Consider the following 57,671-nt stretch of genomic DNA (forward strand, 5'->3'; position numbering starts at 1 on the left):
CAACTGGATCACCGCCAAACTCCTCCCCTCCCTACAACAAACCCCAGCAGAAATTACCAACCTCCTACATGGGCTAGATGGTGGCTACATCCCCAGCGCCGCCTCTGGCGCACCCACACGCGGAAGACCAGAAGTATTACCCACAGGTAAAAACTTTTACGCCGTTGATATCCGCGCCATCCCCACAGAAACCGCCTGGGATATCGGCAGAAAGGCGGCAGAGAACGTAATTGAATGCTACACCCAAGAGCATGGCGAGTATCCCAAAACACTAGGCTTATCTGTATGGGGAACAGCCACAATGCGGACTGGTGGCGATGACATAGCCGAAGCCTTGGCTTTATTAGGTGTGCGCCCAGTCTGGGATGGTGCAGCCCGACGGGTAGTAGATTTAGAAATACTGCCCTTAAGCATCTTAGGCAGACCCCGTGTAGATGTCACCTTACGCATTTCCGGCTTCTTCCGCGACGCTTTCCCCAACTTAATGGATTTATTCGAGCAAGCAGTCAACGCCGTCGCCGCCCTAGATGAACCAGAAGACCAAAACCCCCTAGCCGCCCAAGTCCGCAAAGATACTGAGTCTGGGATACAACAAGGCTTAACTCCAGAAATAGCATTCGAGCGATCGCGCTACCGCCTCTTTGGTTCCAAACCAGGCGCTTACGGCGCAGGACTCCAAGGTTTAATCGAATCACAAAACTGGCAAGACGACCAAGACCTAGCCAACGCCTACATTAACTGGAGCTGCTACGCCTATTCGTCAGGAGACAGGGGACTGGGGACTGGGGATAGGGTACAGGGAAAAGGGGAAGGGGGAAAGGTAGCAGAGGAAATAGTAGCAGATAACAAAAAATCTCCCCCCACTCCCTCATCCCCCTCATCTCCCTCATCTCCCCCCACTCCCTCATCTCCCTCATCTCCCTCATCTCCCCCCACTCCCCAATCCCCAGTCCCCGCCCCCGAAGCCTTCACCCAACGCTTGGCACAAATGCAAATCGTCCTCCACAATCAAGACAACCGGGAACATGACTTGCTTGATTCTGACGATTATTATCAATTTCAAGGTGGTTTAACGGCGGCTGTACGCTCCATCCAAGGGAAAAATCCCACCACTTATTTTGGCGATAATTCCCTACCCTCCCAACCAAAAGTCCGCCAACTACGAGAGGAAATTGCTAAGGTGTATCGTTCGCGTGTAGTTAATCCTAAGTGGATTGAAGGTATGATGCGCCACGGGTATAAGGGCGCATTTGAAATGGCGGCTACCGTAGATTTTCTTTTCGCCTATGATGCCACGGCTAGATGTGTGGAAGACTATATGTATCAAGGTATTATGAACTCCTACTTGCTTGATCCGGTAGTTTCCGCATATATTGAAGAGAAAAATCCCCATGCACTGCGTGATATTGCTGAACGATTATTAGAAGCACACAAACGCGGTTTATGGGAGAATGTAGATACACAGACAATAGAAGATTTACGTAATTTAGTACATCAAGCAGAAGCAACCATCGAAGAAAAATAAGTGGTGTAGTCAACCGATATGGACAACTTAGCGTATTTGCAACTAGCTTTCGCCTACGAAGACGGTGAACCCAGTGACTTGGTATCTTTAAGCTACTTATTGAACAAAGCAGCTACACCAGACTGGAAACGGCTATCAAGTAGAGCTTGGAAGCATATGCTACCCCTAGCGCTCACCTTATCGATTCTCAGCAGCGTCAGTAGTGCTTGGGCATTGGAAAGAGGGGATCAAGGGCCTTCTGTCAGAAATCTTCAACAAAAGCTGCAACAAGCAGGCTTTTATCAAGCGCCTGTAACTCAGGTGTATGATTCTACCACAGAACAAGCCATTCGCCAGTTTCAAGAGGCTGCTGGTTTGCCAGTTGATGGTGTTGCAAGTGCTAGCACCATAGAAAAATTAAATCAATGGCGTTCATCTCCGGTAGCTAATCAAACTCAGCAATTCACTACCGCTAGTACGCCAACTAGAAGCAATACTACAACTGCTGCTAATACCCAAACCAGAAGCAACAATACCACTGCTGCTAACAGCCAAACCAGACGTAACAATACCACTGCTGCTAGTACCCAAACCAGAAGCAACAATACCACTGCTGCTAACAGCCAAACCAGACGTAACAATACCACTGCTGCTAATACCCAAACCAGAAGCAACAATACCACTGCTGCTAATACACAGACTAGAACAAACAATACAACTGCTACCGTGAATGCAGCCACTAATAAGCGCCGTAGTCCTAACTACCTTGTCAAAGGTGATGAGGGTGAAGATGTGAGATCATTGCAACAACGCCTGCGAGTTGCTGGTTTCTATTATGGTAATGCTACGGGTATATTTGGCCCCATCACGGAAGAAGCGGTAAAAAGATTTCAAACCGCTTATAAATTGGATGCAGATGGTATTGTTGGGCCTGCCACACTCAGCAAATTACCACCAGAAGGTATTGGTGGAGAAAATCCTCCTCAGCGAACAACTGCTAAGGATACACTGACTGTAGGCGATCGCGGCGAAGCTGTGCGAGTCCTACAAGAACAATTAATCAAAGCCGGATATTTACAAGGACAGCCAAATGGCTATTTTGGCCCTTACACAGCAGAGGCTGTAAAAAGATTTCAAGCCGCTAATTATCTAGCTGCTAGTGGTATTGCAGGCCCCACTACTAGAGCCAGATTATATAGCTTGGTTAACAAAACTCCCAAGAGTGATTTCAATGTCTTAGAAATTCAAAGACGACTGCAAGCTAGAGGTTTTTATAAAGGACAGCTCAACGGACTCATGGCAGATGATACAAGAAAAGCCATCAAGCAAGCCCAAGAGTTTTACGGTATCAGCCTCACTGATGTGAGAAGCGGAAACTTTTAGCCTCCGCTTCGGTATTTGAGTATAATTCCTTAACAGTTTGCTTACCTCCGATAACAACTAACGAGAAATTTCTCAAAATTTCTTTCATTTCTCAGTGATTGAGTAACTTCTCTCTGTTATCTTCTCAAAATGTGGCAAAATTCAACAATCAACTCATTCCTTAGAAATCTGTATATAGCAGTAGCCACATGGGTTAGGACATTGATAAATCGTAAAATCTTTATCTACAGAAGCTGTTAAAGCTGTCCCCTGTCCTCTGTCCCCTACTACATTATCTAGATTTCTTAATTGTGAATTGTGAATGAGCGAATTTTGAATTGGAACCCTCCCAGGTGCTAAAGTGGCATAAGTGCGCGTTGGCACTTGGGACATACCGCATGGATTGTCATTTGACAGTCAAGCAGATGAAAACCCTCTTTCTGAGCAGTTTTTGCCCCAATTTTTAAAATTGAATCGTTTTTGAACTCAATTGTGGCGTTACATCTGACACAAATCAAGTGATGGTGGTGATGGGGGTAAGGTTGGTTAATTTCGTAGTGCTTATGTCCTTCTCCCAGTTCCAGTTCACGCAAAATCCCCATCCGCGCCATTAACTTCAAAGTCCGGTAGATAGTTGAGAGGCTAATACCTTCACCGTCAGTTTCCAAACGTTGATACAAATCCTCTGCACTGAGATGTTCACCTTGGGGAAGTTCTTGAAAAATGTGTAATATAGTTTCCCTCTGAGGTGTTAAACGCCAGCCTCTCTCGTTTAATTCTGCCTTGAGTGAAGTAGTTGTGTAAACAGTCATACTAATTTTTCTCAACAAAGCTCGTTAGTTGAGAATATAACAAATATCGGGAGTGGTTTGCAACAAACATAGCTTATTGAGAATAATTATTAAAGGTTTAAAAAAACTTAGTCAAATATACATAAAAAAATTAAGTAATAATGCTCCCCAATAACAATTCAAAACCCAAAACTATGCGTTTTGAGTTTTGAACCGATAATTGCCAATTGCTAGCTACATCAGCATTGTGGATGTTGAGCGCAGATCATTTCAATACTGATGCACTCATTCTTTCAAGAAATAGTTTGCAAAAATACATTTTCACTAATTGCAAATATTCCTTATAAGCCACAAGTAACTATTAGTAATAACAATTAATGTAGTTGCAAGCAAATAAATAGTCCAGAGTCAATAATCTATAGCATTAATTTTCTTCACTATTGACCATTGACTATTGACTATACAACTAACTCAAAGACTCTAAATAGTCACGAATGAGGTTGCGGCGTTTTGGTTGACGCAGCTTTTGTAAGGCTTTGGATTCAATTTGGCGTACTCGTTCCCGTGATAAATCTAAAGCGCGACCAATTTCTGCTAATGAGTAGGGATGACCATCAGCTAAACCAAAACGCATTAAAATAACATCACGTTCACGGCTGGTTAAATCAGCTAATAAATGTTGCAAGTCTCTTTGTAAAGATTCTCGCATTAACATTTCTTCAGGTGTGACACCATCAGTTTCTAATAGTTCGCCTAATTCGGTGTCTTTATCTTTACCAACTTTAGTTTCTAAAGAAACAGAACGAGGAACTCTTAAGAGAACTTCCCGTACTTGGGTGGGTGTCATATCTAACTCAATTGCTAAGTCTTCTAAGGTAGGAGTGCGACCTTTTTCTTGTGCAATTTTACGTTGAGCTTTTTTAATTTTGTTTAATTTTTCTGTAATATGAACAGGGAGACGAATTGTGCGGCTAGAAGTAGCGATCGCTCTTGTAATTCCTTGACGAATCCACCAGTAAGCATAGGTACTAAAACGATATCCTTTAGTGGGGTCAAACTTCTCAACAGCTCGCTCCAAGCCGAGAGTACCTTCTTGCACTAAGTCTAATAATTCTAGACCCCGATTTTGATATTTCTTAGCAACAGACACAACTAAGCGCAAATTAGCCTTAATCATGTGTTCCTTTGACTGAAGACCTTGGGATTGCATCTTTTCCAACTCTTCTACAGTCATTTTGGCAATTTCTGCCCAACGCCGTTTACCTTCTGATAAAATTGGCTTAAGATCAGATAAGTTTATACCTGCTGTAGATGCCCATCTTTCCAAAGAAGGGCGATGTCCTAATTCTGATGCTAGGCGCTCTTGCACTTCAATTAAATGGAGATAAGGCGCAGCGACTGCATCCCCTTGCTTGGCAGCGTTAGCCAGAACTGTCCGCAACTTTAAGTAACGCTGGACTTTTTGAGCTTCAGAAACTTCTTCGTCTCGTCCTAACAAACGGACTCGACCGATTTCTTGAAGGTATAGACGTACCAAGTCTGTACTCCGACGGTTAGCACTAGCACCAAAAGTAGCCGGATCAGCAGCAGCTATCTCTAACTCTTGGATATCATCCACCGACAAATCACTGTCATCAATGGCGAAATCCGTGTCTAAAGCCTGACGGGACTTTTGGGAATTGTAGGTGGCATCTGCGAAATAAGATGTTGCTGGCATAAGATCGTCTCTATGGCTCCAGGTAACAATTTGCGGTCAGCTATTATTTTTAACTGTTGCTATTGTTCCCGTGATTGTAGATGAACTAACACGGTTGAGGTTTTCACTAAGATTTTTTTAAAAAAACCTTAATGGTTGTTTTTCAGACATTACAGACGCGCTAAAGTCGGCTATTAAATGTCTGATTGAACCAATAGCTATTCAAATTCACGATTAGACTTTATATTTCAATACAGTTCAGTTAAGGCTAAATTGGATGCCAAAATGATAAAACATCTGAACTTATCGGCGTTTATCCTATTTATCGGCGGTTAATTACTGTTATCTGAACCGTATTGCTTTATATTCCGAATTACTTAGTGAGCATTTTCACCTTTTGGGCTATTAGCTGTTACTTGAGTATTTTGTATAAACATATTTCAGTAAAAATCAAGTTTACTATCGGGATAGTCACATCTACAGGGATACACAAGTAGTTTCCTGACGATTTTATAATTTTTTTCTCAGGATTTTTTGGGACTCAGTAAGTTATCAGTTATCAGTTATCAGTTATCAGTTATCAGTTATCAGTTGTTAGGTGTCGGTTAACCGTTGACTATTGACTGTTGACTATGGACTATGGACTATGGACTAATGACCATTGACTAATAACCATATTCTGGCTTGATGTCTCGCAGCATGAGTTCATCAAGGGCTTGTTTGGGTGTGACTTCGCTTTGTAGTAATCGGTAAACTTGTTCGGTAATGGGCATAACTATATTTTGCTGCCTAGCTAATTGGATTAATACCTGACAAGTGTTGACTCCTTCGGCGGTTCCTGGTAGTTTGGCAAGAATTTGTGTCAAGGTTTCACCACTAGCTAATTGATAGCCAACTTGGTAGTTGCGGCTTAAGGCACTATTGCAGGTGGCTAACAAATCTCCTAGACCGGATAAACCATAAAATGTTTCCGTTTTCGCACCCCAACAATTGCCGATGCGAATGATTTCTGTGAGTCCGCGTGTGACTAAGGCGGCTTTGGCGTTAGTGCCTAATTGCAAACCGTCACATACACCAGCTGCGATCGCAATTACATTCTTCAGTGTACCGCCCAACTCCACACCCACAGGGTCGGGATTTGTATAGACGCGAAAACGAGATGAAGAAAATGCTAACTGCACCCTAGCGGCGGCGCTATCTACACTACTAGCTACTACCGTGGCGGCTGGTAAAGATTGGTCAATTTCTTTTGATAAATTTGGCCCAGATAAAACAACTACTGGATGATTAGGAAAGCATGATTGCCAAATTTGCGAGGGTGTATAGATAGTTTCAGGTTCTAAACCTTTGGTAGCGGTGACAAATATTGTTTCTGGTGGAAGGGTAAGAGATTGGATTTTTAAAGCAACTTCTCTCACCCCTTTCATGGAGATGGCAGAGAGGATGATATCAGCATCTTTGATAACTTCTGCCAGTGTTTCATTCCCTTGCCTTGACCACACACGCACCCTATGGCCGTTTGCTAGTGCTAAATTTGCTAGGGATGCACCCCAAGCACCTGCGCCTAAAATTGATATGGTAGTTTCTTGCACTGATAGGTAGAAATGGGGAATGGGGACTGGGGACTGGGGACTGGGGGAGATGAGGAGCAGAGGAGCAGAGGAGCAGGGGAGCAGAGGAGAGTAACAACTGTCACCTGTCACCTGTCAACTGTCAACTGTCAACTGTCAACTGTCAACTGCTCTCTACTCCCTACTCAACAATCTTGTTGCGGGGGTGACGCTGCATTAGTTCTCTGACTTGCTCGGCGTGGTAGGAACTTCTGGTTAAGGGTGAGGAAACTACTTGTAAAAATCCCAGTTCTTCACCGTAGGCTTGCCAAGCGGCGAATTGTTCTGGAGTAACAAAGTCGTTGACTTGCAAGTGTTTTTGACTGGGTTGGAGATATTGCCCAATTGTCAGGATATCGCAATCTACGGCGCGGAGGTCTTGCATGACTTGGCGAATTTCTGCGTCTGTTTCACCTAAGCCCACCATGATACCAGATTTGGTGTAGAGCCAAGGGGCAATTTGACGCGATCGCTCCAGTAATTCTAGGGTGCGATCGTAGTTACCTTGCGGTCGGACTCGTCGATACAGGCGGGGAATTGTTTCTGTATTATGGTTGAGTACCTCTGGCGATGCTTGGAGAATTATCTTTAAAGCTTCCCAGTTACCGCACAAGTCAGGAATTAACACTTCAATTGTGGTATTGGGCGATACTGCACGCACCTCTTCAATACACTTAACAAATTGTGATGCACCACCATCTGGTAAATCATCTCGGTTAACTGAAGTGATAACCACATGATTAAGTCTCATCCGCCGCACAGCTTCCGCTAGTCTCGTTGGTTCTGTGGGGTCGAGAGCTTTGGGTTTTTTCTCAAAATCAATATCACAGTAAGGACAGGCACGGGTGCAAGCTGGCCCCATAATTAAAAATGTGGCAGTACCAGCTTGGAAGCACTCACCAATATTCGGACATGACGCTTCCTCGCAAACTGTATTTAAGGCTAAATCCCGCAATATTTCTTTAACGTTACCAACACGCTCCCATTGGGGCGCTTTTACCCGCAGCCAGTCTGGTTTTACAGTCACAATCCGCTTTCACCAATGAATGTTATACAAATCTAATCCTAGCAAGCAAATTCCTTTCTATTCATTTCTACATACAGCATATTTTGGCTAGATGAGGTACAAGCGTAGAACCCAACACAATGTAGAGACGTTACATGTAACGTCTCTACATTGAAAGTATTTCACGAATATCGAAACTGCTATATATAGATGTGTTTTTGATTTACTATTTTTTCCTGTGGGCTGTCAACCGCCAACAGTTGACGTAATTTAAAAACGTAATAGCCTATTCGCTATTATTTATGTTAAAATGGGAGAGATTTACGATTTTATTTACGGGATGTAGCGCAGCTTGGTAGCGCACTTCGTTCGGGACGAAGGGGCCGCTGGTTCGAATCCAGTCATCCCGATTTGTTTTTTATGCGATCGCCACCACAGGATTCGGTTTTGTAACCAAACGATATGCGATCGCCACCACAGGATTCGGTTTTGTAACCAAACGATATGCGATCGCCACCACAGGATTCGATTTTGTCAGCAAACTAATTGCGATCGCAACCACACAACTTAGTTTCGTCACAAAACAATTAAAAACCCTTCCCCACTAATTTAATTACCCCACTCCCTATAATACAATCGTGTTATATGATACCTGCACAGCTAATGAACTAAAGTTATTAGTCATTATTATTTGTAGGGTGGGCATTGCCCACCAAAAACATGATACTGAATAAACATTTGTAGGGTGGGCAGTGCAGCACCAAAAGCGTAATACTGAATAAGAACATTAGCTCATCAAAAAAGCAAATCCTCTCTACGTTAAGTTAGGATTATTCTGTACCAGATTTAGGAAAGTTAATCCATGAGCCTCGTTTTGAAATCTGAGACACCGCCTCTGCGAGAAGATGAAACCGGAGCCATTCGAGTTGGCAATTCCAGGGTTTTATTGGAGACTGTGATTCGAGCGTTTCAAGATGGTGCTTCCCCTGAGTCTATTGTTCATCGGTACTCGACTCTATCATTGTCTGATGTCTACAATGCAATTGCTTACTATCTTCGGCATCAGGATGCTGTAGAAGCATACTTGAATCAGAGAGAACAGTTAGCCCAATCAGTGCAGCAACGTTTGTCTACTATTCAACCTGACCTCAGTTTAATACGTAATCGCTTACTATCTCAGCAGAATCAAGAGTAAGGGTTATGTTGAGTTTGTTAAGTGATGAGAATTTCAACGGTGATATTGTACGGGGGCTATTTTTGCGTCAACCAAATCTTGATCTACTTAGGGTTCAAGATGTTGGTTTGCGGGAAGTAGATGATCCAGCTATTTTAGATTGGGCAGCAATTAATGAGCGTATTTTGCTTACTCATGATCGTGCCACAATGCCAGATTTTGCTTACAACCGCTTGGTACAAGGAGAAGCGATGGCAGGTATGTTTGTAGTTAATGATCGAATGCTAATTCGGCAAGCCATTGATGAGCTATTGTTATTGATAAATTTTAGTGAACAAGCAGAATGGCAGGGAGTTGTACTATATTTACCTTTGTGAAAGCCAAAGTCTCGCTCAAGAAATTAATAGTAGCAAAGGCTAAGAGAATTGATACTCAGCAAGAGCCTGGGCGAATGTAATTCGCGGCTACACAAGCGAAGTCCGCCTTCGCGGACTAAAAATCAAGGTCTTAAACCTGCCTTCGCAGGTTTCGTCTGTGTAGAAGCGGTTTCTAACCGCCCTTTTTGCCATAATAGAATCGTGTTATATGATACCTGCACCAGCTAATGAACGAACAGCGCCTACAGGCTTATTATCAGCTAATTAAAAATCTGCTAGATTGCCCTAGCGGTGAAGAAACGGAGATATTAGCAGCTAATAGAGAATTGCTGGATGCTGACTTTGTGCAGGTGTTGATAGCAGAAGCAGAAAATTTTGCCCAGCAGGGAGAGGAAGATATCGCGGAATGGTTGAGAAACTTAGCAACATCTCTCACCTCAAAAACACAGTCTATTTCTGAAGAAGATATACAGACTTATTTACAATTTATATTAGAGGTACTACGAACAACAGAAGAAAGTGAGGGTGACGCTCAAGTAATATACCCATTGTTAGCAGCCAATACCGATAAACTTGATGATATCTTCGCGGAATTATTGCGCCTTTTGGCAACAAATGCACTAGCTGAAGCAGATAGAGCAGAATACATTGCCGCAGTAATTGGTAATTTTAGTAATCTGATTCAGCATTTTCCCTTGGGTAGCAAAGCCAACAACATAGAAATTGCGATCGCTGGTTATGAAATTGCCTTCAGCGTCTATACGCGCAGCATTTTTCCTGAACAATGGGCAACCACGCAAAATAATCTGGGGAATGCTTACTCTGACAGAATATTAGGAGACAGAGCCGGCAATCTCGAACAAGCGATCGCTGCATTTCATGCGGCACTGGAAGTCAGAACTCGCAACACCTTTCCTGTTGATTGGGCAACCACACAAAATAATTTGGGGAATGGTTATTCTGAGAGAATATTAGGAGACAGAGCCGACAATCTCGAACAAGCGATCACTGCATATAAGGCGGCGCTGGAAGTTAAAACCCGCAACGGCTTTCCTGAACAATGGGCAGGTACGCAAAATAATTTGGGGACTGCTTACTCTGACAGAATATTAGGAGACAGAGCCGACAATCTCGAACAAGCGATCGCTGCATATAAGGCGGCGCTGGAAGTCAGAACCCGCAGTACCTTTCCTGAACAATGGGCAATGACGCAAAATAATTTGGGGACTGCTTACTCTGACAGAATATTAGGAGACAGAGCCGACAATCTCGAACAAGCAATTGCTGCATTTCATGCGGCGCTGGAAGTATATACCAGTACAGCTTTTCCTGAACAATGGGCAATGACGCAAAACAATCTGGGGACTGCTTACTCTGACAGAATATTAGGAGACAGAGCCGACAATCTCGAACAAGCAATTGCTGCATTTCATGCGGCGCTGGAAGTATATACCAGTACAACTTTTCCTGAACAATGGGCAACCACGCAAAATAATCTGGGGACTGCTTACCGTAACAGAGTATTAGGAGACAGAGCCGACAATCTCGAACAAGCAATTGCTGCATTTCATGCGGCGCTGGAAGTATATACCAGTACAGCTTTTCCTGAACAATGGGCAGGTACGCAAAATAATCTGGGGAATGCTTACCGTAACAGAATATTAGGAGACAGAGCCGACAATCTCGAACAAGCGATCACTGCATATAAGGCGGCGCTGGAAGTCAGAACCCGCAGTACCTTTCCTGAACAATGGGCAATGACGCAAAATAATTTGGGGACTGCTTACTCTGAGAGAATGTTAGGAGGCAGAACCGACAATCTCGAACAAGCAATTGCTGCATTTCATGCGGCGCTGGAAATTAGAACCCGTACAGCTTTTCCCCAAAATCATGCAGGAACTTTATTCAATCTCGGCAGTTTATACCAAGAAGAACAACAATTTAACTCAGCTTACAATACCTTTGCTCAAGCAATAGCAACTGTCGAAGCTTTACGAGGTGAAATTAATGCAGGTGATAATTTAGGTGAAGAAGCCAAGCGCAAACAAGCAGAAGAATGGAATAAACTTTATAGACGCATGGTGGAAGTTTGCCTAGCATTGGGCAAAGACAATGAAGCGATAGAATATATTGAACGCAGCAAAACCCGCTATTTAGTAGAACTATTAAGCAAAGCAGACTCAATAAATCAAGAAAATCTCCCTGACATAGACAGCAATATCCGTTTTGCACAAATTCAAAATCTTTTAGACGATGAAACCGTTATTATCCAATGGTATATATTTACTGATTGTTTTCGTGCTTTCATCATCACTAAAAACCATCAACCAAGCATTTGGCAATCAACTTCAGAAGATTTAGACAATTTAATAAACTGGACTGATAATTACCTGCAAATTTACTTTGAAAATAAACGAAAGTGGCGATATCAGCTAAACGAGCAACTAACCCAACTAAATCAAATCCTTCATCTCAATCAGATAATTTCTCTCATTCCCTCCCAATACAAAAAACTGATTCTCATTCCCCATCGTTATTTACATTTATTCCCACTCCATGCTGTACCGCTAGTTAATAACGACTCATCAAAACCAGAATATTTATTTGATAGATTCCCTCATGGCGTAAGTTATGCCCCAAGTAATCAACTTTTACGATTTACTCAACGCCAAGCGCAAAAATTAGCAACCCCAGAGTTAAATCAATTCAGCAATTTATTTGCCATTCAAAACCCCACCAACGATTTAGCCTTCACCGATATCGAAGTCGAAACCATAGCCGCAGATTTTCAACCCCAACAAATCCTCAAACATCACCAAGCCACCAAAGCCGGATTAACAGCAACACCAACAAATGAAAACCTCAGCAATTCCCAATGGCTGCATTTTTCTTGTCACGGTTACTTTAACTTCAGTTTCCCCTTAAAATCTGGTTTACAGTTAGCCGATGCAGTAGTTTCTAACATTCCCAGCACCATCAATTCATCAAGCTACCTGATAATTGACGACGAAACAGCAATTGATTTAGATAAATGCCTCACCCTAGAAGATATCTTTCAATTAAACTTAAATAACTGTCGTCTCGTCTGTCTCTCCGCTTGCGAAACTGGTTTTATTGACCCTATAAATGACAGCGATGAATATATAGGCTTGACAAGTGGTTTTATCCGTGCTGGTGCAACTAACATCATTAGTAGTTTATGGGCAGTTAGCGACTTTCACACAGCTTTACTAATGATTAAATTTTATGAAAACTTACCGATTTATCAATATAATGTGTCGTTAGCCTTGAATCATACCCAAGCATGGTTACGCCAAGCAACGCAAGGAGAAATCGTCAAGTGGGTGAAAGGTAAAACTAATATGCAAAATACACAACAGCAAAAAATCATTAAGTTATTACAAGAATATAGACCTAAGCAACAACCATTTAAAAGACCAGAATTTTGGGCGGCTTTTTGTGCTATTTCTCCAGTTTAGTTTTCTGTCTCATTGAACGCAGATGAACGCAGATGAACGCAGATAGATTAATGGATTTTATAACTATGTGCAACTTGATATAAAATTGATATATATTGTCAAATATTATTAACAATTAACCAACTCAAAACCAAACCTATGGAACCAGATAAACTCATTCAAGCATTTACCCAAGTCGTGAGAAATCAAGATTATGTTTTCTCCCCAGTAGCTATTGCAGCCATCCCCGAATTACTGAAAGAACTTGACCAATTAGAAAACCAACCGTCAGATTTATTTGCACAAGCTATTCGCCAATGGTATCTGGAATATGAAGATGTGAGAGACGCGGTATTAATTGAAGAAAGAGAAATTGAGAAAGTCAGGAAAAGTAAGCCGGAAATTCAAGAAAATACTCAAGAAAATCGCTATAGAGTAGTGCAAGATGAACTCAAGAAACTACAAGATAGAAAGACAAGCAACAGCCAAACTAATCAACCATGAAAATTTATGCACCGAACATTCATTTATTCGCTTTTCAATTGTACAAAAGTGCCAGTAATGACATAAAGAATTCATCAACAGATAAAGACTTCCTTTGGCATCATGCTAACGCTATAATCAGCACAACTTTACACCAAAATTTACAACTCCATCAACGCATTGATGTCAATAAAACCCCAGATAACCCCCGTGTCGATTTACTCAAAGACACAGATGTAATCGATGATAACTATGCTGTCGATTTACAGGGTAAAATTCCTCTCAACCAAAGCCAAGACTTACTAATTAAAGGCTTTGCTTATCCCTTAAGAATATATGACAGTTACAGTTTATGGTTAAATCTCCGCCGTCCCGAAAAGGAAAATAACAATCATACCGAAGATGTAGATATTACCTTTTTACGCCAATTAAATCAAAATAATTGTTTCACAGTTCCCGAAAATCCTTTATTTCTCGGTCAAACTCTGCTAATTACTGGCTGGTTAACAGGCGCAAAAGACAGACAAATTATCCAGCAAATAGCCAATGATTGTTTAAAATCCTTCTTTCCCGATAACTATCCACTACCTCCATTTAACCGCCAAGGCGAGTTATTTGGTAGCCCAATTTTTGAATATGGTTTATTTAGTCAATTAAATAATTATCAACAGGTTCTCATATGGTTATTTACTGACGAACAAGCAGACAGTAAATTTAATCAATGCTATCAAGAATTACTAGATTTATTTTTCTTCCGTACCAAAGCAGTTAAAGCATATAAAGATAGTAGAGAAATTTATAAAAAGCTTGATGAGGAATATCGAGAGATAGAAAATACAATTGATAAAGTTGCAAAATTGAACGATGTAAACTCTAATAAAATTAACTTGAATAATTTAAAAAACGATTTGAAAGCCTTACCCCAAATATCATTAACATATACCCGCTTAATACGAAACTTAGAAGAATATCAAAACACCATTGCTATCAATACTTATAATTACAACGAGAGACTACAACAAATTAAAAGCATCTTCGCTAATGAAGATATCAGTTTTCTAGAAACATTTAGCCAAAAAAACTGTGCTTATTTCCAACAACAAATTAATGGCGACTTGGGTTATTTCCGCCACGGCTCAGAATTATTAGGTAAAGCCATAGACACAATTCGCGGTATTGTGGAAATAGAACAAGCAGAACGCGATCGCCATCTAGAAAACACGATTCAAATACTAGGTATCGGTTTCGGTGGCGGTGCGATCGCTTCCGGTGTTATCGTTTCCCATATCGACAAAATCAACCAACCCATAACATTATCTTTTGATAAGCAACCCCATCCCTTTTACGCCTCGTTATTTCTTAGCATCCTCGCCACTTTCTTGTTTATGGTTTTAGGCTGGTTAATAACCAGACGTAGAAAGTAAACATCACTGATGAGGTAGCATAAAATAATTTAGCGGGAAGAGAGTCAGAAAAGGGCTAAAGCCCTTACTACAAACATGGTATTATATCATGTTCGCTTAAATACTTATCATATCGTCAAGGTTGGTCATTGGTAATGGGTAATAGGTAATTGTTTTCTCCGATTACCAATTACCAATTACCAATTACCGACCAAAGCAAATATATTATAAGTAATTAGCCGAACTTGATATTACGCTCTATTTTGACTTTGCTGCACTTGCTGTAATAACATTTCCACAGTATTAGCCGATGGTAAACACTTCAAACCTTGGCAAACTAACCCCACACTATTGTCAGGTAAATTAGCCACTACAGAGAATGCAGTCGTGGGTAAATATTGCCCAATCAAAGTATTAATCTGCTCGGTTGTGCTGCGAATCAAAGTGGAGTTACGATACCAATCTAAAGCGGTGAACAAACTCGGACAAGCTTGTGGGGCGCTAGACATGATACTTTTGAACGCCTTCAACCCAGCCTCGGCTAAATCGAGATAATGTAAATCATCGGTGAGGAGGGAGAGACGCACAAGGTTTGCGATCGCCACACCGTTGGCTGATGGTGTAGCATTATCCGCATAGCTCCGTTCGCGCACAATTAAATCTTGACTGGCATCACTAGCTGTGTTAAAATAACCACCAAGTTCTACGCTCCAAAGGAACTCGTCGAATTGTTGTTGAAGTGCGATCGCCTTTTCCAACCAAAATCGATTCTCAGGTTGAGCCGCTTGTAAATCCAACAACGCTTTAATAAATAAAGCATAGTCTTCCGACTGAGCCAATACCGTCGCTTCCCCTTGATAGTTGAGGCGGTGAAAACGCCCGTCAATAAACTGATGCTCTAAAATAAAGTTCGCTGCTTTAGCTGCAATATCCAAATACAAAGATTCTGAGAACACAGCCGCAGCCCTCGCCAAGCCGGAAATCATCAAACTATTCCAAGCTACAATCATCTTTGTATCCGTCACCGATGGGATACGTCCCGGCCAGTTTGCAGATTTCGCTTCTTGATTATCCCTCGCAGGCGCAAAGATGTCCAGTGCATCAGCCGTACTACCATAACGTGCAACAAACAATTTCCCCAACGCAGATTCTACCGTTGCACTCAATATCCCAGGCTGTCTGCGTTGCAGTACAATCTTACCTTCAAAGTTACCTTTGGGAGTGACTGTAAACTGTTGTTGTAATTCTGTGAGTTCTGCGGTTGTTAACAGTTGTTCCAGTTCGGCGTAACTCCACACATAAAAAGCGCCTTCCTCTGGTTCCTGTTCTTCGGGAGTGGTAAAACTATCAGCATCTTGCGCCGCGTAAAAATAACCTTCCGGTGCAGTCATTTCTCGTTGCAACCATGCAATAGTTCCAGCCACAGCCCTCTTAAACGCTGGTTCCTCTACACCAGCACTCCATAAATTGGCTAAATACTCGACAATTTGCCCATTATCATATAACATCTTCTCAAAGTGGGGAACTGTCCAAGTGGGGTCAACAGTGTAGCGGTGAAAGCCTCCCGCCACATGGTCATAAATTCCCCCCAATGCCAAATCTAAACCACGTTGAGTAGAAACTTTGCCATCATACCGGGATGGAAAATTAAATCTCGTTCCCCGCAATGCTAACTCAGCATAGGGAATCATCGGGAAGCTATTACCATATTGATTAGGCGTAATTACCCCTGTGTTAGTTTCCCAACCTTTTTGCAGCAATTCACCTTCTTGGGCTTCCTGGTTAGCCTCCCCTTGCAACACCGCAGAGGTAAGCAGCGACTCCACAATGACAGCTTTGCGTTCCCGTAAATCATCTTTTTCTGTATCGTAGTAGTTGCGTAATGCTTGCAGAACTTGCAAAAATCCCGGACGGTTGTACTTTGGTTCTAAAGGAAAGTAAGTCCCAGCGAAGAAGGGAACTAAATCTTCTGGGGACAGAAAAGCATTTAAAGGCCAACCCCCTTGTCCTGTCATCATCTGCAACGCCTGCATATAAATGCTATCGATATCTGGTCTTTCTTCCCTATCTACTTTAATAGGGAGAAAATTAGCATTCATATAATCAGCGATCGCTTGATCAGAAAAAGCCTCACCTTCCATCACTGTACACCAGTGACAACTAGAGTAACCAATCGACAGAAAAATCGGTTTATCTTGGGCTTTAGCTGTAGCCAGCGCTTCATCACACCAAGGCCACCAGTCAATCGGGTTTTCGGCGTGTTTACGCAGGTAGAGGCTCTTGGTTTTGGCAAGGCGATTAGTCATAATGGTGGGGATTGGGGACTGGGGATTGGGGATTGGGGATTGGGGATTGGGGAGAGATAAGTTGTGTCGAATAAATCATGTAGAGACGTTGCATGCAACGTCTCTATAGTGGATTCATCAAGAAACAGTATAAGCTGTCTTTAATTTTGAATTTTGCATTTTGAATTTTCAATTGTCTGAGGTTAGAATCACAAGCAAAGTCTAAGGCGGGAGTGAGACTATGAAGACTGCTGAAAAGTTGGCGGCGGGTTGGCTATTAACACTCGGATTCACTTTTTTAACATTATCAGCTTCTGCGGTAGCTCAAATCAATACCATGCTTAAGGATATACCTACGGGTGATAATGAGCAGGTTGTGATTGATGATGTGAATACATCTGCTTTAAATGACCTGCAAAACACGGCTACAAATGGTGTGATATTTGGCGTACCGACGTTGATTTTGGGAACGTGGCTGGGTGTGGGGCTATACTTGCAAGAAAAAAATTCTAAAAAAGCACTCCAGCAGCAGTTAAGCGATCGCCTACAAGCTATCTTTTATGATACAATCCAACGAAATCAAGGACGAGTAACAGTTTTAAGTTTTGCCATGCAGTCACAACTTCCTCCCACCGTCGCCAGACAATATTTAGACGACAAAGCTAAAGAATTAAACGCTAATTTTCAAGTCAGTGAGGAAGGTTCGGTATCATATCATTTTGATGTCTGATTCCCTTGTTGACAATTAAAGTCTAATGACGCAGATTTTTTTAAGCGTAGCTGCCATTTTAGGTGGTTTGTCAGTTGCCTTCGGGGCTTTCGCTTCCCACGCCCTAAGAGAAAAGATTAGTGAGCGATCGCTAGAAATTTTTGAGACTGGCGCTCGTTACCAAATGTACCACGCTCTGGCACTCTTGCTAGTAGCCGTTTTAATTACTCGCCTAGAGTCACCACCAACTACCCTCATAGCTAGTGGCTGGTTATTCATCCTTGGTATTGCCTTTTTTTGTGGCAGTTTGTACGCCCTCAGCTTAACAGGAATTAAAATTTTAGGTGCAGTCGCCCCACTCGGCGGTTTCGCCTTTCTACTTGGTTGGGGTGCGTTAGCTGTCGCCGCCTTCAATTTAAAGTTTTAAAAATCAAAACCTCTTCTCTCTGTGTTCTCTGTGCCTCTGTGGTTAATAAAGTTTAAACCACAGAGACACAGAGAACACACAGTTAAAATTTTGAGTTATTAATAGTCAAGCATCCTACTCAATATTTAGTAAACTAAATAACTAACGAGCCTTCAAAGCTGCCTCACCCGGCGGAGCGTTGAAAGAAGTAGGCAATTTAATATAATAAAAGATATGGCGCTTATAGTTCAGAAATTCGGTGGTACATCTGTCGGTTCAGTCGAACGCATCCAAGCAGTAGCACAGCGTGTCTATAAAACAGTGCAAGCAGGAAATTCTCTGGTTGTAGTGGTTTCCGCAATGGGGAAAACTACCGATGGACTCGTCAAGCTAGCCAATGAAATCTCTCGCAACCCTAACCGCCGGGAAATGGATATGTTGCTGTCCACAGGCGAACAAGTAACCATCGCGCTTTTGAGTATGGCGTTGCAGGAACTCGGACAACCAGCAATTTCCATGACTGGGGCGCAGGTAGGCATTGTTACCGAAGCTGAACACACCCGCGCCCGCATTTTACACATCGAAACTGAACGTCTGCAACGTCATCTGGAGGAAGGTAAGGTAGTTGTTGTAGCTGGATTTCAAGGTATATCTAGCAATGGAGAATTGGAAATAACTACCCTGGGACGTGGTGGTTCCGATACTTCAGCCGTGGCTTTAGCCGCCGCATTACAAGCAAACTTCTGTGAAATTTATACAGACGTACCAGGGATTTTGACTACAGACCCCCGCCTCGTTCCCGAAGCCCAGTTAATGGCGGAAATTACCTGTAATGAAATGCTAGAGTTGGCAAGTTTGGGTGCAAAAGTCCTCCATCCCCGCGCCGTGGAAATTGCCCGTAACTATAGTATGCCTTTGGTAGTTAAGTCTAGCTGGACTGATGACCCTGGTACTTGGGTAACTACACCCAAACCCCAAGGGCGATCGCTTGTCAATTTGGAATTAGCTCGTCCAGTCGATGAGGTAGAATTAGATACAGACCAAGCCAAGGTAGCCTTGTTACGTGTCCCCGATAAACCAGGGGTAGCAGCCAAGCTATTCGGGGAAATTGCCAGACAACAGGTAGACGTAGATTTAATTATTCAATCAATCCACGAAGGTAATAGTAATGACATCGCCTTCACCGTAACCACACCCATATTAAAACGAGCCGAAGCCGTAGCAGCTGCGATCGCTCCCTCCCTCCGCAGCCCCACCAACCCCAAATCAGACGAAGCCGAGGTGATGCTAGAACAAAACATTGCCAAAGTCAGCATCGCCGGCGCAGGTATGATCGGCCGTCCAGGGGTAGCCGCTAAGATGTTCGCCACCCTAGCCGAAGCCGGCGTAAACATCCAAATGATATCCACCAGCGAAGTCAAGGTGAGTTGCGTAGTTGATGCTTTAGACGGCGATCGCGCCATCACAGCCTTACGTAAAGCCTTTGAAATCGCCACCTCTTCCCCAGTCCCCAATCCCCAATCCCCAGTCCCCAATCCCCCCGTTCGCGGTGTCGCCCTAGACTTAAACCAAGCCCGTCTAGCTATTCGTCAAGTACCAGACCGTCCAGGGATGGCGGCGCAATTATTTGGCATCCTGGCAAAGCACAACATCAGTGTGGATATGATTATTCAGTCCCAACGTTGTCGGATAGTTGATGGTGTTCCCCGTCGAGATATCGCTTTTACAGTCCCCCGCATCGATGGCGAAACAGCCCAGCAATTGCTCACCCAAGTCGCAGGACAATTAGGTTGGGGTGATGTGGTTTTGGATAGTGCGATCGCTAAAGTTAGTATTGTGGGTGCAGGTATGGTGGGACAACCCGGTGTAGCAGCCAAAATGTTTGACGCACTAGCTAAACATCAAATCAACATTCAAATGATTGCTACTTCGGAAATCAAAATTAGTTGTGTTGTATCTCAAGAACAGGGTGTCCAGGCTTTGCAAGTCATACACTCTGCTTTTGAGTTAGCCGGAAGCGAAAAATTCGTTGTCCCTGCATAGTTGCGAGTTTGTAGTCAGAACTTTGTCTATAGAAAGGACTAAAGTCCTTACTACAAACTTTAAATTATTTACACACTTATATCAAGTTCGGCTAATTACTTATAATATGGTTGTTTTGGTCGGTAATTGGTAATAGCTAATAGGTAATTGTTGTGAGCCATTACCGATTACCGATTACCTATTACCAGCCCCCAATATATGATAAGTATTTAAGCGAACTTAATATTATACCTATGTCAGAAATTGAAGATTTGGGAGTGACTGTAGAAGAATATTTAGAGGGAATGGCCTCCGGTATAGACGTTTTAGAATTGAAGCGCCTAGAAGCCTACGGAGTTCCCAAACACTTAGCGTTGGAAGTGATGGCGCTGACACCAAAAATAATCGATGGTACAGCTACCCCTGAAGAAATTGTCAGAGGCTTAATGATTCTCACACCATCTCTTCGAGAACAACTGGAATAGCATTATCCATCAGCAAAAGCCCAATATCCTTGTTAACACTCTGCGTCCCTCCGCGCTTCCTCCCTCCTCCTCTGCGTTGAAAAAACTCATGTCCTAATAATTCCCGAAAATACCTTGACAGCGCTACTAACGTAGAATACATTAAGAAATGTGTAATATCTTAAGCTTTTTTAAGGTTTTTACACCATTAGTTAGGATTTCTCATTCACAATTAATATTTTTCAGGAGTTTAATCCCATTTGATTAGTCACAACTTGACTAACTGATATAAATAAGCAAAATTAAATATAACGAGCGTTCGATATAAAAATAATGCCGAAGATAGTTGACCATGACCAATATCGTAAAGAACTACTCAAACAATGCTTTGATTTGTTTGCCGAAAAAGGTTATGGTTCCGTTACCATGAGGCAAATTGCTCAAGGATTAAAGGTTTCTACAGGTACGCTTTATCACTATTTCCCCAGCAAAGAAACCTTGTTTGAACAATTAGTGGAGGAAATCAGTAAACAAGATATAAGTACAGCATTAGCGGAAATGGCTGGTGCAAAAACCATAGAAGAAGCAATGACCGCTTTAGGTAGATATTTAGTCAGAAATGAAGATTACTGCATAAAGTGGACATACATTTGGGTGAATTTTTGTCAGCATCAAGGCGCAAAGGAAGTACAAAATAACATTGTATTCAGGCGAGTCAATCGCCGTTATCAACAAGCTATATGCGACTTTTTGGGCATACAAGATATAGTCTTAGCTTCCTTTGTATTGAGCTTAGTTAATGGCTTAATTTTAGAGAAGCTTTGGTGTAATGAAGTCATTGATATTCAAGAACAATGTGCGTTGTTAGGAAAAATGCTGACGGCTTATTTACAGCAAAACCAAGTAGATAAACTGGTTAACTGTCACAACAACTAACAGCATTAAATAAATTAATTTAATGAGGGGAATATGAGTCAAAAATTGCTATTCAAACCCGCAAATCAAGGATTAATTGCCTTAGTAATTGCTGCTACTGCGGTGACGGCGGGAATCGCTTTTTACGCAGTTTCTCAGTTGGGACAAAGTAAAACTACAGCATCTGACTCAGCACCAACCCAGCAAAGTGTTCCCAAAGTAACAGCCCTGGGTAGACTAGAACCAGAAACAGAAGTGATTAGTTTGTCTGCACCACTAGCTTTAGATGGCGATCGCGTCGCCCAAATCCTAGTTCAAGAAGGTGATAAGGTCAAAGCTGGACAAGTAGTAGCAATTTTAGACTCCCGCGCCCGCTTGCAAAACGCCGTATTCCAAGCCGAAAAACAAGTACAAGTCGCCCAAGCCAAACTCAATCAAGTCAAAGCAGGTGCGAAAGTAGGCGACATTCGCGCCCAACAAGCCAGCGTAGAACGTTTACAAGCCCAATTACAAGGTGACGCAACAGCCCAACAAGAAACAATCGCCAGAATACAAGCGCAATGGGAAGGCGACAGAACAGCCCAAGAAGCCACAATTAAAAGGCTAGAAGCAGAACTCAAAAATGCCGAAGCTGAATATCAACGTTATCAGCAACTTTACGCACAAGGAGCCATTTCCAGTTCAGCAATTGATACCAGAAGGTTAACAGTAGATACCGCCAAACAGCAACTAGACGAAGCCAATGCCGTATTAACTCGGATTAACGCCACCGCAGGTAAACAACTAGCCGAAGCCAAAGTTGCATTAAACCGCATCAACGCCACCAGCAATAAACAAATCAGCGAAGCCAAAGCCACCCTTACCAGTATTGCCGAAGTGCGCCCCGTGGATGTGGAAGCAGCCCAAACAGAAGTAGAAAATGCGATCGCCTCACTTCAACGAGCCAATACCGACTTAGCCGCCGCCTACATCAAAGCACCAATAGCTGGACAAATCCTGAAAATTCACACCCGTGCAGGCGAAAAAATTAGTGAGAACGGCATAGCCGACTTAGCGCAAACCTCGCAAATGTTAGCCGTAGCCGAAGTTTATCAAACCGACATCGGTAAAGTCAAACTAGGGCAACCCGCAGTAATTACCAGTCAAGCCTTCAGTGGCGAACTGCAAGGAAAAGTTTATCACATCGGCTTACAAGTAAACCGTCAAAACGTATTTAGCAATCAACCTGGAGAAAACCTCGACAGCCGAGTTGTAGAAGTGAAAATTCGCCTCAATCCCGAAGATAGCAAACAGGTTGCAGGCTTGACTAACTTGCAAGTACAAGCAGCAATTGAACCATCAAAGTGAGTTGATTATGGTGAAAATTATCTATCTCTTGCTTTGCATTATAGGAACAGTTTTACCTTATTCACAGTTTCTGCCATTTTTATTAGATAATGGTCTGAATATTCCCCTCTTCATTGAACAGCTATTTGCTAATAGAATATCTAGTTTTTTTGGGCTAGATTTAATTATTTCTTCCCTAGTTTTTTGGGTATTCATCTTTTGGGAAGGTACAAGACTAAGAATGTCAAATCTCTGGGTTTATGTAGCCTCTAATTTATTAGTTGGTGTTTCTCTGGCACTCCCTTTATTTCTATTAATGCGACACCAGCATCTAGAACAGCAGACTGAAACAGTCAGCTATTAACCCAGTCCCTAATCCCCAATCCCCAATATGCTAACCAAAATGTTTCGGAAAACGCCGCTTGCATGGCGGCAGTTAATGAAAGAAAAGACTCGTCTATTAGTGGCAGTGGCAGGTATTACCTTTGCCGATATGCTGATATTTATTCAGATGGGATTTGAAGGGGCATTGTTTGATGCAGCCGTTAAACCTCATCGTAGTTTAGAAGCAGATTTGGTGTTAATTAATCCCCAATTTCAAACTTTGTTTTCTGTGAAAAGCTTTTCCAGAGAACGAATGTATCAAGCATTAGGTTATGAAGGTGTGAAGTCGGTAAGCCCCCTCTACATTGGTACAGGACAATGGCGCAATCCCGAAACACGTCAGGAACGGGCTATTTTAGTTTGGGGAATGGAGCCTGCAAGGTCTGCTTTTACAATTCCCGAAATTCAACAAAATCTCAATCAAATTAAACCATTAAATCAAGTCCTATTCGATCAGGCAGGTCGTCCAGAATACGGTGCTGTTGGTGATATCTTCAAAAAAACTAGCAATTTTCAGACGGAACTAAATAGTCTCAACGTTGATGTCAAAGGTGTCTTTAGCAGTGGAGCCTCCTTTGCGGCTGATGGTAATGTTGTTGCTAGCGATTCTACCTTTCTCAGATTATTTCCTCAACGCAAAGCAGACCGCGTTGAAGTGGGATTAATCACACTCAAACCAGGGGTTGATATAGAAAAAGTGCGATCGCAACTAGCCGCCAATCTCCCCAATGATGTGGTAGTCCTCACACTAGAACAGTTTGCCCAAAAAGAAAAAGAATACTGGGCGAACGGCACAGGTATCGGGTTCATTTTTGGCTTGGGTGTAGGTGTCGGTTTTATCGTCGGAATTGTCATTGTTTACCAGATTCTCTACTCAGATGTTTCTGATCACTTGCCAGAATACGCCACCCTCAAAGCAATGGGCTACACCGATGGTTATTTACTAGTAGCCCTATTGCAAGAAGCCTTGTTTCTAGCCATCCTTGGTTTTTTGCCAGCTTATTTTTTATCCTTTGGTTTGTATCAAATAACCTACGCCGCCACTATGCTACCCATCGCTATGACTATAGAGCGAGCAGTCAATGTATTTATTCTTACCGTAGTTATGTGTAGTTTTTCTGGTGCGATCGCTATGCGAAAACTCCGCTCTGCTGATCCGGCAGATGTGTTTTAGTCAAAAGTCCATAGTCAACAGTCCATAGTCAACCGTCCATAGTCAACCGTCCATAGTCAACCGTCCATAGTCAACAGTCCACAGTCCATAGTCATTAGTTTTTCTCCTCTGCTCCCCTGCTCCCCCCAGTCCCCAGTCCCCAATCCCCAATCCCTAATTATGTTACAAGAATTTATCCCACCCGCTAGCCCCCAATCTACTGCTTTAGAGCCTGTAATTTCTGTTAGTAATCTTAATCATTACTTTGGTGCTGGTTCGCTGCGGAAACAAGTATTATTTGATATTAATTTACAAATTAATGCTGGTGAAATTGTGATTATGACGGGGCCTTCTGGCTCAGGAAAAACTACCTTATTAACTCTGATGGGTGGCTTGCGTTCTGCTCAAGAAGGGAGTTTGAAAATTTTGGGGGAAGAAATTTGTGGAGCCAAAAAACAGAAGTTAACTAAATTACGCCGTCAGATTGGTTATATATTTCAGGCGCATAATTTGATGACTTTTCTAACAGCGAAAGAAAATGTGCGGATGTCTCTGGAACTGCATGATGAGTATCTCAATCAAGACATCGACGCTAAAGCGATCGCCATGTTAGAAACTGTTGGTTTAGGAGAGAGAGTCAATTACTATCCCGAAAATCTTTCTGGGGGACAAAAACAACGGGTGGCGATCGCTCGCGCCCTCGTCAGCCATCCTAAAATTGTTCTAGCAGACGAACCTACAGCCGCACTAGACAAAAAATCAGGACGCGATGTGGTGGAATTGATGCAGAAGTTAGCCAAAGAGCAAGGCTGTACAATATTGCTAGTTACCCATGACAATCGGATTTTAGATATTGCCGATCGCATTATATATATGGAAGATGGTCAGCTGAAGAGTGATGATGTAGATATTGCAGCTCGAATGCACTAGCTTCTGAGAATTGGGCAAACGATAACAACCAAACCCTAATTCATGCCAAGAAATAGAGGCAATAGCAACTGTTAGTTCATGTTCTTGCCAGCTACTCTATCTGTACGCACTTCATACATCGAAGGTATTCCACTTAATCCTAATTTTGCAGACAAAACTTATCGCACCAAAAAGCCCATTTTAGGTTATATTTTATTTGGATTTTTGCGAAAAATATGACACTTGCGTAATTACTAACTATAACATTTAATTACGAAGTCTAAAAATTGAAACTAATGTTACGAACTGAATTGACACTATCCGAAAAGAGAAACACAGGCGGATATATCCATAGCTTCAGTGAAACTGAGCAAAACCGCCTCATGACACAAAGCAGATTTCTTGAACCCTATATTTATGATCACATTGATTTTTCAACGTGCAGCCACATCTTGGAAGTAGGGTGCGGAGTCGGAGCGCAAATGGAAGTGCTTTTAAGTCGTTATCCGAATTTGAAAATTACAGGTATTGATATTTCTGAACGCCAGATTAAACGTGCATGTGAATTTCTTAAGCCCCATATTGACTCTGATCGTGTGTCGTTACATATTGGGGAGGGTAGAGAACTTCCCTTTGCCAATGACACTTTTAATGGTGCTGTTATTTTCTTTGTGCTTGAGCATACGCCAGATCCAGTTGCAATTCTTAAAGAAATCAAGCGGGTAATGCAGCTAGGTAGTCACCTTTACTGCACTGAAGTGTTTAATACTAGTTTATACATCTATCCTTTCTGTCCATCGGTTGAATCCTACTGGAGAATTTTCAATCACTACCAAACAGAGTTGAAGGGCGAACCGAACGTGGGAATAAAACTGTGCAACTTAGCCTTAAAAGCAGGCTTTTGTGAACCTAAATTACGTTATGTCCCTGTCCACTTAGATGCTAGAATTCAGGACACTAAAGAACGAGAACTTTTTGTCGATTATTGGACTGGCCTCTTCATGAGTGCCGCCCCAGCATTACTCTCTGAAAAGAGAATTACAACGCATCTACTAGAAGCGGTGAAGCAAGAGTTAAACTCTATTAAGCATAACCCAGATAGTGTTTTTGCATACACGGCGATGCAACTAGAAGTGCTGAAGTAACTGCTTTAAGAGGTGGATCTAGCGAAGCTGTCATTAGCGACAACATCATAGAAGTAAAGCTCATAAAGGCGACCTTGAGCAACGTAAGAAGATAGGGGAGAAATTCTTTAAATCAGTTATCAGTTATCAGTTATCAGTCAGCCAGGGCGTATGGTGGGGGATAAACAAGCGCCACAAATGCCTTCCACCAATTGGTGTGGCGTTTCACTTTCGTATTTAACTGATAACTGTTGACTGTTGACTGTTGACTGTTAAATTGATTCCTCCCCAGCACTTCATCCTTAAACTCCAGCTTTTTCCAAAATCAACTTAGAACGCTTGACTTGCTCAGGAATGGTAACAGGATAATTCCCCGTAAAACAGGCGGAACAGAAACTATTCTTGTCTTCTCCTGTGGCTTCTAACATTCCATCCCAACTCAGGTATGCAAGGCTATCAACTTCTAGCTGCTTGGCAATTTCTTCTACTGATTTGGTTGCAGCAATTAGCTGATCCTGAGAATCAGTATCAATACCGTAGAAACAAGGATGAGTGACAGGTGGGGAAGAAATTCGCATATGTACTTCCGCCGCACCAGCATCACGTAAGGCTTTCACTAGTTTGCGGCTAGTAGTCCCCCGCACAATCGAGTCATCAACTATAACTACCCTCTTACCCGCTAATACATCTTTGAGCGGGTTGAGTTTCATCTTAATACCCGACTCGCGCATGGTTTGGGTTGGCTGAATGAAGGTACGCCCAACGTAGCGATTTTTAATCAACCCTTCACCATAGGCAATTCCCGATGCTTGGGAAAATCCAATAGCCGCAGGAATACCAGAGTCTGGTACACCAAACACAATATCCGCTTCTACAAAAGACTCGGCTGCTAGTTGTCTTCCTAAACGCATCCGATAGCTGTATAAGCTCTCGTTGTGCATTTGGCTATCGGGACGAGCAAAGTAAATCATCTCGAAAATACATAGTTTGCGCTGGGGTTTTTGACTCCAGTGGTAAGAAGCTAGACCTTCTTCAGTGATCCACACGACTTCACCGGGTTCTACATCACGCAGGTATTCAGCACCAATAATATCTAAACCGCAAGTTTCCGAGGACAATACATAACGGACTGGGTTACTAGGTAATGTGCCGATTACCAGAGGACGAATGCCGTTAGGATCGCGCACACCCATCATACCTACAGGTGTACCGATAACTAAACTAAAGGCTCCTTGGCAACGATGGAATGCCTGAATCGCACCGTCTAACCAATCTGCACCCGCATCCACTGCTTCGGCGATCGCAAATGCAATCATTTCTGAATCTGTGGTGGTCACTAGATTGCAATTACTTTCTAGTAACTCTTCTCGCAATTGTACAGTATTGACTAAATTACCATTATGTGCTAATGCAATCTTCCCTAAGCGAGTATCTAGTACAGCAGGCTGGGCATTCACTTTACGGCTAGACCCTGTAGTAGAGTAACGTGTATGACCAATGCCCATATCACCGGGCAACTCTTGCAAAATCGCCTCGTTAAACACTTGCGACACCAAGCCCATGTCTTTGTGCAAGTGTACTGTCGTTCCCGCAAACGTGGCAATGCCAGCTGATTCTTGACCCCGATGTTGCAGGGCGTACAATCCAAAGTAAGTTAACTTAGCAACATCTTCTCCTGGGGCATAAATGCCAAAAACGCCGCAAGCTTCTTCTGGCTTGTCGGGGCGATTTTCTTGACTATGGCTTGGGTTGTTAGTCTGATTGGAGTATTCATCCGAAGTGACGGAATCAATGGGAATCATGCTAGCTTTGCTCCTGGTGGGGGTGTCAAGTCAAAATCATTCGTAATTTTTACACCCCGATTAGTTACGGGGCGGGAAGTCGAGAAACAAGATTTTCGTTTTCCACCAATGAATGGTGGCAAGTTGCTCATGAATTACGAATCAGAAATTATTAGGTCACTGGGATTACGTCTAGGGACAGTTGCGAACTTTCCTTAATATATCTTTAACTATCCATTAACACAGTACCTTAATTGTGCTTAAAGATTCTATTGATTTGGGAAAATTGGGGACGAATCAATTCAAAATTCAAAATTAAATAATTTCCCGTCATCCCCTCATCTCCCCTACCTTTCAGGTGGTAGTGTTCGATATGGCCAAGCGTCGGGCGATCGCATTTTGATAGCGATCGTTCATATCTTCGATCCTAGCGCGGATTAAGGTTTGGTTATCAGTGGTTAAAACCGTCAAACCTGTATCGGTATTTCCAACCATGCCTAATTTTTGCCAATCTTGGCCTAGATGTTCCTGTAGATATGATTCCCAAGTTTCTTGTTCTGTTGCAGCTACAGAGACTAAAATTCTGGCCCCACCTTCACCAAACAGCAATTCATCTAACCGGGATAAGCTAGTTGGGGGAATTTCTAGATGAATTTCCGCCCCCAAGTTACCAGCCAAACAAGATTCGGCTAAAGCCACGGCCAAACCCCCTTCAGCACAGTCATGGGCTGAACGTATCCAACCAGCACGGATACCATCACGGCAAACTTTCTGCACTAGACGTTCTAACTCAAAATCTATCCGTATTGGTCTACCTGCTATGGTGCTGTGTATCGTTGCTAAATATTCAGATGCGCCTAAACTGGTTGCAGATGCGCCCAAAAGGTAAATCACATCACCCACAGCTTGCCAACCTTGACCGCAAATTTTTGTTAAGTCGGGAATTAACCCCACCATCCCCACAACGGGAGTCGGGTAAATTGGTTGGGGGTTGCCTTGAGCATCAACAGTTTCGTTGTATAAAGAGACATTCCCACCAGTTACTGGGGTGGACAATTCTCGACAACCTTCCGCCAAACCGCGACAAGCTTCTGACAATTGCCAGTAACCGATAGGTTTTTCGGGACTGCCAAAATTGAGGTTATCTGTCACCGCCAAAGGTTCTGCACCCACACAACTAAGATTCCGGGCTGCTTCTGCCACTACTGCCTTAGCTCCCTCATAGGGATCAAGGTAAACGTAACGAGAATTACAATCAACAGTAGCCGCCACACCTGAGTTAGCATTTTGAATTTTGCGAAAAGTCGGAGCGGCGGCTTCCGCCGATCTGAACTTTTCAAGAGAGAATTTTGAATTTTGAATTTCCTCCAGGGGACGTAAACGAACTATCGCCGCATCTGCCCCACCAGGAAAGACAACCGTGTTATTTTGGACTTGGTGGTCATACTGACGGTATACCCAATTTTTCGAGGCGATCGTGGGTGTATTCAGCAAAGTTAACAGAATATCATGCCAACTTTGCACATTTCCTTGAATTTCTATCCCCGCAGTTGTACAACTAGGTAAAGAATCCGAAGACCATTCCCAAGCTTGACGAGCATATTCTGGTGGTTCTGCCAGTAACTCACGCTCATACAGTGGGGTGTTTTCTGCCAAAGCATCAGCCGGAATTTCCGCAGCGACTGCACCCTGGAAGAAAATTCTGACGATAGGTTCGGCTATGACTGTACCAGCGACAACAGCCTGTAACCCCCAACGGTGGAAAATATCAATTAATTCTTGTTCCCGCCCTTTGTGGGCAACAAACAGCATTCTTTCTTGAGATTCTGACAGTAAATATTCGTAGGGAACCATCCCCGTTTCCCGTACAGGAATCTTATCTAAATCTAATTCGATCCCCACACCACCTTTAGCCGCCATCTCGGAGGTAGAACAGGTGATCCCCGCCGCACCCATATCTTGGGCAGCGACCACTGCACCTGTTTTAAATGCTTCTAAACAAGCTTCAATTAAAGACTTCTCTAAAAAGGGGTCGCCTACTTGCACGGCTGGACGGTCATCCATTGACTCATCAGTTAATTCTGCACTGGCAAAACTAGCCCCGCCCATACCATCGCGTCCGGTGGTGGAACCTACATATAATACAGGATTTCCTATACCAGATGCCCCAGATTTGACGATTTCCGGGGTTTCCATCAATCCCAAAGCCATGACATTTACTAGAGGATTTCCTGAATAGGCGGGGTCAAAGTATACTTCACCGCCTACTGTCGGCACACCAACGCTATTACCATAATGCGATATCCCCGTAACTACGCCAGAAAATAACCTTTGGGTTTTGGGGTCTTCTAGGGAACCGAAGCGGAGAGAGTTTAACAAAGCAATGGGACGCGCACCCATTGTAAAAATATCTCTGAGAATACCACCCACCCCTGTAGCAGCCCCTTGGAAAGGTTCAACGGCTGAGGGGTGGTTATGAGACTCAATCTTAAATGCTAGTTGTAGACCTTCACCTAAATCGACAACTCCAGCATTTTCCCCAGGCCCTACCAGAATGCGGGGGCCAGTTGTGGGGAATTGCTTAAGTAAGGGACGGGAGTTTTTGTAGCAGCAGTGTTCTGACCACATCACCCCAAACATTCCCAGTTCAGCTTTGTTAGGATGACGGCCTAAGCGTCGCACAATTTCTGCGTATTCTTCGGGTTTGATGCCTTCAGCAGCGATTTCTTGGGGGGAAAATGGTGTAGGTGATGTGGCAGTCATGGAAAAATGCACCAACAGGACAGAGAATTATTGTATCGATTTCGGGGCGATCGCGTGTTAATTGTTTTTTGGGGACTGGGGGGAGATGAGGGAGTGGGGGAAGTGGGGGGAGATGGGGGAGATGAGGGAGATGAGGGAGTGGGGGGAGATGGGGAAGAAAGTTAGCAAGTTGAGTAATCAAACAATATTATTCTCCCTCATCGCCTACACCCCTAATTGACATAAGCATTGTTATTTCTCACTCCACCGAAATTAGCGATAAACCGCACCCCTGTTCCCTCATCGGAACTAACGCCTTCTGGGAAAAAATCCTGATCAGGGAAATAGGTAGTGAATAAATCCTTGTATTCTTCGTAGAGTCGGAGAGCGATCGCAGTTTTTTCTCCTTCAATATAAATTACAGCAGTTTTAGTGGTTGGTTTAGAAGATTTAGCGCTATAACTGATCCCCATAGTCTTGGAGGCTGTAACCGTGCTGTCAGCAATGACTTGATGCCCTGGCGCAAAAACATATCCAAAGGCAGAGCCTAAAATAATAACACTAGCTGTAGGATAAATGGCTTGTAGGAACATTTCGCTTCTATAATTTTACAATTTGTATAAATATTTAGACTTTGTATCTTAAGCTACAGTTTCTTATTGAATAATCTGTATTATCCTTTAAGGGGAAAATAAAACTTTTAGTAGATACACGTTAGTAAGAAAAAATATGTGACAACAATCACTTAGCCGGATGATTAAGATCGCTTACGTGAAATCTAGTAAATGAAAATATTTAGTTATTACTGAACTCTAGCCGAGTCATTAATAGGGAACACACTAATTGCCGACAGCCTTTGCGAAGGACTGTCGGCTTTTTGTTTGGGGGGAAGGGGAAGGGGGAAAGGGGGAAAGGGAGAAGTCTTTGCTTGGTCAACTGTCACCTGACAACTGATAACTGACAACTGATAACTGACAACTATCCAAATAAAATTTCCCCACATCCGGTTAGTAACTTGACATGGAGAGCTTGCCAGAGTCACTACCAGATATAGGGACGTTATGATCAAAAGAGAATCTTATGGATATATGAGGTTATTACCTAACACTCAACAGAATAAACCAGAAGTACCCCTTGAAATAGCACAAACTTTTGACTAAGACATTGCTTGAATGATGTAATCAAAGTAAGGTGCGGCTGCGGTGGCATCTTCTGAACTTAATAAGTCAAGAGAGGCTTTTTTGAGAGAATTGATGGCTTCTACCATTCCGGGTACAGGAACGCCCAAAGAATTGTACATTTCCCGCACACCGATGATGCCAATTTTTTCAATTGGTTCAACATCTCCAGCTAGTACTCCGTAAGTGATTAGACGTAAGTACCAACCAAAGTCACGGATGCACAACGCGCGTTGGCGTTCGCCGTAAGCGTTACCACCAGGTGCGATAAAATCAGGACGCTTCTGCCAAAGTTGCTTGGTTGCTTCCTGAACGATTTTCTTTTCGTTCTCTGCTAGGGTAGCAGCGATCCGGGTTCTTTGTACCCCGGTTTGTAAAAATTCTCTGATACTCTTGAGTTCGCCACTGCTGGGATAACGCAGTTCGTCGTCGGCTTTGAGAATAACTTGGCTAATTACAGTCATGATTATTTAAATCACGCGAAATATTATTTGCTAGTTTAACGACTTGGAGGTACAGAGGGGAAGGGGGACAGTGAACAGTGAACAGTTATCAGTGAACAGTGAACAGTGTGGAAATAACCTGACAACTGTCAACTGATAACTGATAACTGTCAACTGATAACTGATAACTGATAACTGATAACTGACTAATGACTAAATCTACTTGGCTTCAGGGTGAATTAATTGAGGTTGCTATTAGCGACTTGAGTGATACTGGTGATGGGGTGGGACGGTTTGAGGAACGGGTGGTGTTTGTTCCTGATACTGTACCGGGCGATCGCGTGATGGTACGCTTGGTACAAGTTAAACCTAAATATGCCCACGGTAAACTGCATCAGCTATTAGAAGCATCGCCACACCGCATTCGTCCGGCTTGTATTGTGGCGGATAAATGCGGCGGTTGTCAGTGGCAACATATTGATTATGATTATCAACTGGTTGCTAAACGCCATCAAGTTATCCAAGCTTTACAACGTATCGGAGGTTTTGCTGCGCCTCCTGTAGACCCGGTATTGGTGGCTGACTCGGCTTTGGGCTATCGTAATAAGGCTACCTATCCTTTGCATATCTCCGCTACAGGTCAAGTGCAAGCAGGTTACTACCAAAAAGGTAGCCATCATTTAGTGAACTTAAATCAATGTCCAGTCCAAGATCCCCGCTTAAATCCTTTCTTGGCAGAAATTAAGCAAGATATCCAACAGCGTGGCTGGTCTATTTACGATGAAAATCGCCACAAAGGACAAATTCGCCATCTGGGGTTACGTATTGGACGGCGCACAGGGGAAATTTTGTTGACTTTGGTGGTTAAGGACTGGAATTTACCGGGAATTGAAGCACAAGCGCAGCAATGGTTGCAACGTTATCCCCAGTTGGTGGGAGTGTCTTTAAATTGTAATCCTGAACGCACCAATGCAATTTTTGGCAGAGAAACCCGTTGTATTGCTGGGGTTGCTTATCTGCGAGAAATTTTTGCTGGGTTGGAATTTCAAGTCCGTCCTGATACATTTTTCCAAGTCTTTACAGAAACAGCCGAGGCGCTATTAGAAGTAATTCAAGCAGAACTTAATCTGCAAGGTCATGAAACTCTCGTAGATGCTTACTGTGGGATTGGAACCTTAACCTTACCTTTAACTAGATATGTACACCAAGCTATAGGATTGGAATTACAAGCCCAAGCCGTAGAACAGGCAATTTTCAATGCACAACACAATGGCATTAACAATGTGCAATTTCAAGTCGGGGCAGTTGAGAAATTACTGCCAAAAATGGGAATAATACCTGATGTGGTCATACTAGACCCGCCGCGTAAAGGGTGCGATCGCATTGTCATCGAATCTTTATTAGCCTCGAAACCCGCCCGCATTGTTTACGTCAGCTGTAAAGTAGCCACTCTTGCTCGTGACCTGAAACTACTTTGTGAAGATGGCCTATATACTATTCAACGCATCCAACCCGCCGATTTTTTCCCGCAAACAGCCCATGTGGAAGCTGCTGCATTTCTTACCTTATCCCAGTCGCTTATGGATACTTAGTCCTTAAGAAAAAATTTCAATTCAAATTTGTAGTCTATTGCATAGTAGAAATGCTAAAATAGAATTAACCTAAAAATAAAAATGATTTTGTTAAAACTACTAAAGTTGCATAACTCTATTCCTAAGTGAATGAGATTGTTAAAAATACTAATCGGCAATATAAAGAGGAGTAAAAACCCTCGTCAATATTAAATTTTTCCTTTAGCTAACTGCACTAGCAAACTTTCCCAAGCCGCTTTATGTATCGACAATCAAACCTCACAAGTAGAGTTAATGCTCCCCAGCATTTTCAAAACTTAGTAATAAAGACGCAAGTTTGAAGGCAGCATGACCACCTCCATCTTTATCAGGGTGCCTGTATAAGCAAACTGATGTCTAGCTAACTGAAAGCTATGGGGTTTCTCTCGTGATAACTATTTCGCTCCGTCCAGTTGGACGTTATTGGGGTACTATTAGTTTTGCCTCAACCCTCTATCTTTGTCCTATACTAGATTTACTGTTGGCGGAAATCCCCGCCAAGTTACAAGCCGAACTGCGGTTAGGGCTGCAAGAAGCCCTGGTAAACGCAGCTAAACATGGCAATAATCTTGATCCTAGCAAAACAGTTGTAGTTCGTTTTTCCCTCATAGATAATCAGTATTGGTGGGTGATTTCCGACCAAGGTGAGGGCTTTAACCCGACAACTAATCATACTGAAGATCCCACAGACTATTTACCACCCGATGAGTCAGAAAACGGTCGGGGAATGTGCCTTCTGCACCAAATTTTTGACCAAGTGGAGTGGAACCGCAAAGGCACAGAATTAAGATTGTGTAAACAAATGGAAAACCGCCCCCGCTTGTCCTTGCGGAGGTAGGGGACTGGGGTTTGGGGTTTGGGGACTGGGTATTGAGTGAGAATTTCCTAGTCCCTATTCCTTAGTCCCCTGTCCCTTATCACCATGAGAAGGACAAGGAGGGGCGGAGATAGAACGATTTAACCAACCAACAGCTTGTTCTAGTCTAGCAAGAGCTTCTTGGGGTTGGTTTTTGAGCAAAAATACCATAGCGGCGGCTAATTGTTCACTAGCGCGAGAATTGCGGTTAGACTTGAGGCGATGCCAATCGTTAGGCGAGATACTTAGCCTTTCCATGAGGGCTTGGGCTAGTTCCAAGTCGCTAAATTCATTAAGTTGCGTGGTTTGAGAAAGTTGGCTAGGTTGAGACATAAATAACTATTGGCAGTTACATCTACCTTATACTTTACTACTTGTAAATGAAGCCGCCTAAAAAATCATCCCAGCCGCCAGAAAATAATCCAGAAGCGGATTTTGCCGAGGAATTAGCCCAAGTGGAGCGATCGCTATTTGCTCTCAAACAAAGGTATGATCAAGTAACGCGCGATCGCACCCAACAGGCACAATGGCAACAACGCCGTCAAGAATTAGAGCAAAATAAATATCAGACCCCGGAGATAAAAGCGGAATTACGGCAAATCAAACAGCAACTGGAAATGCTAGAACTAAATTTAGAAAGCCAGTTGTTTTCTTGGCGTAGCCTGAAAAAACCTTTCTGGCAAGCCGTCCGCTTTGGTGGAATGGGCGTTATTATAGGCTGGATATTAAAGTCCTGTGCTGGTTAACTATGGTAAATCGACGGATTGCAGAAATATTACGGAATGGTCAACCTGATGAGTCTCTGGTAGTTCAAGGCTGGGTGAGAACGAAGCGTGAACTTAAAGGGTTTGCATTTATTGAGGTTAATGATGGCTCATCCCTAGCGAATTTGCAAGCTGTCATCAATCAGGATTTGCCAGACTACGAAGCGATAATTAAACAGATTAATACAGGTGCGTCAGTGGAGGTGGCTGGCGTGTTGGTGGCTTCCCAAGGAAAAGGACAGCGTATTGAATTGCAAGCCGAGACAGTGAAAGTCTACGGTGAAGCTGATCCCGAAACTTATCCCTTGCAAAAGAAACGCCACTCTTTTGAATTTTTACGCACAATTGGACATTTGCGATCGCGCACCAATTCCTTCGGTGCAGTTTTCCGCGTCAGAAACGCCTGTTCCGCCGCCATTCACCAATTCTTCCAAGAAAGGGGCTTTTTGTGGGTACACACCCCCATTATCACCGCTAGCGACTGCGAAGGCGCAGGGGAACTATTCAGCGTCACCAGCTTGAATTTAAAAAACGTTCCCCGCACAGAAAACCAAGAGATTGATTACAGTCAAGACTTCTTCGCCAAACCCACCTACCTAACCGTAAGTGGACAACTAGAAGCCGAAGTCATGGCGATGGCGTTTAGCAACGTCTACACCTTCGGCCCTACCTTCCGTGCAGAAAACTCCAACACCTCCCGCCACCTAGCAGAATTTTGGATGGTGGAACCAGAAATGGCCTTCTGTGACTTAGAAGGTGATATGGATTTAGCTGAGGCGTTTCTCAAATACATCTTTAACTTTGTGTTGGAAAAATGCCCCGAAGACATGGAATTTTTCAACCAACGCATTGATGATACAGTATTGGCAACAGCCGAGAATATAGTTAACAATCAATTTGAGCGTTTGACTTACACAGATGCCATCAAACTATTAGAAAAAGCCGATTTCAAGTTTGAATATCCTGTAAGTTGGGGCTTAGATTTACAATCAGAACACGAACGTTATTTAGCCGAACAACTATTTAAAAAGCCAGTCATTGTTACCGATTATCCAGCGCAGATAAAAGCCTTCTATATGCGCTTGAATGATGATGAAAAAACCGTCCGCGCAATGGATATCCTTGCACCAAAAATTGGGGAAATCATCGGCGGTTCCCAACGGGAAGAAAGGTTAGATGTGCTGGAACGCCGTGTAGTCGCGCAAGGGATGAAACCGGAAGATTTGTGGTGGTATCTCGATTTACGCCGCTATGGTACAGTCCCCCACGCTGGTTTCGGCTTAGGCTTTGAAAGACTCGTACAATTTATGACAGGTATGGGTAATATTCGTGATGTGATCCCCTTCCCCCGCACACCACAAAACGCCGAGTTTTAGTTGCAGTTCGTAGTAAAGGCTTTAGCCTTTTCTTGAGGACTAAAGTCCTTACTACAAACTTTCAATCTCCCTTTGTAAAGCCTGGACTTGCTCAAGAGATAATTCAGTAACTTGAGCAATTTGCTTCAAACTCATACCAATTCGCAGCAAATTTACAGCTACCTTTCTTGTTATCTCTGCTTTACCTTCGGCTCTACCTTTGGCTCTACCTTCGGCTCTACCTTCGGCTCTACCTTCCTGTAAAATTGCTTGATAAATCACTGACTCGCGCATAATCTCGCTTCCTAAGATTCTGTTAACACATCTTTCATTAAGACAACAAAACCCGCCAACGCGGGTTTTATTGTTTAGTTAAATTTAAGATTCTTGAATCTCCCTTTGTAAAGCCTGGACTTGCTCAAGAGATAATTCAGTAACTTGAGCAATTTGCTCTAAACTCATACCAACTCGTAGCAAATTTACAGCTAACTGTCTTGTTGTCTCTGCTTTAGCTTCGGCTCTACCTTCGGCTTTACCTTCGGCTCTACCTTCGGCTCTACCTTCGGCTCTACCTTCGGCTCTACCTTCGGCTCTACCTTCTTGTAAAATTTCTTGATAAATCACTGACTCGCGCATAATCTCGCTCCTTAAAATTCTGCTAATTACATCCTTCTGTAAGAGAATACCTGCTAAAACTGCGCTGGCGGCTGCTATATTACTTTGTAGCCGTTGGTCTGTAATTGCTTCGACCGCTTCTGCTACTTGGGTTAATACCATTGTAGGGTCTTTCGTTTGACTGAGAACGGCAAAGGGTAATAAGCCGGGAACCGTCAAAAACCTTTCTGTGGGTTGTTCCCAGAGACGTATCACTTCAAACTCATGGTAAGTTTTCTCTAACCTAAAATCGTTTTTAGTAATTAATGGTGAAGCTGTTTTTCGCAAATAGATGACTATTTGACGCATTTGTTTGTTAGGAAAGCGCCGATACCCCCTCACCCGATAATCTAGCATCCGAAAAGGCATATCTTCGTCTGGGTCGGTTTGAAATTCGGTATGCAGAACTAAGTCATCTGATTGTAATAGTATTAGCGAGTCAGCGCGAATCGGTTCGTTTGATAATTCTGTAGGGCTTAGTTCTGTTAATTTAATGGGTGAACCTAGTAACCATGTGGCTAAGTCGTCTTTAAAGTTTTCAGCAATGAATTTGCAGATGTTGTCATACATGGAGAGGTTTAAGAAATAAAATGGTATAATCAGGGCGGGCAAGATGCCCACCCCACAAGAATTTTACAATTTAATTTATATCTGTACCTCATTTACCAGCAATTCACTGTATCACTGAGTCAAGCAATTGTTTTTAGTGCTGCTTGGAGTTAGAAATTGGCAATCTTCTAGTTTTAGATTTTCCTAAAATTCTCAAAAATTAACAGCGAAATTGGAAAATAATTGATTTGGATTTGCTTGCGATCGCAATTTTCTCTTTCCACTTCCGGTATCATGCGGCTATCTTGGAGGGGAAAATTTTTGCAGGTAAGGTGGATAAATGTTAATGTTACTCTTCTATATAAATAATCAGCGTTACGCTCTAGCTTGTCAGCAGGTTGTGGAAGTTTTACCGCTTGTTAGCCTCAATACCCTTCCTCATGCACCTGAGTATTTTAGCGGTGTGTTTAACTATCGCGGAAAGGTTATTCCTGTATTAGATTTATGTCAGTTGATGCACAATAAACCTTGTTCTCAATACTTGAGTTCTCGCATTATCCTGGTGAAATATTGGGGAGGAAATGCTGCAAATTCTTCTGTTGTGGGTTTAATGACAGAGCGAGTGGTGGAAACCCTGCATAAGTCTGACTCACAATTAGTTGATGCTAATCTTCAGATAGGTGCTGCACCTTATTTGGGTAAGATAATTCTAGATGAGCAAGGCATGATTCAATGTCTGCGAATTGAGTATTTGTTATCAGAGTGTGAACAGGTGTTTCGGCGTTGCTGAATTGGAATATGAAATGGCAAAATGACCTTTCTTGTTCTTTATAACTTTGTGCCTTTGCGCCTTTGCGTGAGACAAATTCATATCTTGATTCAGCAACGCAGGTGTTTCTTCTACCAGCTAGTTAAATATGGCATTTCTATTATTCATAGCTGAACATGACGTATTCTGATGGCGAGGCTTTACTGAGGCGAAAAATTGGTCTAGATGCAGGTTCAATAGGCTCGGCTAGTATCGCTAGAGCAATTGAGCAGAGAATGGCAGATGGTAAAATTACAGATATAGCTGGCTATTTGCAACGATTGCAAGAATCTAGTCAGGAATGGGAAGCTTTGATTGATAATGTGATTGTTCCTGAAACTTGGTTTTTTCGGGAGCTAGAATCATTTAAGTTTTTGCAACAATATATTCAATCTGAATGGTTGAAAAATCATCCTCAGAAAGTATTGCGAATTTTGAGTGTGCCGTGTTCTACTGGGGAGGAGCCTTATTCAATTGCGATCGCACTTTTGCAAGCTGGGTTAAATCAAGCTCACTTTCACATTGATGCTGTTGATATTAGTCAAAAATGTTTGTTAGCAGCTCAACGCGGAATTTACGAAAAATATTCTTTTCGTGGCAATAGTTTATCTTTTCAAGAACGCTATTTTCAACCAACTGAGGCGGGATATCTTCTGTGTGAGGTGGTGAGAAATTCGGTACATTTTCGCCAAGCTAATTTAGCTGATGCCGATTTTTTGGTTGGTGAAGCTCCTTATGATATTGTATTTTGCCGCAACTTGTTAATATATTTTGACCGCAGTACCAAAGACCGGACTATTCGCACTTTGGAACGGTTACTTGTGACAGATGGTTTGTTATTTGTTGGTCATGCGGAAACGGGTTTGCTGTTGAAGTCACGCTTTAGTTTGGTTCCGCATTCTTTGGCTTTTGCTTATCGAAAGGCGAGTGTTTCTCGTCCTATGGTAAAACATGATAGTTTAGGCGATCGCAAAAAGCACCATCCACCAAAACAGCGCATTCCTCAACATCCCCAGTCACAGCGACAACAAATTCCCCAGACAAGCTTGCTAGATACTGCCAAAACTTTAGCTGACCAAGGTTGCTTACTGCAAGCTTACCAACTTTGCCAAGACTATCTCAAAAAAAATTTGGTTAGCGTTGAAGCCTATGTACTGCTTGGTCAAGTGCAACAAGCAATGGGTGAAAATGAACAAGCAGCAGCTTCTTTCCAAAAAGCAATTTATTTACAACCAAATCACGAAGAAGCTTTAATTCATTTAGCATTACTACGAGAACATCAAGGAGATATAGCAAATGCTCGGCTCCTTTGGCAACGTATTCAGCGTATCCATTATAAGTAATATAGCAGGTTACAGGTTACAGGTTACAGGCACTCAATCGCTGCTTAATATAAGGGTTTTATTATTTACCTATGTCCTAACCTATGTGGCTACTGCTGTGAATATAAAGCAATATCCAAAATGTAGTGGCGTGGCAAGGCTAAAATAGTGCATTAGTCAACAATCTATCATCTTACTCATCTGCGTTCATCTGTCTTGAAAAGTTTCCTACGGAGGGAAACCCTCCTACAGAACTTTTCGCTGCGTTCATCTGCGTTCAATTTTTTTCAAATCTCATGCCACATTTTAGCCTAGACAAGCCAGCAGGGTGCGTTAGTAGGAGAAACCCTAGCTATATCAAGACAATATTCATAAGTAGCGCACCCTACTAACTGTCACCTGTAACCTGTCCCCTGTCCCCTAGTATTAAGTAAGGAATTGTTAAGTTATTTATTATTTTTTGTCAACTTGTTGAACTGATAGCCTGCATGGGAAAGCTTGCTGTGATGAGGCATTTTGTCTGCCTTGATATCCGCTTATTAATTATATAGCGTTTATAAATTAACTGAATCCCATTCGCATGGCTTGAGGAGTAACTAAATATATGCAACAAGGCTTAAAACTGAATCAGTTTGTCATAGCTGGATCTGGACTAATCATTATATTAGCGAGTATTACAACTTACATTACAAAAAGAACAAATCAAGAATTATTAGCTAATGATAATCTAATTAGTAAAACTTTTGCGTTGAAAGCTGATTTGAAATATTTGGAAAAAACCCTGGTAGATGCGGAAACAGGACAGCGAGGATTCATCATTACCAATGAAGCAGAATATTTAGAGCCTTTTAATAAAGCAAAAGAAAAGTTAGGTGGTAGTTTTGCGAAAATTACCCAACAAGTTAAAGATGATAGTTTTCAACTTGCTAGCATCAATAAAATTGAAGAGTTATCTAAATATAAAATTCAAGAGTTGCAAAAGACTATTCAATTAAAAAGACAAGGGAAGAATCAAGAATTGTTGAATATAATTCTTTCCGATAAGGGTAAAATATTTATGGATCAAATTCGGCAAGAAATTGAGAAAACCCTAAATCGAGAAGATGAAATTTTAGAAGAACGACAAAAGCAAGTTACTCAAATGCAGACTTTTTCTGACATAGTTATTTGGACAAGTTATTTACTTCTTGTCCTCACAGTCATAGCAGTTTGTCTGGCTATTATCCTCATTCCCAGCAGAGCGTTGAGCAGTTCTTTACAAAATGCTTTTACCTTAGCAGAAAAAGTATCTACTGGTGATTTGACAGTTGAGGTAGAAGCCACTGCAAATGATGTGATTGGTAAGCTGATGCTGACTTTAAAAGGCATGGCAAAAAACCTGAGTAATCTTATCAGTAAAGTCCAACAATCTGGGATTCAAGCAACTTCTTCCACCACACAAATAGCAGCTTCAGGTAAACAATTAGAGGCAACAATCACAGAGCAGGTAGCATCAACGAATGAAGTAGCGGCGGCGGCGAAAGAAATTTCTGCTACTTCTAGAGAACTTGTGAAAACAATGGAAGAAGTGGCGGTGATGTCGCAAAGTACGACCATAGCAGCGACTGAGAGTCAAAAAGATTTGTTGCGGATGGAAACTACGATGCGTCAATTAGCAGAAGCAACAAATTCTATTGCGGCTAGGCTAGGAGTAATTAGTGAAAAGGCTAACAATATTAATAATATTGTGGTGACAATTACTAAAGTGGCAGACCAAACAAATTTACTGTCTTTGAATGCGGCAATTGAAGCGGAAAAAGCTGGAGAATATGGTTTAGGTTTTGCTGTGGTGGCTAGGGAAATTCGCCGTTTAGCAGACCAAACCGCAGTCGCTACTCTTGATATTGAGCAGATGGTGAAACAGATGCAATCTTCTGTTTCTACTGGTGTGATGGAAATGGATAAATTCGCCACTGAGGTAGGACGCAGTGTGGAAGATGTGGCTAATATTAGCACTCAGGTAGGGCAAATTATTGAGCAAGTGCAGGATTTAACGCCGCGTTTTGAAGTTGTCAGTCAAGGGATGGAAACTCAGTCTCAAGGAGCGCAACAAATTAGTGAGGCGATGACGCAGTTAAGTAATACTTCTGCTCAAACGGCTAGTTCTTTGCGGGAAATTAATCATGCTATTTCTCAACTTAATCAAGTTGCTCATGGTTTAAGACAGGAGATTTCGCATTTTAAAGTTATTTAGTCAGTTGACAGTTATCAGTTATCAGTTATCAGTTGTTCCTTTCCCCTTTCCCCCTTCCCCCTTCCCCTTTTCCCGCCGCTATGAATAATTGTTATCATCTTATCGGTATTGTAGGCGATCGCACTTGTCCAGAGTTAGCCCATTTTATCCATTGTCGTAACTGTCCGGTTTACTCAAATATTGGTCGTCAGTTACTTGAACGTCCCATACCGGAAAATTATCGTCGCGAGTGGACTGAGTTATTTTCCCAAACAAGGGCAGAATCTGATACCTTAACCAATACAGAAACTCTCACAGTCGTTATCTTTCGTTTGCAGCGAGAATGGTTGGCGCTGTCTACGGGAGTTTTTCAAGAAACTATCTCCCCAACTTCAATTCATACTCTACCCCATCGCAGCAACCACATATTGCGGGGATTGGTCAATATTCGTGGCGAATTACAATTGTGTATTTCTTTAACTCATCTGCTAAATTTGGAAACTGCTGATACCCCAGTCGCAGCCTTGAGTCCTGTAGTTTATCCGCGTATGGTGATGGTGGAAAAAGCGGGTAGTGTATGGGTGTTTGCTGTCGATGAACTTTACGGTGTACAACGATTTTATCAACATGAAATTCGCGATAACCCAAGCGTGACGGCGACAAATCACAACTTTGCCAAAGGATTTTTTTATTGGCGGGGAAAAAGTCTGGGTTATTTGGATGAGGAGTTATTATTTACCACCTTAGATAAAAAAGTTTGGCGATGACAAAAGAAATAGATTATAGTCAATTTTCCTTGCTCGATTTATTCAGTATGGAGGTAAAAACCCAGGTTGCTATCTTAAACGATCGCCTATTAGCACTGGAAAATCAACCCCAACCCCAAGCAGAATTAGCCGCTTTAATGCGTGCAGCTCATTCTATCAAGGGTGCAGCCAGAATTGTCCAGTTAGATTCCGTCGTCACTCTGGCGCATGGGATGGAAGACTGCTTTGTCGCAGCGCAGGCGGGAGAAATTCAGCTCAAGGCTGCTGATATTGATGTGCTGCTGGCGGTTGTGGATATGCTGTTACATATAGGTGAAGCTTGTGAAGGTAACTCTCATCCCCAATTACCAGCAGATAGGATTCAATCTTTAGTGAGTGCGATCGCGAGTATTGGCAAATCCTCACCCATAAGTCAAACTGTAACAGAATCACCTTGGGTTGTCGCTCCATCTCAGGTATTTAACCAAGTAGAGAAACCCGATATACAAAACCGAGTTGTGCGGGTGGGTGCAGACAATCTTAACTCCTTAATGGGACTAGCGGGAGAATCTTTAGTACAGGCTAAGTGGTTGGAAAGTTTCACCGACTCCCTATTGAAATTAAAAACAAATCAAACAGAGTTATTCGATTTATTGGAAGGGTTAGAAGAATTATTAAGTAAACATTCTCAACATCCCCTAGAACGGCAAATACAGGAGAAAATGACGGCTGTACGGCAAACCGCTAGTGAATGTCGCCAACTTTTAGGCGATCGCCATAATGAATTAGAATTATATTCTCAGCGTTCCACCAACCTAGCAGACCGCCTCTACCGCCAAGTCATCGCCACACATATGAGTCCCTTTGGTGAAGGCGGACAAGGTTTTCCGCGCATGGTGCGCGACATGGCTAGACAACTGGGTAAACGCATCAAACTAGAAATTATTGGCAAATCCACTTTAGTAGACCGAGACATTCTCGAACGCTTAGAAGCGCCTTTAACTCATCTTTTGCGTAACGCCGTAGACCACGGAATTGAAACACCCCAAGAACGTATAGCCGCAGGGAAACCAGAAACCGGAACAATTCGCATAGAAGTAGTTCATCGTGCAGGAATGCTATTAATTACCGTCATTGATGATGGTCGAGGGATAGACTTAGAATTTCTGCGTCAGCAAATTATCAGCAAAAACCTCAATAGTCCAGAGATAACAGCAAAACTCACCGAAGCCGAGTTAATGGAGTTTCTATTTTTACCTGGGTTTTCCACAGCCAAGACAGTGACAGAAATTTCTGGTCGGGGTGTCGGTTTGGATGTGGTACACAGCACAGTCCGGGAAGTTGGCGGCAATTTGCGGGCAGTTTCTCAGCCAGGGTGTGGTATGAGTTTTCACTTACAACTGCCCCTCACACTGTCAGTATTACGGACTCTAGTAGTGGAAATTGCTGATGAACCCTACGCCTTTGCTTTAGCACGTATTCATCGGGTGGCGATGGTTCCCAAGTCGGCAATTATGGTGTGTGAGAACCAGCCGTTTTTCATGATGAATAACCAAGCTGTAGCTTTAATTTCCGCCCATCAAGTTTTAGAATTGCCAACACAGAGAGAAAATGCCGAATTACTCCCAGTAGTGATTATAAGCGATCGCCTCAGTCACTATGGCGTAGTTGTAGATAAATTGATGGGAGAGTGCAGTTTAGTTGTCCGTCCCCTCGACCCGCGTTTAGGCAAACTTGCCAATATCAGCGCCGCCGCCTTACTAGATGATGGTTCCCCAGTGCTAATTATCGATATTGAAGACTTAGTGCGTTCTATTGCCAAACTACTTTCCAGTGGACAAATTAGCCAAGTAAATCATTCCTCCCAGCAAGAAGTCGCCAAAACTTACAAACGTGTTTTAGTAGTTGATGATTCAATTACAGTCCGAGAAATGGAGCGTAAACTATTAGAAAATAAAGGTTACAAAGTCGAAGTTGCAGTTAATGGTATGGATGGTTGGAACGCCATCCGCAGCAGCCATTATAATTTGGTAATTACCGATATTGATATGCCCAGAATGAATGGTTTTGAACTCACCAACCAAATCAAAACCCAGGAAAATTTAAAGCATATACCTGTAATTATCGTTTCCTACAAAGACAGAGAAGAAGATAGAATCAAAGGTTTAGAAGCAGGCGCAAATTACTATCTAACCAAGACCAGTTTTCATGATGACACATTGTTAAAAGCAGTAATTGATTTAATCGGCGAAGCGTAGGCAGTTGACAGTTGACAGTTGACAGTTGACAGTTATCAGTTATCAGTAGACCTCTTGCAAAAGTCGTTCTTAGAGTTCTTTTCTTTGCCTCTTTGCGCCTTTGCGTGAGACAAAAAAAGATTTATGCAAGAAGTCTAGTTATCAGTTGTTATTCTTCCCCATCTCCCCCACTCCCCAGTCCCCAACATGAGAATAGCCATCGTCAACGATATGCGTATAGCTGTAGAGGCGCTACGGCGTACCATTGTCGCCATACCAGATTATAATGTGGCATGGGTTGCTTACGATGGGGTAGAAGCTGTGACTAAGTGTGCAGCCGATACCCCTGATTTAATTTTGATGGATGTGCTGATGCCAAATATGGATGGAGTGGAAGCTACTAAGCACATCATGAATCAATCCCCTTGTGCCATTATGATGGTGACTGCCAGCGTCAACCGTTATGCGGGTAAAGTGTTTGAAGCAATGGGTTATGGTGCTTTAGATGCTATCAATACGCCTATTTGGGGTGGTACAGAACTGGTGAAAAAAATCTCTACCATCGCCAAATTAATTGGTAAGTCTCCTCGTCACAGGATAGCAAACAAACCGAATGATTTACCATTACTAATTGCGATCGGCGCTTCTACAGGCGGCCCCCAAGCATTAGTGAGAATTATCTGCCAATTTCCCCCAAATTTCCCTGCTGCTATAGTTATTATTCAACATTTAGATGCTCAGTTTACACCTAGTCTTGCTGCTTGGTTAAACGAACAAACCCCTCTGTCTGTGCAGATAGCCAACCCTGGTTCTCATCTCCAACCAGGGAAGATTTTTCTAGCGGCTAAAAATCAGCATCTGGTGTTGCGTCCTACCCTTACCCTTGACTATGAACCAGAACCCTTGGCTTGTTCCTATCATCCGTCGATTGATGTCTTCTTTGAAAGTGCGGTTAAATACTGGACTGGGAAAGGCGTAGGAGTGCTGCTTACAGGTATGGGTAGAGATGGCGCTCAAGGTTTAAAAATGATGCGAGATGCTGGCTGGCATACAATAGCCCAAGATAGCAGAACTTGCGTTGTTTATGGTATGCCGAAAGCAGCAGCAGAATTAAATGCGGCTATAGAAATTTTACCAATTGAGGCGATCGCATCTGCTTGTATTAAATCAGTGAACAGTTATCACTGAACAGTTATCAGTTGATAAAATGTATTTAATATAACTAATTACTACCAAGTAAATACTGTTTTTTTACTTTTAGTCTTTAATTGTTTTGACTAATAATTAGCAGAAATACTAATAATCTCATTAGTAAAAACTAATTGAGTTTTCTGAAACCTGTTGAAAACACTAATTTTTACAAATTAATACAAAAATCCCAACTTCCTAAAAACTAGTTAGTATTGTATTATTAATCACTTATAATTACTATTTAAATAAACAATAGGGCAATGCAAATAGAAACTATTAAGCAATCCCCGAACAGCCAAAAGTTAATACCTAATTATACTGAAGAAAAAGCGCCTGAACCCATCTCACAAGAAAATGTGGATCAAGATAAAGCCACAGTCATATTAATTGATGATCAGCTAATTATTGGTGAAGCAGTTTGCCGACTTCTTTCTGATGCTTCAGACATCTCCTTTCATTATATAAGTAATCCAACCCAAGCAATTGCACAAGCGATCGCCCTTTCCCCTACCGTAATTCTACTAGATATGGTCATGCCAGATATAGATGGCATCATGTTGTTGCGTTGGTTCCGTTCTCATCCAGCAACCCGTGATATTCCCATTGTCATGCTGTCTAGTAAAGAAGAAGCAAAACTCAAAGCAGATGCCTTCGCCGCAGGTGCAAATGATTATCTAATTAAATTACCAGATCCCATTGAGTTAATTGCTCGTATTCGCTACCATTCCCAAGCCTACAATAATCTCAAAGCACTCACCAACGCAACTATCACGGCTCAATTACAAACACAGAAGTTAGAGCATACTATAAAGCAATTACAAGCAACACAAGTACAATTAGTGCAGACAGAAAAAATGTCTGGATTAGGTAGAATAGTTGCAGGTTTAGCGCATGAGCTTAACAACCCCATAAATTTCATCAACGGTAACATCAAACATCTGAGTACCTATATTGAATCTTTATTAGAGTTAATAAACCTTTATCAGCAAGAGTATCCAGAATCAACAAATACTTTACAAGAAAAAATTGCAGATATTAACCTCGAATTTATTTTAGATGATATACCTAAAGTTTTATCATCCATGAAACTAGGAACTGAGCGTATTAGTGAAACAGTTATATCATTACGGAATTTTTCCCGCTTAGACCAAGCCGGCAAAAAAACAGTGAATATTCATGATGGTATCGAAAGCACAATACTACTTTTAAAACATCGCATCAGACAGGATATTCAAATTATTAGAGAGTATGGTGATTTACCGCTAATTGAATGTTACCCAGCAGAAATTAACCAAGTATTTATGAATATTCTCAATAATGCCATTGATGCGGTGCTAGAGGAGCAGAATAAATCAAAGGAAAAACAAATCTTAATTAAAACTGAAATGACTGCCTCACAGAAAGCAAAAATTACTTTCATAGACAGTGGCGTTGGCATTAAGCCGGAAATACAGAACAAAATCTTTGATCCATTTTTCACAACTAAGCCTGTAAATAAAGGCACAGGTTTAGGATTATCAATAGCCTACCAAATAATTAAAGAACATCAAGGCGATATCAAAGTAAAATCTGAACTTGAGCAAGGGACAGAGTTGACTATTGAAATTCCCATAAAATTAAATAAATCTTGAATGTAATTAAGAATTTAAGTAAATATTAAGTAGTAGCGCGACTGGACTAAAATAGTGCAATACCAATCTATCATCTGCGTTCATCTGCGTTCAATTTTTCCCAAATCTATTGCCACATTTTAGCCCGGTCACGCCAGTAGTAGCGTGGCAAGCTTAAACTTGTGCATTAGCGAAAAATCTATCATCTTGTTCATCTGCGTTCATCTGCGTTCATCTGCGTTCGATTTTTTCCCAATCTAATGCCACATTTTAGTCTAGACAAGCCAGTAGTGGCGTGGCAAGGCTAAAATAGTGCAATGAAAATAAATCTTGTGGTGTGGGCATCTTGTCCGCACCGGACGGGCAAGATGCCCATCCTACAAGAAAGGAATAATGCAACATTTTAGCCTTGCCAGTCCAGTAGTGGACTGTCTAGACTAAAATAGTGCAATAAAAATAAATCTTGTGGTGTGGGCATCTTGCCCGCACCGGACGGGCAAGATGCCCATCCTACAAGAAAGGAATAATGCAACATTTTAGCTGTGTCAATCCACTACTTAATATTTAATTTATAAATCATCTCTAAATCAAGCAAATTAAATTAATAATAACCACCCAATAAATAGTTTAATAAATTTAGGGCGTACCTAACTCCAAAAGCAACCTACCAATCACAGAGAAGACTATGATTTCCTTGTGTGTTTATTTAAACTTAAATTATATTTAACATTTAAAATGATTGTATTGTTTCAAAATTAATAATGAAACTAAGTTAATTTAAAATAATCAAACACCTGACAATAAAAAGTTCCTTAATTGATAAATCTTTCCTGAGCCTGTTTCGGTAATATAGAATTCAAGGTTAGCAAAAAATACACAAATCAGTTGCTCGAATATCTACTCTAGGATAGGTGCAAAAACTAGCGATCGCTACATAACCAATTTAATTACTCTTCTGAGGTAACTTCGTAGTAATGTATTAGGTATGGTTGGGTTTAAAAGAAATTTAATAAAACTTCTTTGAAACTTTAATCAGCAAAATTCAGTCAACATAGACAGGTCTGACTCTATCTTTCCCAAAGCAACTTGATTTTGGCATCATACGGTGTTTGATTCAACACATAATCTTAAATTTTCGATTTAGCTGTGACTGGCTTTAATGACTAACTTTGCAGATTAAGGTGTAAAAAATGACGATGCTACTTGTTAAAAAGCACCAGATAGCTTTAACAAAATTCATGGTTAGAGTTTAGAAGATACTGCATATCCTACCGTCGTTAGCCCGATTTAATTAATGTGGTGTGTAATGAGGCATCAACCATGACTCGAATTCGTGACGTTGTGCAACAAGCTTTAACTACTGGCTATCTAACAATTGAAGCTGAGAATCAACTACGTTATTTACTGACTACTCACTATGACTTAGAAGATTTAAATGCGTTCATGAGTTTGCAAGAAGCTGCTATGAGCGGTAGAGTCAAGCAGGAGTCTCGTGAACGCTGTGGCGTAAAGTGAACAGTTATCAGTGAACAGTTATCAGTGAACACCACCTTTTAAGAAACACAGGAGTGTAGGGGTGTAAGGGTATAGGGGAAGAAAAAAGTGTTTCTTCTATATTTTGTGCTTTGCGTAGTCGCGCTAGTTAGAGGCTGATAACTGATAACTGATAACTGATAACTGATAACTGATAACTGATAAAGCTCATTCATCATCATCAAAACCCCAATCATCGTCATCATCATTGGCTGTATCTTTAGGTGGTGGCTGATATGGGGGGATGATGACTCGGTAATCAGCATCATAAACTGATTCGGTTTTCCCGGCGGCTGTGTTTTTTGGTTCTCTGTAGCTGTAAGAATAGGTGGAACCAGACTTAGTACCGCTTTTAGGTTGTTGTGGGCGTTCGTAAGTAGAAGAGTCTGAAAATGAATCAGACTGAGAATTGTTTGTCGTTGCGTTCCTTGGCTTCTCTTCAATATCCCAGTCATCATCTGCACTATTGGTTTCCCAATCATCAAACTCATCATTAGAAGCGTAGTCGGTTTTATTTGCTGGTTCTTTGCTGGGTGGGGGAGGTGTAAATTCTTCCTTGCGGTTGGCTGTACTACGTCTGGAGGTGGTTGATTTAGGTGGGACTTGGCGTGGTTGCCCACCAAAATAACTAGATAATCTAAACAAGCTAGTTATTAATAAAGATGTGCCAGCACCAGCCGCCGTACTAAATAGTATCCACAACGCCAAGGGTAATGGCTGGCTTCGCATACCTAAAAATACCAGAGGTAACGCTGGCGACAGATTTTGAACTAACAACAGTGTTAGCCCACCTAGTACTGCTACTAATAAAGTTAAGCGAATTACAGCCATAGAATTACGAATTACCCTCCCTCCATCTTTTTAAGGGTACACAATCGATATCGAGTTGGTCTAATGTACGGGCGACGACAAAATCAACTAAGTCCTCAATTGTTTGCGGGTTGTGATACCAAGCCGGGATCGCGGGGACAATGCGGACTCCTGTTTCCGCTAGGGTGGTTAAGTTTCGCAGGTGAATTAGGCTAAAAGGGGTTTCCCTGGGAACGATAACTAGTTTACGTCCTTCTTTAAGCTGAACATCAGCAGCCCGTTCTAATAAGTCGGAACTTAAGCCATTTGCTAGCTTGGCTACTGTACCCATACTACAGGGAATCACAATCATCCCCAAGGTGCGAAAGGAACCACTGGCAATATTGGCTCCGACATCGTTCCAAGGATGGCAACGCAGTTTACCGGCATGAGCAACTCCGGCTTGTTCTCGCCAGAATTGCTCTTGTTGGCTTGGTTCTGCTGGCATCCGAATTTCCTGTTCTGCTTGCCAAACCATGTATGTTGATTTAGAGGCGACTAATTCAATTTCATAGTCGGCTGCGAGCAGGTATTTCACGGCGCGAACGGCGTAAATCAGTCCAGATGCTCCTGATACGCCGATAATTAGAGGTTTTTTATGTTGTGACACCAGATGCTTAACAAAACTTATTCTTCATCATCAGCATAGGGATCTAAGTCGTCAGAATCAAGGTCATTTGGTAGGTATATATCACCAATATCACCATTAATATCACCGATACCGAGATTTTTGGGTATGCCATCACTACCGACGGTGACTAAATCAATCTGCTGGCGATAGTAATCGACGCTCTTAACTTGGACGGAGACGCGATCGCCTAATCTATAAGAAGCACGATTTTTTCTGCCAAAGAGTGCTTGTTGTCTGGCGCGGTACTCATACCAGTCATCTTTGAGGGAACTGACGTGTACCAACCCTTCCACCCGCAAGGGTACACCAGTATTAGTGGCGGCTTCGGTGGCTGGGACTTCAATTTCCACAAAGAAACCGTAGGACTGCACACCAGTAATCACACCTTGGAAGACTTGCCCAATGCGCTGTTTCATCAGTTGGGCTTTTTGCAACCCTGCTAAGTCGGCTTCGGCTTCTTGGACTTCCTTCTCCCTGTCGTTGATTTGAATTATCACCCTAGTCAAGTCGCTTTGCATTTCCTGCTGCAACTCTGGTGCTAACACATTCCAATTAATTTCCGCATGGCTGGAGGAGTGGCGCAGGTTTACCCGTTCCTTGACTCTGGTGTTGCGGCGATCGCGTCCGTTTTCCAATAGCTGATAATATACTCTTTGCATCAGCAAATCTGGATAACGGCGCATGGGCGAGGTGAAGTGTGTGTATTGCGGTAGTGCTAAACCAAAGTGAGGCGCTTTGGTGGTGCTATACGCCGCCGGCTTGAGGGTATCTTGCAACAGATAAGTTAACACCTGTTCTGAGGGAGACTCGGCAAAAGCCCTAGTTAACTGTTGATAATCTAGAGGTTCAATTTCTACATCTGGTTCTAACGCCAGTTCAACCCCTAGATTAATTGCCAGTTTCAGCATTTCTTGCACATCTTCCGAGTCTGGTGTACCTTGAACTCGCCAGATAGCGGGGACACCTAAAGCATTTAGATGGGTAGCTATCAACTCATTAACTAATAATACCAATTCCGTCAGCAGCGATCGCAATGGCGAATCACTCACCAGCACAGCCCCTAAAATACCTTCATCATAGTAGGGGTTTTGATTCGACGGCAGATTTAACTGCAAACTCCCACGAGTCAGGCGTGATTCTTTGATACCTCCGGTAATGGTAGCTAAGTTTTGCAGTATTTCTACTACCTGTGGTGAATCTTTTTTCCCAACTTCACCTTGAAGAATAGCTTGGGCTTGTTCCTTGGTGATGCTGCTGTCTACGTTAATGACGCTTGGTTGAATTTCCCATTCCAAAACTTCCCCTGATTGGGGAGAAATGGTAATTAAGAAAGATAATGCCAAGCGATCGCTTAGAGTGACTAGTGAAGCGCGATCGGCCACCGTATCTGGTAACATAGGCAATACCAAGTCACCCAAATATACCGACCTACCCCGCTTAATTGCTTCCCTATCTAGAGGTTCATCTGGTTGCACATAGTGGGAAACATCGGCAATATGAAAACCTAATTGCCAATTGCCAGCAATCGTTTTTTCTAAACTCAGGGCATTTTCTATTACCTTGGTATCACTATTGATGCCAGTGATCGTAAAGATAAATAGATTGCGTAAATCTAGTTTATTTTTTAGGTCTGCTTTGAGTAACCTTTTAGGTAACTTAGCAGCTGCATCTAATATTGACTCAGGGAAATTACGGGCTAAATCATGCTTACAGGTAACTAAATCTATATCTGCCGCCGCTTCCGCATCACTGCCCAAAATCTGCACTACGCGACCTAAAGGCGGATATTGGGCTAAAGGATAACGCAGGACTTCGACATGGGCGAGGTGATCAATTGCCTCTTCTAGCTTCAACTTGTTAGCGAGAATTTTTAGTTCAAACAACAGTCGGTCATCCAAGGGGACAGCACGGAAACCACCTTCTACTTGCTTAATTCGCGCCAGTAGCGTGTGATTAGAACGTTCCAGAATCAGCTTCACCTCACCCTCTGGGGAACGGCGACGACTACCTTCTTTGAGAACACGTACCAAAACGCGATCGCCATTCCACGCATTACTCAGGTGACTTTCTCGGATATAAATATCCTCAGCCCCTTCCACGTCTTGAATTGCAAAGCAAAAGCCCTTACTCGAACAACGTAACTTAGCTTCAATTAATCCTTCCTCGGAAATGCGGCGATATTTTCCCCGTTCTTTCGCCAAAATCCCGATTTTCTCCAGCACTTCCAGGGCAATGTGGAGTTTTTCTAAACTGTCTTCATCCTCGCATCCTAGTTTCTTTTCCAAAACTTTGCGAGCTACCAATTTATCATCGGTGAAATTGGCAAGGAGTGTAGCGATTGAAAATTCCATGCAGTGAACCGACCTTTGGTCAAAAAATCATGTTTGCTTGAACTTGGTTCTTTGCCGTATACCCTCACGGCTTACAGATACTAGCTGGAAACGAATTACCCTCAGATTGAGTTCCCACGCATCCCACAAAGGAAGCTAACTCAAGCTAAAAGTAAGGTGCTTCTTCACAAGATCCTCCGCGTAGGTTGCTTCTTCGCAAGAGTACACCTTGAAGAACTTCTCACTGCACGACAACAAAGTTAGCTGACGCTGGGGTTCCTTCATCTAACCAAACTGAGAGATTACGCCTGATTCGCATTTGCCCCATCCGGTAAATACGCAACTGGTTTTGAGAGGCTGGTTTAAGATTTACTCTCCACGCTGACCAAAAGCGTTACATAGGGGAAAATACAGGTGTTTGATTGTCTAGCTTGAAGGTACTTTTACGCCATGATACTCTGATTTTTACTAGGAGAACTGCTGAATCACCCAATTTGTCCTTATGTAGAATCGGTCACAATTAGGCAGCAGCTTAATAAGCAGTGAGGGCGAACCGTATCTCCATTATTGTAGATTCAGAGCGTACTTCCAGAAAATACTTCTGGATGTTGAATTGGGTAAATAGTATAGCATTATTAGTCAACCCACCTAGAATTAAGCAGCAGAAGCGAAAAATATAGCCAATTGTAATAATTCTTCAGAAGGCAGGAGGAGTGGGGGGAGTGGGGCTTTCAAGGGCAGGTTTTTTACACTTCGACCCAAAAACACTGATTTTAGGGTGTAAGGGTATAAGGGTGTAGGGGTGTAGGGGTAGATGAAAGTCTGATAATTTCCTGAATCTTATAGTCCTCACTGATTACTTTATGAAAAACCTGCCCTTAAGAGGGGGAGTGGGGGGAGTGGGGGGAGATGAGGGAGATGAGGGAGATGAGGGAGATGAGGGAGATGAGGGAGATGAGGGAGAACTGATAACTGATAACTGACAACTGATAACTGTCACCTGTCACCTGTCAACGTAGATGTCAAGTTAAAATAAATCCACATAGCAATTTTCGACAAGGTTGGGTACACAGGTAGCATCAACCCCGTAATTCCGTAGATTTAGATTTGGTGGCAGTATTATGTTGGCTCAATTCCAGAGCTTGTATCCCAACGGCAGTTTAACATCTGAATTAGTGCAAATTTTTCAGGGAAAATATATCGTTCGGGCAAGCGTTCAAATTGAAGGTGTAACTCGCGCAACGGGTATGGCGGCAGCAGAAACCGTGGAAGCAGCCGAAGACAAAGCAAGAACCAGAGCGCTGACCGTTTTGGGGATTACAGATGCGCCACAGGCATCAGTATCATCTTCGGTTCCAGTCGCTAGTGCCGCATCCCCGGTACAGCAGGTACAGATTAATCCTACCCCTAGCGAACCGACTTATCCCCCGATTAAAAATGAAGATTTTGGTAGTAAAAATTGGTCAGTCACCAGCAATCATGATGAAAGCAAAGACGTAGTGAGTAGTTTTACACCCAAAACTGAAGCAGCCAAAACTAGTAAAAACAATACCCCAGATTTCATTCCCAGTGTACCTACTACTACCTACCAAGAACCAGAATTTGAACCACCAATAGAAGACCTACCTCTGTTATCATCCAAACAGCCAGAACTTCCTCCCATACCGGAAGTAAATAATAATGTCACCCCATTTACCCCCCGCAGTTACACACCGCAAGAGAATGTAACTAGCATATCAGGTGGCACAGGGAAGAAAAAGAAAAAAGCCGAGCCTGTAGATTTATCAGATGTAATTGCTAAAACTGATGTCGAATTGCAGCGCTTAGGTTGGACACCAGAACAAGGAAGAGAATATTTAATCAAAACCTACGGTAAGCGCGGACGCACTTTATTAACAGAAGACGAATTACACAGCTTCCTCAAATACCTAGAATCTCAACCCGATCCAATTGCCGGATTTTAATTAGTTCGTAGTAAGGACTTTAGTCCTAAAATTATTCAGCACTAAAGTGCTTACTACAAACAATCACTACTGACTAACCATAGCTACCGGACGGCTACCAGCAGAGTTACGGTCAATCACTTGGTCAATCAAGCCGTATTCTTGGGCTTCATGAGGAGACATGAAGAAATCACGCTCAGTATCTTCCGCAATACGCTCAATTGGTTGACCAGTGTGTTCAGCTAGATACTCATTTAACCGCCGCTTGTGGTATAAAATTTCTCGCGCCTGAATTTCAATATCAGTTGCTTGACCTTGAGCGCCGCCTAGAGGTTGGTGAATCATAATCCGTGAATGGGGTAAACTCATCCGCTTACCTTTAGTACCAGCACTGAGGAGAAAAGCACCCATACTAGCCGCCAATCCTGTACAGATGGTACAGACATCAGGGCGAATATGTTTCATAGTATCAAAAATCCCCATACCGGCAGTTACAGAACCACCAGGAGAATTTATATACAAGTAAATATCTTTCTCTGGGTCTTCAGCGTCTAAAAACAGTAATTGAGCCACAATCAAGTTAGCCAAGTTGCTATCAACCTGTTGACCCAAAAAAATAATCCGCTCACGCAATAGCCGTGAGTAAATATCAAAGGCGCGTTCGCCTCGACCAGATTGTTCAATGACGATAGGAATAGTCATGCAGCGTGATTTTACCTAATTTGCATTCATTTTATCAACTGGGGGCTGGGGATTGGGGATTGGGGACTGGGCGGAAATCCTAACCAGGGGAAGGGGGAAAGGGGAAAGGGGAAGGGGGAAAGGGAAAAGGGGAAGGGGGAAGGGGGAAGCTCACAAGTGTAGGTTTTTAATATAGCAGTGAGTAAGGACTATAAAACTAACGAGAAAATCATTGTTTCATCTACCCCTACACCCCTACACCCCTACACCCTTACACCCCAAACCAAGGTTTTTAGAACACCAGTAAAAAACCTACACCTGTCAGGAAAGGGGAAAGGGGAAAGGGAAAAGGGGAAGGGGGAAAATAACAACTGTCAACTGTCAACTGTCAACTGTCAACTGTCAACTGTCAACTGATTAAGCCTACCTACTTTGGTAGATGTTCATAACTCATCAGGCACTTTTGATAGTGGGATGCGTCTAGAAAAATGAGTGCTGGGCGATCGCTCGTTTCATAATCAGGATGACTCAATTATGTAAATTGGCGATCGCCTACAAATCCCATTTTTCAGTAAAGCTTTAACTTTTCTTTAGCTTTTTTATCAGCCAATATACTGGATATTGCCGTTAAATCCGGTAAACCAATAAAACGGGGTGTAGTTAAACTCAGCAATTTCACAGGCAATGCTATCAATTGAGGGAGACCTGCCATGCTAGAAAAACTTGTGCAAGCCGCCATCATCACTTTCTTGCTCCACCTGATAGCAGGAATTAATCCCAATAGTAAAATCCAATCAAGAATGGTTACACCTGCACCGGAAATGCCAGCATCATCGCTTGTTAGTTTTTTGCGTTCTCTACAATAAGGGACTTCTAACTCAAAAAATATCCCATCATTAGGGTAAGCAGGGGAGCAGGGGAGCAGAGGAGCAGGGGAGCAGGGGAGCAGGGGAGCAGAAGAGTTTTTTAATTATCTTCGCTTTGGCTGAATGATTTCATTTTTGGCAGTCCCTAACCTCTAGCCCCTATTCTCAGTTTAACGTAAACAAAGATACAATATTTCCTTCCATCGCCCTACATTTATT

The 57,671-nt window shown here is 42.4% G+C and carries 52 protein-coding genes and 1 tRNA gene (2 of these 53 cut by a window edge); 33 read left to right on the top strand and 20 right to left on the bottom strand.

From position 1 onward, the window contains the following. Both cobN and H6G83_RS09165 read left to right on the top strand, forming a co-directional pair. A protein-coding gene (gene cobN, locus H6G83_RS09160; RefSeq protein ID WP_190470279.1) for a cobaltochelatase subunit CobN crosses the window boundary here: on the top strand, positions 1-1,525 show its 3' portion. 2,696 nt of this gene lie to the left of the window's left edge; 1,525 of the gene's 4,221 nt are visible here — the last part of the coding sequence; the start codon falls outside the window, past its left edge; its stop codon occupies positions 1,523-1,525. An 18-nt stretch (positions 1,526-1,543) separates the two neighbouring features. Next, complete coding sequence (locus H6G83_RS09165) at positions 1,544-2,887, top strand: peptidoglycan-binding protein (RefSeq protein WP_190470282.1); 1,344 nt, start codon at positions 1,544-1,546, stop codon at positions 2,885-2,887. A 335-nt stretch (positions 2,888-3,222) separates the two neighbouring features. On the opposite strand, the gene H6G83_RS09170 is transcribed toward H6G83_RS09165, so the two are convergent. From H6G83_RS09170 to lipA, 4 genes are all read right to left on the bottom strand, one after another. After that, a complete protein-coding gene (locus H6G83_RS09170; protein ID WP_190470285.1) occupies positions 3,223-3,678 on the bottom strand; it encodes a Fur family transcriptional regulator in 456 nt (151 codons plus the stop codon). A 445-nt stretch (positions 3,679-4,123) separates the two neighbouring features. Further along, complete coding sequence (sigC, locus tag H6G83_RS09175; protein WP_190470287.1) at positions 4,124-5,374, bottom strand: RNA polymerase sigma factor SigC; 1,251 nt, start codon at positions 5,372-5,374, stop codon at positions 4,124-4,126. A gap of 644 nt (positions 5,375-6,018) precedes the next feature. Further along, the gene (locus H6G83_RS09180) at positions 6,019-6,945 is read right to left on the bottom strand and encodes an NAD(P)H-dependent glycerol-3-phosphate dehydrogenase (RefSeq protein ID WP_190470556.1); all 927 of its coding nucleotides are present in this window, start codon (positions 6,943-6,945) and stop codon (positions 6,019-6,021) included. Between the two features lie 160 nt (positions 6,946-7,105). Continuing rightward, positions 7,106-7,990 (bottom strand): lipoyl synthase, encoded by an 885-nt coding sequence (gene lipA / locus H6G83_RS09185; protein ID WP_190470292.1) that lies wholly within the window; start codon positions 7,988-7,990, stop codon positions 7,106-7,108. Between the two features lie 315 nt (positions 7,991-8,305). Here lipA and H6G83_RS09190 point away from each other — a divergent pair. Then, positions 8,306-8,379 (top strand) — tRNA-Pro (locus H6G83_RS09190). 8 nt (positions 8,380-8,387) lie between these two features. Here H6G83_RS09190 and H6G83_RS09195 read toward each other — a convergent pair. Continuing rightward, a complete protein-coding gene (locus tag H6G83_RS09195) occupies positions 8,388-8,549 on the bottom strand; it encodes a hypothetical protein (RefSeq protein ID WP_190470295.1) in 162 nt (53 codons plus the stop codon). Positions 8,550-8,831: 282 nt separating this feature from the next. Between H6G83_RS09195 and H6G83_RS09200 the strand changes: the two genes are divergently transcribed. From H6G83_RS09200 to H6G83_RS09220, 5 genes are all read left to right on the top strand, one after another. After that, complete coding sequence (locus H6G83_RS09200) at positions 8,832-9,164, top strand: DUF433 domain-containing protein (RefSeq protein ID WP_190470297.1); 333 nt, start codon at positions 8,832-8,834, stop codon at positions 9,162-9,164. 5 nt (positions 9,165-9,169) lie between these two features. Continuing rightward, a complete protein-coding gene (locus H6G83_RS09205) occupies positions 9,170-9,520 on the top strand; it encodes a DUF5615 family PIN-like protein (protein WP_190470300.1) in 351 nt (116 codons plus the stop codon). 227 nt (positions 9,521-9,747) lie between these two features. Next, a complete protein-coding gene (locus H6G83_RS09210; protein ID WP_190470305.1) occupies positions 9,748-12,999 on the top strand; it encodes a CHAT domain-containing protein in 3,252 nt (1,083 codons plus the stop codon). Positions 13,000-13,137: 138 nt separating this feature from the next. Continuing rightward, positions 13,138-13,482 carry a hypothetical protein gene (locus tag H6G83_RS09215; RefSeq protein WP_190470308.1) on the top strand — a complete coding sequence of 115 codons (345 nt, stop codon included), beginning with the start codon at positions 13,138-13,140 and terminating at the stop codon, positions 13,480-13,482. Then, positions 13,479-14,885 (top strand): hypothetical protein, encoded by a 1,407-nt coding sequence (locus tag H6G83_RS09220; RefSeq protein WP_190470311.1) that lies wholly within the window; start codon positions 13,479-13,481, stop codon positions 14,883-14,885. The genes H6G83_RS09215 and H6G83_RS09220 overlap by 4 nt, the downstream gene beginning before the upstream one ends. Before the next feature lie 230 nt (positions 14,886-15,115). Here the strand turns inward: H6G83_RS09220 and H6G83_RS09225 are convergent, their stop codons facing one another. Beyond that, positions 15,116-17,170 carry a thioredoxin domain-containing protein gene (locus H6G83_RS09225; RefSeq protein WP_190470314.1) on the bottom strand — a complete coding sequence of 685 codons (2,055 nt, stop codon included), beginning with the start codon at positions 17,168-17,170 and terminating at the stop codon, positions 15,116-15,118. A 220-nt stretch (positions 17,171-17,390) separates the two neighbouring features. On the opposite strand from H6G83_RS09225, the gene H6G83_RS09230 reads away from it, so the two are divergent. The 10 genes from H6G83_RS09230 (at position 17,391) to H6G83_RS09275 (ending at position 26,582) form a co-directional block, all read left to right on the top strand. After that, positions 17,391-17,879, top strand: coding sequence for a hypothetical protein (locus H6G83_RS09230; RefSeq protein ID WP_190470316.1), 489 nt, complete (start codon positions 17,391-17,393; stop codon positions 17,877-17,879). Between the two features lie 25 nt (positions 17,880-17,904). Beyond that, positions 17,905-18,285 (top strand): DUF423 domain-containing protein, encoded by a 381-nt coding sequence (locus H6G83_RS09235; protein WP_190470320.1) that lies wholly within the window; start codon positions 17,905-17,907, stop codon positions 18,283-18,285. Positions 18,286-18,498: 213 nt separating this feature from the next. Further along, positions 18,499-20,307: an aspartate kinase gene (locus H6G83_RS09240; protein ID WP_190470323.1), complete on the top strand. Its 1,809-nt coding sequence runs from the start codon at positions 18,499-18,501 to the stop codon at positions 20,305-20,307. A 233-nt stretch (positions 20,308-20,540) separates the two neighbouring features. Next, positions 20,541-20,771: a hypothetical protein gene (locus H6G83_RS09245; RefSeq protein WP_190470326.1), complete on the top strand. Its 231-nt coding sequence runs from the start codon at positions 20,541-20,543 to the stop codon at positions 20,769-20,771. A gap of 312 nt (positions 20,772-21,083) precedes the next feature. Next, positions 21,084-21,686 (top strand): TetR/AcrR family transcriptional regulator, encoded by a 603-nt coding sequence (locus tag H6G83_RS09250; RefSeq protein ID WP_190470329.1) that lies wholly within the window; start codon positions 21,084-21,086, stop codon positions 21,684-21,686. Positions 21,687-21,719: 33 nt separating this feature from the next. Continuing rightward, complete coding sequence (locus H6G83_RS09255) at positions 21,720-23,012, top strand: ABC exporter membrane fusion protein (RefSeq protein ID WP_190470332.1); 1,293 nt, start codon at positions 21,720-21,722, stop codon at positions 23,010-23,012. A 7-nt stretch (positions 23,013-23,019) separates the two neighbouring features. Next, positions 23,020-23,355 carry a DUF2834 domain-containing protein gene (locus H6G83_RS09260; protein WP_190470335.1) on the top strand — a complete coding sequence of 112 codons (336 nt, stop codon included), beginning with the start codon at positions 23,020-23,022 and terminating at the stop codon, positions 23,353-23,355. A gap of 27 nt (positions 23,356-23,382) precedes the next feature. Beyond that, positions 23,383-24,549 (top strand): ABC transporter permease DevC, encoded by a 1,167-nt coding sequence (gene devC / locus H6G83_RS09265; protein WP_190470338.1) that lies wholly within the window; start codon positions 23,383-23,385, stop codon positions 24,547-24,549. Between the two features lie 159 nt (positions 24,550-24,708). Beyond that, on the top strand, positions 24,709-25,458 hold the full coding sequence (locus H6G83_RS09270) for a DevA family ABC transporter ATP-binding protein (protein WP_190470340.1): 750 nt from the start codon (positions 24,709-24,711) through the stop codon (positions 25,456-25,458). A 275-nt stretch (positions 25,459-25,733) separates the two neighbouring features. Beyond that, positions 25,734-26,582: a class I SAM-dependent methyltransferase gene (locus H6G83_RS09275; protein WP_190470343.1), complete on the top strand. Its 849-nt coding sequence runs from the start codon at positions 25,734-25,736 to the stop codon at positions 26,580-26,582. A 281-nt stretch (positions 26,583-26,863) separates the two neighbouring features. On the opposite strand, the gene purF is transcribed toward H6G83_RS09275, so the two are convergent. From purF to purL, 3 genes are all read right to left on the bottom strand, one after another. Beyond that, a complete protein-coding gene (gene purF / locus H6G83_RS09280) occupies positions 26,864-28,363 on the bottom strand; it encodes an amidophosphoribosyltransferase (RefSeq protein ID WP_190470347.1) in 1,500 nt (499 codons plus the stop codon). Beyond that, positions 28,360-28,494, bottom strand: a complete 135-nt coding sequence (locus tag H6G83_RS35855; protein ID WP_277876300.1) for a hypothetical protein — start codon at positions 28,492-28,494, stop codon at positions 28,360-28,362. The genes purF and H6G83_RS35855 overlap by 4 nt, the downstream gene beginning before the upstream one ends. A 202-nt stretch (positions 28,495-28,696) precedes the next feature. After that, positions 28,697-31,105: a phosphoribosylformylglycinamidine synthase subunit PurL gene (purL, locus tag H6G83_RS09285; RefSeq protein ID WP_190470351.1), complete on the bottom strand. Its 2,409-nt coding sequence runs from the start codon at positions 31,103-31,105 to the stop codon at positions 28,697-28,699. 6 nt (positions 31,106-31,111) lie between these two features. Between purL and H6G83_RS09290 the strand changes: the two genes are divergently transcribed. Next, entirely contained in the window at positions 31,112-31,270 is a 159-nt protein-coding gene (locus H6G83_RS09290; protein ID WP_190470354.1) for a hypothetical protein, read from the top strand. A gap of 47 nt (positions 31,271-31,317) precedes the next feature. Here H6G83_RS09290 and H6G83_RS09295 read toward each other — a convergent pair whose 3' ends face one another. Continuing rightward, positions 31,318-31,677: a hypothetical protein gene (locus tag H6G83_RS09295; protein WP_190470357.1), complete on the bottom strand. Its 360-nt coding sequence runs from the start codon at positions 31,675-31,677 to the stop codon at positions 31,318-31,320. 563 nt (positions 31,678-32,240) lie between these two features. Beyond that, the gene (locus H6G83_RS09300; RefSeq protein WP_190470360.1) at positions 32,241-32,726 is read right to left on the bottom strand and encodes an allophycocyanin subunit alpha-B; all 486 of its coding nucleotides are present in this window, start codon (positions 32,724-32,726) and stop codon (positions 32,241-32,243) included. A 188-nt stretch (positions 32,727-32,914) separates the two neighbouring features. Between H6G83_RS09300 and rlmD the strand changes: the two genes are divergently transcribed. Continuing rightward, positions 32,915-34,297: a 23S rRNA (uracil(1939)-C(5))-methyltransferase RlmD gene (gene rlmD, locus H6G83_RS09305; RefSeq protein ID WP_190470363.1), complete on the top strand. Its 1,383-nt coding sequence runs from the start codon at positions 32,915-32,917 to the stop codon at positions 34,295-34,297. Positions 34,298-34,703: 406 nt separating this feature from the next. Then, complete coding sequence (locus H6G83_RS09310) at positions 34,704-35,153, top strand: ATP-binding protein (protein WP_190470367.1); 450 nt, start codon at positions 34,704-34,706, stop codon at positions 35,151-35,153. A gap of 54 nt (positions 35,154-35,207) precedes the next feature. Here H6G83_RS09310 and H6G83_RS09315 read toward each other — a convergent pair whose 3' ends face one another. After that, entirely contained in the window at positions 35,208-35,504 is a 297-nt protein-coding gene (locus H6G83_RS09315; RefSeq protein WP_190470370.1) for a DUF6439 family protein, read from the bottom strand. Between the two features lie 47 nt (positions 35,505-35,551). Here H6G83_RS09315 and H6G83_RS09320 point away from each other — a divergent pair, with 47 nt between their 5' ends. Continuing rightward, positions 35,552-35,917: a hypothetical protein gene (locus H6G83_RS09320; RefSeq protein ID WP_190470373.1), complete on the top strand. Its 366-nt coding sequence runs from the start codon at positions 35,552-35,554 to the stop codon at positions 35,915-35,917. Positions 35,918-35,919: 2 nt separating this feature from the next. Next, the gene (asnS, locus tag H6G83_RS09325) at positions 35,920-37,311 is read left to right on the top strand and encodes an asparagine--tRNA ligase (protein ID WP_190470375.1); all 1,392 of its coding nucleotides are present in this window, start codon (positions 35,920-35,922) and stop codon (positions 37,309-37,311) included. A gap of 51 nt (positions 37,312-37,362) precedes the next feature. Here the strand turns inward: asnS and H6G83_RS09330 are convergent, their stop codons facing one another. Both H6G83_RS09330 and H6G83_RS09335 read right to left on the bottom strand, forming a co-directional pair. Next, positions 37,363-37,584 (bottom strand): RpnC/YadD family protein, encoded by a 222-nt coding sequence (locus H6G83_RS09330; protein ID WP_190470378.1) that lies wholly within the window; start codon positions 37,582-37,584, stop codon positions 37,363-37,365. Positions 37,585-37,668: 84 nt separating this feature from the next. Further along, positions 37,669-38,514, bottom strand: a complete 846-nt coding sequence (locus tag H6G83_RS09335) for an Rpn family recombination-promoting nuclease/putative transposase (RefSeq protein ID WP_190470381.1) — start codon at positions 38,512-38,514, stop codon at positions 37,669-37,671. Positions 38,515-38,839: 325 nt separating this feature from the next. On the opposite strand from H6G83_RS09335, the gene H6G83_RS09340 reads away from it, so the two are divergent. The 8 genes from H6G83_RS09340 (at position 38,840) to H6G83_RS09375 (ending at position 50,134) form a co-directional block, all read left to right on the top strand. Continuing rightward, positions 38,840-39,283 (top strand): chemotaxis protein CheW, encoded by a 444-nt coding sequence (locus H6G83_RS09340; RefSeq protein WP_242044506.1) that lies wholly within the window; start codon positions 38,840-38,842, stop codon positions 39,281-39,283. Between the two features lie 155 nt (positions 39,284-39,438). Next, the gene (locus H6G83_RS09345) at positions 39,439-40,644 is read left to right on the top strand and encodes a CheR family methyltransferase (protein ID WP_190470388.1); all 1,206 of its coding nucleotides are present in this window, start codon (positions 39,439-39,441) and stop codon (positions 40,642-40,644) included. A 583-nt stretch (positions 40,645-41,227) separates the two neighbouring features. Continuing rightward, on the top strand, positions 41,228-42,856 hold the full coding sequence (locus H6G83_RS09350; protein ID WP_190470391.1) for a methyl-accepting chemotaxis protein: 1,629 nt from the start codon (positions 41,228-41,230) through the stop codon (positions 42,854-42,856). An 80-nt stretch (positions 42,857-42,936) separates the two neighbouring features. Beyond that, the gene (locus tag H6G83_RS09355; RefSeq protein WP_190470395.1) at positions 42,937-43,602 is read left to right on the top strand and encodes a chemotaxis protein CheW; all 666 of its coding nucleotides are present in this window, start codon (positions 42,937-42,939) and stop codon (positions 43,600-43,602) included. Beyond that, entirely contained in the window at positions 43,599-45,839 is a 2,241-nt protein-coding gene (locus H6G83_RS09360; protein ID WP_190470399.1) for a hybrid sensor histidine kinase/response regulator, read from the top strand. Before H6G83_RS09355 ends, H6G83_RS09360 begins: the two co-directional genes overlap by 4 nt. A gap of 186 nt (positions 45,840-46,025) precedes the next feature. Next, entirely contained in the window at positions 46,026-47,006 is a 981-nt protein-coding gene (gene cheB / locus H6G83_RS09365) for a chemotaxis response regulator protein-glutamate methylesterase (protein WP_190470401.1), read from the top strand. Positions 47,007-47,269: 263 nt separating this feature from the next. Further along, positions 47,270-48,640 carry a sensor histidine kinase gene (locus H6G83_RS09370; protein ID WP_190470404.1) on the top strand — a complete coding sequence of 457 codons (1,371 nt, stop codon included), beginning with the start codon at positions 47,270-47,272 and terminating at the stop codon, positions 48,638-48,640. 1,299 nt (positions 48,641-49,939) lie between these two features. Further along, positions 49,940-50,134 carry a hypothetical protein gene (locus tag H6G83_RS09375; RefSeq protein WP_190470407.1) on the top strand — a complete coding sequence of 65 codons (195 nt, stop codon included), beginning with the start codon at positions 49,940-49,942 and terminating at the stop codon, positions 50,132-50,134. 186 nt (positions 50,135-50,320) lie between these two features. Here H6G83_RS09375 and H6G83_RS09380 read toward each other — a convergent pair whose 3' ends face one another. The 3 genes from H6G83_RS09380 to H6G83_RS09390 are packed head-to-tail and all read right to left on the bottom strand — an operon-like array spanning position 50,321 to position 53,983. After that, positions 50,321-50,983 (bottom strand): LapA family protein, encoded by a 663-nt coding sequence (locus tag H6G83_RS09380; RefSeq protein ID WP_190470410.1) that lies wholly within the window; start codon positions 50,981-50,983, stop codon positions 50,321-50,323. Between the two features lie 4 nt (positions 50,984-50,987). After that, a complete protein-coding gene (locus H6G83_RS09385) occupies positions 50,988-51,611 on the bottom strand; it encodes a flavin prenyltransferase UbiX (protein ID WP_190470413.1) in 624 nt (207 codons plus the stop codon). A 17-nt stretch (positions 51,612-51,628) separates the two neighbouring features. After that, positions 51,629-53,983, bottom strand: a complete 2,355-nt coding sequence (locus H6G83_RS09390; RefSeq protein WP_190470416.1) for a ribonuclease R family protein — start codon at positions 53,981-53,983, stop codon at positions 51,629-51,631. A gap of 1,100 nt (positions 53,984-55,083) precedes the next feature. Here H6G83_RS09390 and H6G83_RS09395 point away from each other — a divergent pair. Then, positions 55,084-55,926, top strand: coding sequence for a hypothetical protein (locus H6G83_RS09395; RefSeq protein ID WP_190470419.1), 843 nt, complete (start codon positions 55,084-55,086; stop codon positions 55,924-55,926). A 66-nt stretch (positions 55,927-55,992) separates the two neighbouring features. On the opposite strand, the gene clpP is transcribed toward H6G83_RS09395, so the two are convergent. Next, on the bottom strand, positions 55,993-56,607 hold the full coding sequence (gene clpP, locus H6G83_RS09400; protein ID WP_190470422.1) for an ATP-dependent Clp endopeptidase proteolytic subunit ClpP: 615 nt from the start codon (positions 56,605-56,607) through the stop codon (positions 55,993-55,995). A 547-nt stretch (positions 56,608-57,154) separates the two neighbouring features. After that, on the bottom strand, positions 57,155-57,298 hold the full coding sequence (locus H6G83_RS09405) for a hypothetical protein (RefSeq protein WP_190470425.1): 144 nt from the start codon (positions 57,296-57,298) through the stop codon (positions 57,155-57,157). Here H6G83_RS09405 and H6G83_RS09410 point away from each other — a divergent pair. Then, the gene (locus tag H6G83_RS09410; protein WP_190470429.1) at positions 57,297-57,452 is read left to right on the top strand and encodes a hypothetical protein; all 156 of its coding nucleotides are present in this window, start codon (positions 57,297-57,299) and stop codon (positions 57,450-57,452) included. The genes H6G83_RS09405 and H6G83_RS09410 overlap by 2 nt on opposite strands. A gap of 170 nt (positions 57,453-57,622) precedes the next feature. On the opposite strand, the gene H6G83_RS09415 is transcribed toward H6G83_RS09410, so the two are convergent. Further along, positions 57,623-57,671: the 3' portion of a nucleoside hydrolase gene (locus tag H6G83_RS09415; RefSeq protein ID WP_190470432.1), read on the bottom strand. It continues 878 nt past the right edge of the window; the window shows 49 of its 927 coding nt (coding positions 879-927); its start codon lies off the right edge, out of view; its stop codon occupies positions 57,623-57,625.

The sequence above is a fragment of the Anabaena azotica FACHB-119 genome (assembly GCF_014697625.1).
Lineage (GTDB): Bacteria > Cyanobacteriota > Cyanobacteriia > Cyanobacteriales > Nostocaceae > Trichormus > Trichormus azoticus_A.

Coding starts and splice junctions, on each gene's coding strand:
- H6G83_RS09330 (WP_190470378.1), bottom strand. CDS start 37,584: ATGCGCGAGTCAGTGATTTATCAAGCAATTTTACAGGAAGGTAGAGCC.
- H6G83_RS09355 (WP_190470395.1), top strand. CDS start 42,937: ATGAATAATTGTTATCATCTTATCGGTATTGTAGGCGATCGCACTTGT.
- H6G83_RS09225 (WP_190470314.1), bottom strand. CDS start 17,170: ATGACTAATCGCCTTGCCAAAACCAAGAGCCTCTACCTGCGTAAACAC.
- H6G83_RS09240 (WP_190470323.1), top strand. CDS start 18,499: ATGGCGCTTATAGTTCAGAAATTCGGTGGTACATCTGTCGGTTCAGTC.
- H6G83_RS09370 (WP_190470404.1), top strand. CDS start 47,270: ATGCAAATAGAAACTATTAAGCAATCCCCGAACAGCCAAAAGTTAATA.
- purF (WP_190470347.1), bottom strand. CDS start 28,363: ATGATTCCCATTGATTCCGTCACTTCGGATGAATACTCCAATCAGACT.
- cheB (WP_190470401.1), top strand. CDS start 46,026: ATGAGAATAGCCATCGTCAACGATATGCGTATAGCTGTAGAGGCGCTA.
- purL (WP_190470351.1), bottom strand. CDS start 31,105: ATGACTGCCACATCACCTACACCATTTTCCCCCCAAGAAATCGCTGCT.
- H6G83_RS09230 (WP_190470316.1), top strand. CDS start 17,391: ATGAAGACTGCTGAAAAGTTGGCGGCGGGTTGGCTATTAACACTCGGA.
- H6G83_RS09390 (WP_190470416.1), bottom strand. CDS start 53,983: ATGGAATTTTCAATCGCTACACTCCTTGCCAATTTCACCGATGATAAA.
- H6G83_RS09215 (WP_190470308.1), top strand. CDS start 13,138: ATGGAACCAGATAAACTCATTCAAGCATTTACCCAAGTCGTGAGAAAT.
- H6G83_RS09235 (WP_190470320.1), top strand. CDS start 17,905: ATGACGCAGATTTTTTTAAGCGTAGCTGCCATTTTAGGTGGTTTGTCA.
- H6G83_RS09320 (WP_190470373.1), top strand. CDS start 35,552: ATGAAGCCGCCTAAAAAATCATCCCAGCCGCCAGAAAATAATCCAGAA.
- H6G83_RS09340 (WP_242044506.1), top strand. CDS start 38,840: ATGTTACTCTTCTATATAAATAATCAGCGTTACGCTCTAGCTTGTCAG.
- H6G83_RS09170 (WP_190470285.1), bottom strand. CDS start 3,678: ATGACTGTTTACACAACTACTTCACTCAAGGCAGAATTAAACGAGAGA.
- asnS (WP_190470375.1), top strand. CDS start 35,920: ATGGTAAATCGACGGATTGCAGAAATATTACGGAATGGTCAACCTGAT.
- H6G83_RS09250 (WP_190470329.1), top strand. CDS start 21,084: ATGCCGAAGATAGTTGACCATGACCAATATCGTAAAGAACTACTCAAA.
- H6G83_RS09295 (WP_190470357.1), bottom strand. CDS start 31,677: ATGTTCCTACAAGCCATTTATCCTACAGCTAGTGTTATTATTTTAGGC.
- clpP (WP_190470422.1), bottom strand. CDS start 56,607: ATGACTATTCCTATCGTCATTGAACAATCTGGTCGAGGCGAACGCGCC.
- H6G83_RS09165 (WP_190470282.1), top strand. CDS start 1,544: ATGGACAACTTAGCGTATTTGCAACTAGCTTTCGCCTACGAAGACGGT.
- H6G83_RS09200 (WP_190470297.1), top strand. CDS start 8,832: ATGAGCCTCGTTTTGAAATCTGAGACACCGCCTCTGCGAGAAGATGAA.
- rlmD (WP_190470363.1), top strand. CDS start 32,915: ATGACTAAATCTACTTGGCTTCAGGGTGAATTAATTGAGGTTGCTATT.
- H6G83_RS09205 (WP_190470300.1), top strand. CDS start 9,170: ATGTTGAGTTTGTTAAGTGATGAGAATTTCAACGGTGATATTGTACGG.
- H6G83_RS09410 (WP_190470429.1), top strand. CDS start 57,297: ATGCTAGAAAAACTTGTGCAAGCCGCCATCATCACTTTCTTGCTCCAC.
- H6G83_RS09260 (WP_190470335.1), top strand. CDS start 23,020: ATGGTGAAAATTATCTATCTCTTGCTTTGCATTATAGGAACAGTTTTA.
- H6G83_RS09210 (WP_190470305.1), top strand. CDS start 9,748: ATGAACGAACAGCGCCTACAGGCTTATTATCAGCTAATTAAAAATCTG.
- H6G83_RS09255 (WP_190470332.1), top strand. CDS start 21,720: ATGAGTCAAAAATTGCTATTCAAACCCGCAAATCAAGGATTAATTGCC.
- sigC (WP_190470287.1), bottom strand. CDS start 5,374: ATGCCAGCAACATCTTATTTCGCAGATGCCACCTACAATTCCCAAAAG.
- H6G83_RS09220 (WP_190470311.1), top strand. CDS start 13,479: ATGAAAATTTATGCACCGAACATTCATTTATTCGCTTTTCAATTGTAC.
- H6G83_RS09405 (WP_190470425.1), bottom strand. CDS start 57,298: ATGGCAGGTCTCCCTCAATTGATAGCATTGCCTGTGAAATTGCTGAGT.
- H6G83_RS09275 (WP_190470343.1), top strand. CDS start 25,734: ATGTTACGAACTGAATTGACACTATCCGAAAAGAGAAACACAGGCGGA.
- H6G83_RS09395 (WP_190470419.1), top strand. CDS start 55,084: ATGTTGGCTCAATTCCAGAGCTTGTATCCCAACGGCAGTTTAACATCT.
- H6G83_RS09300 (WP_190470360.1), bottom strand. CDS start 32,726: ATGACTGTAATTAGCCAAGTTATTCTCAAAGCCGACGACGAACTGCGT.
- H6G83_RS09380 (WP_190470410.1), bottom strand. CDS start 50,983: ATGGCTGTAATTCGCTTAACTTTATTAGTAGCAGTACTAGGTGGGCTA.
- H6G83_RS09360 (WP_190470399.1), top strand. CDS start 43,599: ATGACAAAAGAAATAGATTATAGTCAATTTTCCTTGCTCGATTTATTC.
- H6G83_RS09245 (WP_190470326.1), top strand. CDS start 20,541: ATGTCAGAAATTGAAGATTTGGGAGTGACTGTAGAAGAATATTTAGAG.
- H6G83_RS09315 (WP_190470370.1), bottom strand. CDS start 35,504: ATGTCTCAACCTAGCCAACTTTCTCAAACCACGCAACTTAATGAATTT.
- H6G83_RS09270 (WP_190470340.1), top strand. CDS start 24,709: ATGTTACAAGAATTTATCCCACCCGCTAGCCCCCAATCTACTGCTTTA.
- H6G83_RS35855 (WP_277876300.1), bottom strand. CDS start 28,494: ATGAGCAACTTGCCACCATTCATTGGTGGAAAACGAAAATCTTGTTTC.
- H6G83_RS09375 (WP_190470407.1), top strand. CDS start 49,940: ATGACTCGAATTCGTGACGTTGTGCAACAAGCTTTAACTACTGGCTAT.
- devC (WP_190470338.1), top strand. CDS start 23,383: ATGCTAACCAAAATGTTTCGGAAAACGCCGCTTGCATGGCGGCAGTTA.
- H6G83_RS09290 (WP_190470354.1), top strand. CDS start 31,112: ATGCACCAACAGGACAGAGAATTATTGTATCGATTTCGGGGCGATCGC.
- H6G83_RS09335 (WP_190470381.1), bottom strand. CDS start 38,514: ATGTATGACAACATCTGCAAATTCATTGCTGAAAACTTTAAAGACGAC.
- H6G83_RS09350 (WP_190470391.1), top strand. CDS start 41,228: ATGCAACAAGGCTTAAAACTGAATCAGTTTGTCATAGCTGGATCTGGA.
- H6G83_RS09345 (WP_190470388.1), top strand. CDS start 39,439: ATGACGTATTCTGATGGCGAGGCTTTACTGAGGCGAAAAATTGGTCTA.